The organism is Streptomyces sp. H39-C1 (assembly GCF_027158125.1).
Classification (GTDB): Bacteria; Actinomycetota; Actinomycetes; order Streptomycetales; family Streptomycetaceae; genus Actinacidiphila; species Actinacidiphila fildesensis.
In genome coordinates this window covers 26,930-73,570 of the sequence record NZ_JAPVLS010000042.1, presented here as the reverse complement: position 1 = coordinate 73,570, position 46,641 = coordinate 26,930, and the positions used below count along the sequence as shown (strand labels likewise).

At 69.8% G+C, this 46,641-nt stretch carries 45 protein-coding genes and 1 pseudogene; 27 read left to right on the top strand and 19 right to left on the bottom strand.

Annotated elements, in window-relative coordinates; genetic code table 11:
- Positions 1-1,609: MMPL family transporter (locus O3W51_RS26175; protein ID WP_269287460.1), on the top strand; the 1,609-nt coding region annotated here is incomplete at its 5' end.
- A 253-nt stretch (positions 1,610-1,862) separates the two neighbouring features.
- Positions 1,863-2,288, top strand: coding sequence for a DUF6299 family protein (locus tag O3W51_RS26170; protein ID WP_138352389.1), 426 nt, complete (start codon positions 1,863-1,865; stop codon positions 2,286-2,288).
- A gap of 24 nt (positions 2,289-2,312) precedes the next feature.
- On the opposite strand, the gene O3W51_RS26165 is transcribed toward O3W51_RS26170, so the two are convergent.
- The 4 genes from O3W51_RS26165 to O3W51_RS26150 form a co-directional block, all read right to left on the bottom strand.
- Positions 2,313-2,720 carry an SHOCT domain-containing protein gene (locus O3W51_RS26165; RefSeq protein WP_138352390.1) on the bottom strand — a complete coding sequence of 136 codons (408 nt, stop codon included), beginning with the start codon at positions 2,718-2,720 and terminating at the stop codon, positions 2,313-2,315.
- 47 nt (positions 2,721-2,767) lie between these two features.
- Positions 2,768-3,412, bottom strand: a complete 645-nt coding sequence (locus O3W51_RS26160) for a GAP family protein (RefSeq protein WP_138352391.1) — start codon at positions 3,410-3,412, stop codon at positions 2,768-2,770.
- A 79-nt stretch (positions 3,413-3,491) separates the two neighbouring features.
- Entirely contained in the window at positions 3,492-3,938 is a 447-nt protein-coding gene (locus tag O3W51_RS26155; RefSeq protein WP_138352392.1) for a DUF7144 family membrane protein, read from the bottom strand.
- Between the two features lie 245 nt (positions 3,939-4,183).
- On the bottom strand, positions 4,184-6,190 hold the full coding sequence (locus tag O3W51_RS26150) for a pentapeptide repeat-containing protein (RefSeq protein WP_138352393.1): 2,007 nt from the start codon (positions 6,188-6,190) through the stop codon (positions 4,184-4,186).
- 196 nt (positions 6,191-6,386) lie between these two features.
- Here O3W51_RS26150 and O3W51_RS26145 point away from each other — a divergent pair, with 196 nt between their 5' ends.
- The gene (locus tag O3W51_RS26145; protein WP_244808951.1) at positions 6,387-8,987 is read left to right on the top strand and encodes an MDR family MFS transporter; all 2,601 of its coding nucleotides are present in this window, start codon (positions 6,387-6,389) and stop codon (positions 8,985-8,987) included.
- Between the two features lie 148 nt (positions 8,988-9,135).
- The gene (locus O3W51_RS26140; RefSeq protein WP_138352394.1) at positions 9,136-9,504 is read left to right on the top strand and encodes a cupin domain-containing protein; all 369 of its coding nucleotides are present in this window, start codon (positions 9,136-9,138) and stop codon (positions 9,502-9,504) included.
- 328 nt (positions 9,505-9,832) lie between these two features.
- On the opposite strand, the gene O3W51_RS26135 is transcribed toward O3W51_RS26140, so the two are convergent.
- Both O3W51_RS26135 and O3W51_RS26130 read right to left on the bottom strand, forming a co-directional pair.
- A complete protein-coding gene (locus O3W51_RS26135; RefSeq protein WP_138352395.1) occupies positions 9,833-10,384 on the bottom strand; it encodes a DinB family protein in 552 nt (183 codons plus the stop codon).
- Positions 10,385-10,448: 64 nt separating this feature from the next.
- Positions 10,449-10,862 (bottom strand): arsenate reductase ArsC, encoded by a 414-nt coding sequence (locus tag O3W51_RS26130; RefSeq protein WP_138352396.1) that lies wholly within the window; start codon positions 10,860-10,862, stop codon positions 10,449-10,451.
- 79 nt (positions 10,863-10,941) lie between these two features.
- Here O3W51_RS26130 and O3W51_RS26125 point away from each other — a divergent pair, with 79 nt between their 5' ends.
- A complete protein-coding gene (locus O3W51_RS26125; RefSeq protein WP_138352397.1) occupies positions 10,942-11,256 on the top strand; it encodes an ArsR/SmtB family transcription factor in 315 nt (104 codons plus the stop codon).
- 27 nt (positions 11,257-11,283) lie between these two features.
- Positions 11,284-12,093: an aquaporin gene (locus tag O3W51_RS26120; RefSeq protein ID WP_138352398.1), complete on the top strand. Its 810-nt coding sequence runs from the start codon at positions 11,284-11,286 to the stop codon at positions 12,091-12,093.
- A 79-nt stretch (positions 12,094-12,172) separates the two neighbouring features.
- Here O3W51_RS26120 and O3W51_RS26115 read toward each other — a convergent pair whose 3' ends face one another.
- Complete coding sequence (locus O3W51_RS26115) at positions 12,173-13,684, bottom strand: RICIN domain-containing protein (RefSeq protein ID WP_269287458.1); 1,512 nt, start codon at positions 13,682-13,684, stop codon at positions 12,173-12,175.
- A 304-nt stretch (positions 13,685-13,988) separates the two neighbouring features.
- On the opposite strand from O3W51_RS26115, the gene O3W51_RS26110 reads away from it, so the two are divergent.
- The 6 genes from O3W51_RS26110 to O3W51_RS26090 all read left to right on the top strand — a co-directional run bounded on the left by O3W51_RS26110 (position 13,989) and on the right by O3W51_RS26090 (position 21,660).
- Positions 13,989-14,288 carry a WXG100 family type VII secretion target gene (locus O3W51_RS26110; RefSeq protein ID WP_138352399.1) on the top strand — a complete coding sequence of 100 codons (300 nt, stop codon included), beginning with the start codon at positions 13,989-13,991 and terminating at the stop codon, positions 14,286-14,288.
- An 87-nt stretch (positions 14,289-14,375) separates the two neighbouring features.
- On the top strand, positions 14,376-17,090 hold the full coding sequence (locus tag O3W51_RS48525; protein ID WP_306664980.1) for an FtsK/SpoIIIE domain-containing protein: 2,715 nt from the start codon (positions 14,376-14,378) through the stop codon (positions 17,088-17,090).
- Positions 16,997-18,790 carry an FtsK/SpoIIIE domain-containing protein gene (locus O3W51_RS48520; RefSeq protein ID WP_331284094.1) on the top strand — a complete coding sequence of 598 codons (1,794 nt, stop codon included), beginning with the start codon at positions 16,997-16,999 and terminating at the stop codon, positions 18,788-18,790. The genes O3W51_RS48525 and O3W51_RS48520 overlap by 94 nt, the downstream gene beginning before the upstream one ends.
- On the top strand, positions 18,790-19,068 hold the full coding sequence (locus O3W51_RS26100; protein WP_138352400.1) for a hypothetical protein: 279 nt from the start codon (positions 18,790-18,792) through the stop codon (positions 19,066-19,068). The genes O3W51_RS48520 and O3W51_RS26100 overlap by 1 nt, the downstream gene beginning before the upstream one ends.
- Positions 19,069-19,090: 22 nt before the next feature.
- On the top strand, positions 19,091-20,572 hold the full coding sequence (locus O3W51_RS26095) for a DUF308 domain-containing protein (protein ID WP_138352401.1): 1,482 nt from the start codon (positions 19,091-19,093) through the stop codon (positions 20,570-20,572).
- A 734-nt stretch (positions 20,573-21,306) separates the two neighbouring features.
- Positions 21,307-21,660, top strand: a complete 354-nt coding sequence (locus O3W51_RS26090) for a VOC family protein (RefSeq protein WP_138352402.1) — start codon at positions 21,307-21,309, stop codon at positions 21,658-21,660.
- Positions 21,661-21,779: 119 nt separating this feature from the next.
- Here the strand turns inward: O3W51_RS26090 and O3W51_RS26085 are convergent, their stop codons facing one another.
- Positions 21,780-23,009 (bottom strand): RNA polymerase sigma factor, encoded by a 1,230-nt coding sequence (locus tag O3W51_RS26085; protein ID WP_269287456.1) that lies wholly within the window; start codon positions 23,007-23,009, stop codon positions 21,780-21,782.
- Positions 23,006-23,332 (bottom strand): YciI family protein, encoded by a 327-nt coding sequence (locus tag O3W51_RS26080; RefSeq protein WP_138352403.1) that lies wholly within the window; start codon positions 23,330-23,332, stop codon positions 23,006-23,008. Before O3W51_RS26080 ends, O3W51_RS26085 begins: the two co-directional genes overlap by 4 nt.
- A 375-nt stretch (positions 23,333-23,707) precedes the next feature.
- Between O3W51_RS26080 and O3W51_RS26075 the strand changes: the two genes are divergently transcribed.
- The 7 genes from O3W51_RS26075 (at position 23,708) to O3W51_RS26045 (ending at position 30,944) form a co-directional block, all read left to right on the top strand.
- Positions 23,708-25,108: a PP2C family protein-serine/threonine phosphatase gene (locus O3W51_RS26075; protein WP_138352404.1), complete on the top strand. Its 1,401-nt coding sequence runs from the start codon at positions 23,708-23,710 to the stop codon at positions 25,106-25,108.
- A gap of 33 nt (positions 25,109-25,141) precedes the next feature.
- Positions 25,142-25,519: a luciferase domain-containing protein gene (locus O3W51_RS26070; protein ID WP_198357754.1), complete on the top strand. Its 378-nt coding sequence runs from the start codon at positions 25,142-25,144 to the stop codon at positions 25,517-25,519.
- Positions 25,520-25,813: 294 nt separating this feature from the next.
- Entirely contained in the window at positions 25,814-28,222 is a 2,409-nt protein-coding gene (locus O3W51_RS26065; protein ID WP_269287454.1) for a transketolase-like TK C-terminal-containing protein, read from the top strand.
- Between the two features lie 120 nt (positions 28,223-28,342).
- Complete coding sequence (locus O3W51_RS26060; protein ID WP_164292353.1) at positions 28,343-28,771, top strand: cytidine deaminase; 429 nt, start codon at positions 28,343-28,345, stop codon at positions 28,769-28,771.
- Between the two features lie 309 nt (positions 28,772-29,080).
- Positions 29,081-29,593 carry an RICIN domain-containing protein gene (locus tag O3W51_RS26055; protein ID WP_269287452.1) on the top strand — a complete coding sequence of 171 codons (513 nt, stop codon included), beginning with the start codon at positions 29,081-29,083 and terminating at the stop codon, positions 29,591-29,593.
- A gap of 198 nt (positions 29,594-29,791) precedes the next feature.
- Positions 29,792-30,520, top strand: coding sequence for a serpin family protein (locus O3W51_RS26050; RefSeq protein WP_198357757.1), 729 nt, complete (start codon positions 29,792-29,794; stop codon positions 30,518-30,520).
- Positions 30,521-30,557: 37 nt separating this feature from the next.
- On the top strand, positions 30,558-30,944 hold the full coding sequence (locus tag O3W51_RS26045; RefSeq protein ID WP_138352409.1) for a hypothetical protein: 387 nt from the start codon (positions 30,558-30,560) through the stop codon (positions 30,942-30,944).
- A gap of 28 nt (positions 30,945-30,972) precedes the next feature.
- Here O3W51_RS26045 and O3W51_RS26040 read toward each other — a convergent pair whose 3' ends face one another.
- The gene (locus O3W51_RS26040) at positions 30,973-31,452 is read right to left on the bottom strand and encodes a hypothetical protein (RefSeq protein ID WP_138352410.1); all 480 of its coding nucleotides are present in this window, start codon (positions 31,450-31,452) and stop codon (positions 30,973-30,975) included.
- A 312-nt stretch (positions 31,453-31,764) separates the two neighbouring features.
- Here O3W51_RS26040 and O3W51_RS26035 point away from each other — a divergent pair, with 312 nt between their 5' ends.
- From O3W51_RS26035 to O3W51_RS26025, 3 genes are all read left to right on the top strand, one after another.
- Positions 31,765-32,178 carry a VOC family protein gene (locus O3W51_RS26035; protein WP_269287450.1) on the top strand — a complete coding sequence of 138 codons (414 nt, stop codon included), beginning with the start codon at positions 31,765-31,767 and terminating at the stop codon, positions 32,176-32,178.
- Positions 32,179-32,481: 303 nt separating this feature from the next.
- Positions 32,482-32,964 (top strand): RICIN domain-containing protein, encoded by a 483-nt coding sequence (locus O3W51_RS26030; protein ID WP_269287449.1) that lies wholly within the window; start codon positions 32,482-32,484, stop codon positions 32,962-32,964.
- A 361-nt stretch (positions 32,965-33,325) separates the two neighbouring features.
- Positions 33,326-34,531 carry a globin domain-containing protein gene (locus O3W51_RS26025; protein WP_269287448.1) on the top strand — a complete coding sequence of 402 codons (1,206 nt, stop codon included), beginning with the start codon at positions 33,326-33,328 and terminating at the stop codon, positions 34,529-34,531.
- A 145-nt stretch (positions 34,532-34,676) separates the two neighbouring features.
- On the opposite strand, the gene O3W51_RS26020 is transcribed toward O3W51_RS26025, so the two are convergent.
- A complete protein-coding gene (locus O3W51_RS26020) occupies positions 34,677-35,552 on the bottom strand; it encodes a universal stress protein (protein WP_269287447.1) in 876 nt (291 codons plus the stop codon).
- On the bottom strand, positions 35,549-36,607 hold the full coding sequence (locus O3W51_RS26015) for a zinc-dependent alcohol dehydrogenase family protein (RefSeq protein ID WP_269287445.1): 1,059 nt from the start codon (positions 36,605-36,607) through the stop codon (positions 35,549-35,551). The genes O3W51_RS26020 and O3W51_RS26015 overlap by 4 nt, the downstream gene beginning before the upstream one ends.
- A 256-nt stretch (positions 36,608-36,863) precedes the next feature.
- On the opposite strand from O3W51_RS26015, the gene ppk2 reads away from it, so the two are divergent.
- Positions 36,864-37,715, top strand: a complete 852-nt coding sequence (gene ppk2 / locus O3W51_RS26010; RefSeq protein ID WP_244808946.1) for a polyphosphate kinase 2 — start codon at positions 36,864-36,866, stop codon at positions 37,713-37,715.
- 122 nt (positions 37,716-37,837) lie between these two features.
- Here ppk2 and O3W51_RS26005 read toward each other — a convergent pair whose 3' ends face one another.
- Positions 37,838-38,293, bottom strand: a complete 456-nt coding sequence (locus tag O3W51_RS26005) for a universal stress protein (protein WP_138352417.1) — start codon at positions 38,291-38,293, stop codon at positions 37,838-37,840.
- A gap of 231 nt (positions 38,294-38,524) precedes the next feature.
- Positions 38,525-38,707, bottom strand: coding sequence for a hypothetical protein (locus O3W51_RS26000; RefSeq protein ID WP_269287443.1), 183 nt, complete (start codon positions 38,705-38,707; stop codon positions 38,525-38,527).
- Positions 38,708-39,239: 532 nt separating this feature from the next.
- On the opposite strand from O3W51_RS26000, the gene O3W51_RS25995 reads away from it, so the two are divergent.
- Positions 39,240-40,466: an ice-binding family protein gene (locus O3W51_RS25995; RefSeq protein ID WP_244808945.1), complete on the top strand. Its 1,227-nt coding sequence runs from the start codon at positions 39,240-39,242 to the stop codon at positions 40,464-40,466.
- 221 nt (positions 40,467-40,687) lie between these two features.
- Here O3W51_RS25995 and O3W51_RS25990 read toward each other — a convergent pair whose 3' ends face one another.
- Positions 40,688-41,590 carry a helix-turn-helix domain-containing protein gene (locus tag O3W51_RS25990; protein ID WP_269287442.1) on the bottom strand — a complete coding sequence of 301 codons (903 nt, stop codon included), beginning with the start codon at positions 41,588-41,590 and terminating at the stop codon, positions 40,688-40,690.
- Between the two features lie 146 nt (positions 41,591-41,736).
- Here O3W51_RS25990 and O3W51_RS25985 point away from each other — a divergent pair, with 146 nt between their 5' ends.
- Positions 41,737-42,060, top strand: a complete 324-nt coding sequence (locus tag O3W51_RS25985) for an MFS transporter (protein ID WP_269287463.1) — start codon at positions 41,737-41,739, stop codon at positions 42,058-42,060.
- On the top strand, positions 42,042-42,527 hold the full coding sequence (locus O3W51_RS25980; protein ID WP_269287440.1) for a hypothetical protein: 486 nt from the start codon (positions 42,042-42,044) through the stop codon (positions 42,525-42,527). The genes O3W51_RS25985 and O3W51_RS25980 overlap by 19 nt, the downstream gene beginning before the upstream one ends.
- Here the strand turns inward: O3W51_RS25980 and O3W51_RS25975 are convergent.
- The 4 genes from O3W51_RS25975 to O3W51_RS25960 all read right to left on the bottom strand — a co-directional run bounded on the left by O3W51_RS25975 (position 42,509) and on the right by O3W51_RS25960 (position 45,920).
- The gene (locus O3W51_RS25975) at positions 42,509-43,033 is read right to left on the bottom strand and encodes a GNAT family N-acetyltransferase (RefSeq protein WP_269287439.1); all 525 of its coding nucleotides are present in this window, start codon (positions 43,031-43,033) and stop codon (positions 42,509-42,511) included. The two genes, O3W51_RS25980 and O3W51_RS25975, sit on opposite strands and share 19 nt — an antisense overlap.
- 76 nt (positions 43,034-43,109) lie before the next feature.
- Positions 43,110-43,478, bottom strand: coding sequence for a hypothetical protein (locus O3W51_RS25970; protein ID WP_269287437.1), 369 nt, complete (start codon positions 43,476-43,478; stop codon positions 43,110-43,112).
- Complete coding sequence (locus O3W51_RS25965) at positions 43,475-43,747, bottom strand: TMEM175 family protein (RefSeq protein ID WP_269287436.1); 273 nt, start codon at positions 43,745-43,747, stop codon at positions 43,475-43,477. Before O3W51_RS25965 ends, O3W51_RS25970 begins: the two co-directional genes overlap by 4 nt.
- Positions 43,748-43,934: 187 nt before the next feature.
- Entirely contained in the window at positions 43,935-45,920 is a 1,986-nt protein-coding gene (locus tag O3W51_RS25960) for a protein-arginine deiminase family protein (protein WP_269287435.1), read from the bottom strand.
- Positions 45,921-46,226: 306 nt separating this feature from the next.
- Between O3W51_RS25960 and O3W51_RS25955 the strand changes: the two are divergent.
- A pseudogene (locus tag O3W51_RS25955) lies at positions 46,227-46,641 on the top strand (hypothetical protein); the annotation flags it as partial.

The window sequence follows — 46,641 nt, the reverse complement described above, 5'->3', positions numbered from 1 at the left end:
CGTGGGCACCTTCGCGGAGCTCTTCGTCCTCGGCAGCGTCACCGATGTCTCCGTCTTCGCGATCAACCTGACCACGGCCCTGGGGCTCGGCCTGGGCATCGACTACGCCCTGCTCATGGTCAGCCGCTTCCGGGAGCAACTCGCGGCAGGGGCGGGCGTGGACGACGCCGTCCGGCGGACGGTGAGCACCGCGGGCCGCACAGTCGCGTTCTCCGCCGCCACGGTGGCAGCAGCACTCGGAGCACTCCTGGTGTTCCCCCAGTACTTCCTGCGCTCGTTCGGCTACGCCGGGATCGGTGTCGTCGCCATCGCGGCCCTCAGCACCCTGTTCGTCATGCCGGCGCTGTTCATCGTCCTGGGGCACCGGGTCAACAGCGGGCGGCTGCCGTGGGCGAACCGAGGGCGAGGGAGCTCCGACACGCGGACCCCGTTCTGGGGACGGCTGGCCGGCACGGTCATGCGGCGCCCCGCGCTCACCGCACTGCCCGTGCTCGCGGTCCTGCTGCTGGCGGCGAGCCCGCTGCTGGGCATCACCTTCGGCACACCGGACGAACGCGTGCTGCCCGACGACGCCGCGAGCCGCCAGGTCTCGTCGGTCCTGCGGGAGAAGTTCAACGGCAACGACGACGCGGCCCTCCACGTCGTCATCGACCAACCCGTCAGCAAGGCCCCGTTGGAGTCGTACGCCGTCGAACTGTCCGGACTCAAGGGCGTCGTCCGCGTCGAGACCAGCACGGGAATCTTCGCCGGCGGACGGTCCACGGCGACCGACCCCGGCAACACCGCCCTCGGCCGCCCCGACGCACAGCAGATCAACGTGGTGAGCAGCCTGCCACCGAAGTCGGGGGAAGCTCAGAGCCTGGTCAAGGAGGTGAGGTCGATCGCCCCGCCCGCCGGGGCACACCCCCTGGTCGGCGGAGTCGACGCCGCACTGGTCGACTCCAAGGACTCCATCGCCGGCCAACTCCCACTCGCCATCGCCCTGGTCGCTCTCACCACCTTCGTCCTGCTCTTCCTGTTCACCGGCAGCGTCGTGCAGCCGCTGCGTGCGCTGCTCCTCAACATGATCAGCCTGGGGGCGACGCTCGGCGTCATGACCTGGATCTTCCAGGACGGCCACCTCTCCTCCTTGCTCGGATTCACCGCGCAGCCCATGGAGGTGTCCATGACCGTGCTGATGTTCTGCATCGCCTTCGCCCTGTCGATGGACTACGAGGTGTTCGTCACCAGCCGCATCAAGGAACTCCACGACCTGGGCGAGGACAACGAGTCCGCCGTGACCAACGGCCTCGGGCACACCGGACGCATCGTCACCGCGGCGGCGTGCCTGCTCGCGGTGAGCTTCTTCGCCTTCGGGACGGCCAAGCTCAGCTTCATGCAGATGTTCGGCCTCGGCAGCGGACTGGCCGTCCTCATCGACGCCGTCGCCGTACGCGGCATCCTCGTACCCGCAGCGATGCGTGTGCTCGGCCGCTCGGCCTGGTACGCGCCCGGCTTCCTGCGCACCTTCCACGCGCGGTTCGGCCTCAGCGAAGGCGGCCCCGCGCCCGCGGCCGCGCCGGAGCTCGTCGACGAGTCGCCGTACGCGAAGAACTCGGCGCAGGTCTGACCACGCGAGAGCGCACCCACGCAGTGCCCGCCTCCACCGCACCGGAGGCGGGCACGGTCGTGCCGCGCGATCGACTCGACGCTGCCCTGCTGACGAGTTCGCCTGCTCCCCGCCGGCCTGTCCTCAAGCGCTTGGCTGTGATGCAACCGGGTGACGTGGGATGTATGCCGTCGGACGTTCGGTCGGCGGAGGGCCGGGATCCGGTACATGTGGAACCTCTTGTTCCTGGCTGCATACTCCCAGCGGTGCCCTCATGTCCTTGCGCCCCGTTCTCGGCGCCGTCGCCAGTGCCGCGCTGCTGCTCCTGCTCAATGTCCCCATGGCATCGGCGGACCCGAGCGAGGTAGTGACCGTCGACCCAACCGGTAGTCTCGCAGCCGACGGGACCATCACCCTCTCCGGCACCTACCGCTGTGCAAGTGGACAGAACCCCGTGTTCGTGTCCTCCTCCGTGTCCCAGGGCGACACCCGTGTCCGCTACGGCATCGGTGGCACCAACGCCGTCTGCGACCAGACGGAGCACCGTTGGGTCAACTCCGAGAAGCTCGCCCGGGGCACCGTCACAGCAGGCGCCGTCCGTGTTGAAGCCACCGTGATGGAACTGGACTCCAGCGGAGGTCTCCCCCTGCCGAGGCTCCACGTGGCCGGGCAGCAGGACGTCAGGCTCGTCGCGGGCTGAGAAGAGCGGTCTGCCGCTCCGCCCTCAGGCCAGGAGTTTGGTCTTGGCCTGCTCGAATTCCTTGTCCGTGATGTCGCCGTGCTTCTTGAGTTCGGCGAGCCTGGCGAGCTCGTCGGTGGTGCTGCTGGTGCCGGCGGCGGCACGCACGTACGTCTGGAACTCCTCCTCGTGGCGCCTGGCCTGGTGCACGTCGCGCTCGTGCATGCCGCTGCCCCGGACGATCAGGTACACGAAGACGCCCAGGAACGGCAGGACCAGGACGAAGAACGCCCAGAAGGCCTTCATCCAGCCGTTCAGCTCGTGGTCACGGAAGATGTCAGCGATGACACGGAACAGCAGCATGAACCACAGCACCCACAGAAAGATGACCGCTATGGTCCAGAACAGGTTCAGCATCGGATAGTCCGATGCCAGGCTCACCGATTGGTTCATGGTCTTCTCCGTCGGTCGCGGTTGTTCTCAGGTCGCCGGTTGTGGTCTCAACTGACGAGTCCGTAAAGGCTCTGTCCCACCAGCCATAGGCCGAGTCCGAGCGACAGGCTCACGATCGCCTGGTCCTGGTGACCCTCGATCCAGGAGCGCAGACCGCTGAGTCCGGTCGCGGCGGCGGTCGGCCTGAAGGTGGCGTAGAGCTCCATGACCAGCAGGCTGGAGGTGGCCAGCAGGACGTAGCCGATCAAGGCCAGGTAGGTGGCGAGGGACGACAGGTTCGCCTGCACCACCGTCGCTCCACCGGCGGCGACGATGCCCCATGGCTGGAGCAGGATTCCCAGTCCCGCCGCGGACCACAGGGATATGTTGTCGAGTCGGGCGAACCACTTGGGGGACTGGCGTGGCCGGCGCCCACGGCGCCGTTTGCGCTCGCCGTAGAACACCATGCCGAAGCCCAGCAACAGTTTCACGGCCAGGGCGGCGGTGGACGGCGCACTCTTGTGCACGAGGGGTTCCCCGCCGGTCACCAGGACCACTCCGGCGATGACAAGTACCAGACACGCCAGCCAGGCCAGGATGAACGCCAGTCCCTTGCGCACTCCTTTGAGCCCCGAGAGAAGCAGGATGAACGCGGTGTTGTGCAGGGGCCCCAAGGTGATGGCCAGACCGATGACGACGAGGTCAAGCACCATGGCTGCCTCCACGGGAGAGCCGCGTTCGGTGAGTTGAGCAGATGGGATCTGCTCAACTCACGGCGGCGGCACTCGTCGGTCAGGATCGGGCTGCTGATGTCCCGGAGCGTGCGGGGGTGCACAGGGCATAGATGACGAAGATGTCGATGGCGATCAGGACGATCGCCCAGAACGGGTTGTAGGGCACCCACATGAAGTTGGCGATCAGGCTCAGTCCGACGAGGATGACGCCCACGGCGCGCGCCCACAGGGCTCCGGAGAAGAGAGCGCAGCCGGCGAGAAGCACGATGATGCCCAGGATGAGATGGATCCAGCCCCAGCTGGTCAGGTTGAACTGGAACGTGTAGTTCGTGGTTCTGACGAACAGGTCGTCCTTGGCGATGGCGGAAATCCCCTCGAGGATGGCCATGGCGCCGCTGAAGATCATCATGATCGCCGCGAACACAATCCAACCGGACTGACTGGCGAACGATGACCCGCCGGTACGGGTGCCTGCGGCCTGCGCCTGGTTGACGTTGCTGGCCATAGGTGCCTCCGTGATCAGGGGAGTCGCACGGAGCGGCCCTCTGAGCAGGCCGGTCGGCAGCTCCTCTACCAGCGTTCCACGACAATGCCGATCCCGCTCACTGTGCCGACCATGGGGTGCTGACGCTGGACCGGACGTGGGAGTTGAGACAGTGAGTAGTGGTGCAATGACTTGGAGTGATGAAGGCGTGGCTGCCTCCTGGGCATTCAGCGCGGACGATCGGGCCGGTGCCCGCATGGCGGCGGTCAGCGTTTGATGCGTCCGCGTACGGCGAGTGCGGCCAGGGCCAGGAGGATGGGTTCCAGCAGACGGGAAGTCATCTCGATGTAGGTGCCGGCAGTGGTGAGGTTCTGTCCGGAGGAGCGGAAGACCACGGAGTTGACGGCGACGCGAGTGGCTTTCTCGGTGCGCGCCGCGGTCATGCGCCGGCTGAGACTGCCGCGCAGGGAAGGATCCGGTGAGCTGGTGGTGAGGCTGATGGCGCTGCCGCGGAGGGTTCCTGTGGTGGCGGGGTCGGGGTCGTGGTCGGGCAGTCCGAAACCGCTGAGTAGGAGGATGGTCACCGACATGGCTGCCAGTAGCCAGGCCAGGGCGCGGGAGGAGCGCAGGCCGTACCCGGAGAGCAGCCAGTAGCCCCACAACAAGCCGCGTTCGCCGCGGGGGGTGGAGGCGCGGTCGTGGCGGCGCATCTCCATCTCGCCGTAGTAGAAGTCGGCGGCGCCAGGCTCGTTCTTGCCGTCCTCGAACGCTTTGCGCAACTGTCGGTAGAGCGCGGCCACGTCTTCGGGGTCGGGAGTGAGGCCGGGGTCGGGGTGGTGAGGACCTTCGCTCCAGACCCGGGCCGACGGTGGCCGGCCGGCCACCGGTGCGGGTTGGCCGGCGTTCCGGGCGCGCCAGTGGTGCTCTTCCGCCAACGTCCGCCGGCGGGTCCACCGGTAGGGCCAGATGCCGCGGAGGTGCCAGCCGGCGGGGGCCGGGGCGAGAGTGCAGCGGCCCTCCAAGCGGAGCTGGTCGAGATGGAAGGCCCCGGAGAACAGGCACTTGGTCAGATCGGTGTCGGTCAGGACCAGGTGCGCGGCATCGACACCCTGAACCGATTGCACCGTGGCCTGGGGAGCTGCCCCGGCCAACAGGCTCTCGCCGCTCGGCGCGCGGTAGGCGAAGGGAGCCGGGTGGGCGGTGACCGCGGCGGGGGCGGACAGGACCGCGTGGCTGAGGTCCACTGCCGCGTAGCGGAGCCGCATCGTCATCGTCGCCTCCCATCGGGTCCGTACGTAGTCCACTCGACGCGCCGCGATTTCGAGGGTCACCGGCGTCTCGAATACCGCGCCGCTCAGATTGACTGTCCGGGCACAGAGCACCGGCCCGAAGGACGACGCTGCCGCAAACCGCGCGCTGGAGAACCGGGCGTCCCCACTGAACTGCGCCCCGTCGAAACCGGCTTCCCCGGTGAACTGCGTCGCAAGGAACTGGGCGTCCCCAGCGAACTGCGCTCCATCGAACTGGGCGTCCCCACTGAACTGAACCCCGTCGAAACCGGCTTCGCCGCTGAACCGCGCATCGAGGAACCGGGCGCCCTTGGTGAAGCAGGCCGTGTCGAACGAGGCATTAACGGCGAATTCAGCCTCGCTGAACCAGGCGTTCTCGCTGAACCGGGTCTCGCGGAATCCAGCAGGTCCGCTGAACTCCGCTCTGTCGAAGTGGGCATCCTCGGTGAACTGCGCCATGTCGAACGCGGCGTCCTCAACGAACCGCGTCCCGTCGAACCAGGCGTCCTTCATGAACCGTGTCCCGCTGAACCAGACACTCTTGGAGAACTGCGCCTCGGTGAACCAGACGGCGTCGTGGAACTGGACCTCGCGGAAGCGGGCTTGCCCGGTGAACCGTGCACCGTGGAACCAGGCGGGTCCGGTGAACCGCGCCCCGTTGAACCGGACGTTCTCGCGGAACGTCGCCTCGGCGAAGTAGGCGGAGCCGAAATGCGGGTTCCCCGTGGCGGGGTCGCGCACCGCGTCGAGGACCTGGTTGAGGAGGGACCGGGTGAGCGGGGTTCCGCGGAGGTCCACATCACTGCCGGACGTCAGGCCGGCGAGGTGGGCGGCGCGGTCGGCGTCGGCGAGGTGAGCCAGGCAGGCGGTACTGCCAGGGGTGTGGACGCCTCGGCAACCAATGGGGTCGTGAGCCGGATCCGCACCATGCCCGCAGTGCGGCCAGCCAGGGGTCAGGGGTACGGGTGTCGGGGGTGCGCTCATGGGTGGCGGCTCCAGCTGCTCGATCGATAGGACCTTACCGACCAGGGCCGACAGGACGCGCCGGAGCGGGTGAACCGCACGCGGGACGGGTTGCTCGCAGATGGCCGCAGTCGCGACACCGCCCCGCATAAGGGACTTCCGCACCGGACTCCAGAATCGGACACCGGGGTCCTGGCTCCTCAAGTATCTTGCTGCGGTGGACCAGTTGATCACCGAAGACCCGACCCATATGGGCCCGTACCGCCTGATCGCCCGCCTGGGCGCGGGCGGAATGGGTCTGGTCTACCTGGGCCGTTCGGAGGCCGGACGGACCGTGGCCGTGAAGGTGGTGCAGGCCGAGCACGCTCAGCACCCCGAATTCCGCAAGCGGTTCGCGCGAGAGGTAGCGGCGGCCCGTCGGGTGGGCGGGGCCTGGACGGCGGACGTGCTCGACGCCGACACCGAGGCCGCCGTGCCCTGGGTGGCGACCCAGTACATCCCGGGGCCGGACCTGCAGACGGTGGTCGCCAAGGACTTCGGACCGCTGCCCGAGCATTCGGTACGCACCCTCGCCAACCGCCTCGCCCTCGCGCTGCAGGCTGTTCACGAGGTGGGCCTGATCCACCGCGACCTGAAGCCGTCCAACGTCCTCGTCACCGTCGACGGCCCCCGCGTCATCGACTTCGGCATCGCTCGGGCGATGGACAGCCTCGCCGGGGACAGCCTGCACACCCGCACCGGCATGCTGATCGGCTCCCCGGGGTTCATGTCGCCGGAGCAGGTACGCGGCCTTGAACTCACCCCCGCCAGCGACGTCTTCTGCTTGGGTGCCGTGCTCGTCTACGCCGCCACCGGGCGCCTCCTGTTCGGCGCCACGGACACCGGCCTCAACGCCCACCTCTTCCGGATCGCCGAGGAGGAAGCGGACCTGACCGGTGTACCGGAATCGCTGGTCGATCTCGTACGCGCCTGTCTGCACAAGAACCCGGCCGAGCGGCCCGCACTGCAGCAGATCGCGGCGCACACGGCGGCGGACGGGAACGGCGAATGGCTCCCTGGCCCCGTGCTGGCCCAACTCGGCCGACATGCGGCTCAGTTGCTGGACTATGCCCCTGCGATGCGGACCGCTCCGCCGGCCCCGGCTTCCGTCGTCCCCGTCCAGCCGCTGCCCCCCATGCCCGTGTACACCCCGACGGCCCCGGCGGACTTCCGTCCGGCTCCGGGCTTCGGCCCGCCACCGGGGCCGTACCCCGGCTCCTGGCCCGCGCCCCCTGTCCCGGCGGACGTCCACGGCCCGCATCCCCGGCGCTGGTGGGGCCTGGCGGTGATCACGCTGGCACAGTTGCTGGTGCTGATCAATGGGTCGTACCTGGACATGATCGAGCCGGCCGTCATGGCCGATCTGCAGATCCCTCACGACGACCTGAGCCTGCTGTACCTCGCCCATCCCCTCGCCTTCGGGGGTCTGCTCCTCCTCGGCGGGCGCATCGCGGATCTCATGGGCCGTAAACGGGCGCTGATCATCGGTCTGGCCGGCTTCGCGGTGGCCTCCGCGCTCGGCGGCGCGGCCGCGGGCGGCGACATGCTCATCTGGGCCATGGCGCTGCAGGGTGTCTTCGCCGCTCTGCTGTGGCCGTCGGCGCTGTCCCTGCTGGCCACCTCCTTCACCGACCCGAAGGAGCGCGGCAGGGCCTTCGGGGTCTTCGGTGTCATTGCCGGCGGCGGCTCGGCGATCGGACTGCTCGTGGGCGGTTGGGTGGTCACGAAACTGGACTGGCGCCTCGGTCTGTACATCAACGTCCTGATCGCCGTGGTCGCCGGGATCGGCGCGGCCACCCTGGTGCACGAGCGTCCGGGCCGCACTGCGGTGCGCCTGGACCTACTCGGCGCGGTGCTCGGCACCGGCGGACTCTTCGCCCTCACCCTCGGCTTCAACAAGGCCGGGACATGGGGCTGGACCGACCCCCGGATCGCGGCCCTACTGGTGGGTGGCGTCCTGCTGCTCGCGGCCTTCGTGGGGTGGCAGACCCAGGCGTCGACCCCGTTCCTGCCGCCCTACGTCTTCAGGGACCGAGCCCGCCTCGGCGCCTTCCTCACCATGGTCGTGGCAAGTATGGGACTTGTCGCGCTGTTCCTGACCGAGACCTTTTATCTCCAGGATGTCCTCGGTTACGACCCGTTCCGGTCCGGCGTCGCCTTCCTGCCCACAGTCGGCGCGATGGTCATCGGGTCCACCCAGATCTCCGCCCGCCTGCTGCACCGCGTCGGACCCCGCGCCTTGATGGTGCCGGGCCTGGCACTCGTGGCCGTCGGCGTTCTGCTCCTGACGCGCCTCACGCTCGACAGCACCTACTCCGCCCAGGTGCTGCCGAGCATGCTCCTCACCGGTCTCGGCACAGGCATGGCCTTGATGCCGCTCTTCGCCATCGCGACGGCCGGCACCACCCCGCAGGACTCCGGTGTGACCTCGGCATCGGTGAACGCCGCTCAACAGTTCGGGGGTTTGATCGGAGTCGTGGGGTTCAGCAGCATCCTCGGCTCGGCCATCGTCGCCCGGGTGCACGATCTGTCCGGGCTCCCGCCAGGCCTTGACGAGCTGGCCCGGAGCGGGCGCGCCAGCAGCCAGCGAGGGCTCCCACCGTCGCTGTCGAAGCCGCTCGCCGAAGCGACCATGAGCGGATACACCTCCACCCTCTGGTGGGTGGCCGGCATCCTGCTGCTCGCGGCCCTGGTAGCGGGCCTGATGATCCCGCCCACCGGCCCCACGACCGAGCCGGCAGCTCTCTACGGCAAGGGCGGCCACGTCGGACCTTCATGACGCGAGAGGGCGGCGTGACCCCGGCGTAATGAAAGTACGTGACGGGCGGTGGTCGGGCTCCGCCGCTCATCGGCTGAATCGCCACGTACCCGGGGCGGGTCTAGGCTGGAGGTGGACTCGGGGCCATTTCCCGCTGAGGTGGTTGATCATGACCGGACTGGTGTTCCGGAGTTTCGACTCCGCTGACGAGACAAGACCGTTCGAGGACGGCAAGGGCAGGCTGGACCTGCTCGAAACCGATGGTGGACCGGTCGGTCGGGCGGTCTTTGAGCCTGGCTGGCGCTGGTCCGAGCACATCAAGCCGATGGCCGGCACCGACAGCTGCCAGTCGGCCCATACCGGGTACGTGGTGAGCGGCCGGATCAAGGTCGTCATGGACGACGGCGAGAGCGCCGAGGCGGGTCCGGGCGACTTCATCCAGATCGCACCAGGACACGACGCCTGGGTGGTCGGCGACGAACCCTGCGTGGCGCTGGACTGGACCGGCTACGGAGATTACGCGAAGCCGACTTCGTAACAGGGTCCCGCGGGAGTCAGGCCCGGGCAGCCGGGCCTCGATCGCCTCCGTCAGCCACTCCAGGAAGAGCGCGACCGGCTCGGCCGGAGCCGATGCCGGGTCGAACGTGGCGAGGGGGCCGGCGAACACCTCCAGACCCCGCAGCCACGCACGTACATCCCGCGATCCGTCCGCCGCACCCATCAGGATCTCCGTCCCCGTCGCGTCCCACCGGTCACGACCGTACTGACCGCCCACGCTCCCGGCGACGGGTTCCGGACCCCGTCCCGAGGGCGTTACGACCGCCGGAACACCGCCCAGGAAGCGGACGCCCGCGCACGCGGCCTGATCACCTCGGCGGATCCTCGCCCGTCAGGCCGTCGACGGATTCGCGGATGAGGTCGGCGTGACCGACGTGGCGGGCGTACTCCTCGATGAGGTCCAGCAGGATGCGGCGGAGGTTGGGGTGTTCGCCGCTGCGGGTGACATAGGCGCCGAGCTGATCCAGTCCGCCCTCGCTGAGTGCTTGGTCAACGGTGGCACGGGAGCGGGCGACCGATTCCTGCCAGAGAGTGCGCAGTTGCTCGGGAGTGTCCTCGGCGGCCGAGCGGTAGTCCCAGTCGGGGACGCTGTCCCAGTCGACGGTGTCCCAGGGGGCGCCGGCGGCGGAGCCGAGCCACAGCCGGGCGAAGTGGCTGTCTTCCACGTGCGCCAGATGTTTGAGCAGCCCGCCCAGAGTGACGGTGGATGCGCCAACCGTGGCTTGCAGACCGGCGCTGTCCAGGCCGGAGCACTTCCAGGCGAGCGTGGCCCGCTGGCGTTCGAGGGCGCCGAGGACGGCTGCCGCCTCGGTACCGGCGAGGGGAGGTTCCGGCCATGTTTCCGCAGTGAACTCAGTCATGGCCGCAGACCTTAGCGAACGGCTCCGACAGCGCGTACCGGCGGACCCAACCGGCCGACCGCGCTCATGCGGCGGGCTCCGGGGCGATCTCGGCGATCAGGTTCTCGATGAGGGCCTTGATCTCATCGCGGATCGGGCGGACGGCCTCGACGCCCTGGCCGGCCGGGTCCTCCAGCTTCCAGTCCAGGTACCGCTTGCCGGGGAAGACCGGGCAGACGTCGCCGCAGCCCATCGTGATGCAGACGTCGGACGCCTGGACGGACTCGACCGTCAGTACCTTGGGGATCTCCGCCGAGATGTCGATGCCGACCTCGCGCATCGCCTCCACTGCCGCCGGATTCACCTGGGCGCCGGGGGCGGAGCCGGCGGAGCGGACCTCGACGCGGTCTCCGGCCAGGTGGGTGAGCCATGCGGCCGCCATCTGGGAGCGGCCGGCGTTGTGGACGCAGACGAAGAGGACGGATGGCTTGTCGGACACGGTGTTCTCGTTCCTTCTGTCGGCGAGCGTCGTGGGCGGGAGCTGGCATCAGCGCTCACTGATGTGAAAGTATCAGCAGATGATGACGTCAGTCGACACTGACCTGATGCGGGTTCTCGCCGACCCGCTCAGGCTGCAGATCGTGACCCTTCTCGCCCGGGAGACCTTGTGCACCACGCACCTGGTGGAGGAGACCGGGGCCAGACAGACCAACCTCTCGAACCACCTCAGGGTGCTGCGCGAGGCAGGCGTGGTCGATACCGAACCCTGCGGCCGATTCACGTACTACAAGCTGCGGCCGGACGTCATGGAAGCCCTGGCCGGGTCCTTCACCGAGCTCGCCGCCACCGCTCGCGCCACCGCCGAGGGCAACCTCAAGCGTTCCTGCCCCTGATCTCCGTACCTGCATTGAGGAGTCCCGTTGAGTGCCACCGAGGCCGGCGCCGCGACCACGGCGGAATCGCCGCCCATACCTGAGACCGGCCCCCAGCCTGCCCCGGGCGCCACCCCGCCCCGCGTCCCGCTGGCCCACCGGGCGGCAGCGGAACTGGTCGGCACCGCCGCCCTCGTGGCTGTGGTCGTCGGCTCCGGCATCCAGGCAACCCGGCTCAGCAAGGATGTGGGCCTGCAACTGCTGGCCAACTCCACTGCCACGGTCTTCGGCCTCGGCATCCTGGTCCTGCTGCTCGGCCCGGTCTCCGGTGCCCACTTCAACCCCGCCGTCACCCTCGCCGAGTGGTGGAACGCACGGCGCGGCGGCGCAGGCGTGACCGGCCGCGAGGTTGCCGTGTACCTCCCCGCGCAAGTGGTCGGGGCGATCGGCGGCGCGGTCCTGGCGGACGCGATGTTCGGCGAACCGCTCGTGAAGTGGTCCACGCACGACCGCTCGACCGGACACCTGCTGCTGGGCGAGGTCGTCGCCACCGCCGGACTCGTCCTGCTGATCTTCGGCCTGGCCCGCACCGGCCGACTGCGCTTCGCACCGGTCGCCGTCGCCTCGTACATCGGTGCCGCCTACTGGTTCACCTCGTCGACGTCGTTCGCCAATCCGGCGGTGACGATCGGCCGGGCTTTCACCGACACCTTCGCCGGGATCGCCCCGAGCTCGGTGCCCGGCTTCATCGGCGCCCAACTCGCCGGCGCCGTTGTGGGCCTGGCCCTGGTCGCGCTCGTCTTCGGCCGGACCGGCACCGCTGCTGCGGCAGCCACCGCCGCAGCGGGAGCCGAATGACCCACGCCGCGCGGGTGCAGTGATCGGCGGCGGCCCAGCCAGGGCTCGCCGCCGGCTACCACCTGCGCCAGTTCGGCGTTCAGCCTCGTTTGAAGACCGCCTCAGCCTTGTTGTGGCCGCAGGGAAGCAGCTGGATCGCCGTGCCGCCGTTCACCGTGCCCACGCACAGTTTGGCCTGCTCGGAGTAGACGGTGCTGTTGCCGGCGCGGACGGAGAACCGCTGCGCCGGATTGCCGCTGCAGTTCGCGAGCTGCACCACCGTGCCGGGGGCGGTGGCACCCCAGGCGGCGTCCATGCAGAGGCCTTTCGTCCGGACCGTGCCGTTCGAGGGGTCCCACTTCTGGTTCGCGCTGCCGTCGCACGCCGCCAGGATCAGCGGTGTGCCGTCCGAGGCCTTCGATCCGCTGAGGCACTTGCCGGTGCCGGGGTTCACCAGCGCGGTCGCCGTTCCGGCATTGCCCCCGTTGGTGGTTCCCCCGCTCGCGGGGGGAGTGCTCGCCGTCGGCTTCGAAGTGGCGGCGTCCTGGGGAGCCCCCTGGGTGCCGGGGGCCTTGGCCCCGGGTGCGGAGGACGATGAGGAGTCCTTCAGCGTGAGAACGAGGGCAGTGCCCATCAGGCAGGCGCCGACCGCGGTCGCCACGATCACCCAGCGGCGGGTGAACGGCCCTCCTCTCCGGCGGTTCTCGGGTGCGGCCCCGCCGACGGGGTGGCCGGCAGGATCGGCACCCGCCTCCTCATGGGCGGGCGCGTCCGATGACGGATGCAGCCGGCGTGCCACGGGCTCGTCCAGGAGGCCGGTGTCCACGACACCGTTCGCGTCGATGGTGAAGCGCCACCGCGGCTGGTCGACCCGGCCGACGACGACCACCGACCAGCGTCCGTCCGGATCGTCCGCCAGCTTGGTGATGCGTTCGCGTTGGCGGTCACGGCCGCCGGGCAGACCGACCAGCAGTGCCACCCCGCCGCTCACGTCGTCCAGCGCGGCATCGCCGTCGGTCAGGGCCTGGGTCGGTGACTCGGCCGATCCGAACCGCTCCGCGGCCCCTGGTCTGAACCCGATCCGGACCACCTGCACACCCTGTGACCACGGGCTCGTGGTGAGCTCGCGGGTCCACGCCTCGGCCAGGGCCCTTGCCTGCCGGGCGTCGCCCTCCAGGCTGATGATGCCGCCGACCTGACTGAGGTTCAGCAGCGCGAAGCCCGAGGCGGTGTCGCCGAGCGAGACCAGCTTCGGGTACGGGTCCGGCAGTGACTCCGCCACACTCGCGCTCTGCAGCATGCGCAGCCGCGCATGCCAGGTCCGGCCGCCGTGATCGGCGGTCCACCCGACGGGGGGACGCTCGTCGGGGGTCTTGAGGCGAAGCCAGACGGTGTCGGGTCCGACGACGACCACATGGGCCACGGGAACACCGCGGTTCTCGCGGTCGCAGGCGGTGGCCAGGACGCGTACGACCCGGTCCACGGTCCACAGGCCGTGATCGGCGCCCCGGGCCGGCCCCGATCGTGCCTCGGTCCTTCGCGACCTGCGCAGCCGGGCACGCCAGTCGCCGCGGCGAGGAACGCGATCAGCGGATCGGCTCGGCAGTGTCACCTGTGGCCCCTCGGTTGTGGGCGGCTGGTCGTGTCGGGCGCGCACCCCGCCAGGCGCGGCTGGCCGCGTCGTCAGGAGCTGCCCCACCACGAGCGGAGCGCACGGGGTTTTCGTCGTGCCCCGAACGTTGGCCTTCCCGCCAGGGAAGTGTCAACGCCGGGCAGGGGGAGGGCTTGGGCCCAAGGGCCCAAGCCTCCAGCCGGTGTTCTGGACCGCCACTGGGTCCGTTCCTAGCATCGGCAGCGTCCGTGCCGAACGAGTCGGTGCGTACCGAGACGCTCGGCGACACCAGAAGGGACACACCATGGCGAATCTGAACGTCACCTACCAGGAGATGTCGGACACCGCGAACACGATGCGCACCAACAAGGCCGATATCGACGACAAACTCACGCAGTGCAAGAGCATCGTCGACGGCCTGACGGCCAGCGGCTTCGTCACCGAGCAGGCATCGGGAAAGTTCGACGAAGTGCACACCGAGTTCGTCACCTCGGCCAATCAGGCCATGGAGACCCTGGACCAGCTGTCGGTGTGGCTCGACAAGGCCGTGGACGCGCTGCGTGACATGGACACCCAGCTCTCCGGTTCCCTCAACCAGAAGTAGCCGGCCCAGAGCGGCCGGCGCCGTACGTGCGCCCCGCGCCGGCCGCTCCCTCGGCTCGGGCGCCCGGACTGATGAGGGTGGGGAACCATGCCCATGATGATCACCATTGCCCGGCTACCGGACTGGTCGGCCGACGTGGTCGTGGATGCCGATCCCACCACCGTCCTCCGCGACGTCGTCAAGAACCTGCTGGACAGCCTTGATGCGTCGCAGACCCCGCCGTCCGGCGATCCGGGTGTGACGGCGGTCTATCTCGCCGATCAGCCGCTCGACCTCTCCACGCCCCTGGCGGACAGCGGGATCCACGACGGCACCGTCCTGTGGCTCGGCACGCCCGGCCCCGTCGCGGGCCCGGACACCGGTCTGGCCACGGTCAGGGCCGTGGCGGGCGCCGACGCCGGGCGGGTCTGGTACCTCGACGCGGGCGAGCACCGCATCGGATCCGGTGCCGGTTGCCGCATCATCATGGGCAGTGACCAGCCGGCGGTGGTCGCCGTCGTCCGGGTGTCCCTCGACGCCTCGGTGCACGTGCGCGCGGGCACGTCCTCCGCCCTGCTCGACCGCACCCCGCTGCCCGACCACGAGGTCGCCTGGCGGGAGACGTCCCAACTCCTGGTCGGGAAAACCATCCTGGAGGCGTATCCGCTGCTGAGCCCGGATGCCGTCGTCGAACCCTCGCCAGAGGGTGAGTACCTGGACTACAACCGTCCCCCTCGGCTGCTTCCCTTCGAGCAGCGCACCGCGTTCCGCCTCCCGAACCGGCCCAAGCCGTCGGCACCGAGCGCACTGCCCTGGCTGGCGGCAGCGCTGCCCGCCGTCTTCGGCGGCGCGTTCGCGGTGATGATGGACAACCCGTTGTTCCTGATGATGGCGGCGATGTCGCCGGTCATGGTCCTCGGGAACTGGTTCACCGGGCGGCGTCAGGGCCGGATCAGCAACCGGCGTCAGCTGGCCGAACACCAGGCCCAGCTCGAGGCCACCGAAGCCGAGATCACGGCGGCGCTGGAGCAGGAACGCTTGGACTACCGCGCCGCCAGCCCGGACCCGGCCGAGTTGCTCGTCATCGCGACCGGTCCGCGGGCCCGGCTCTGGGAACGCCGCCGCACCGATCCTGACCACCTGCTGGTCCGGGTCGGCATCGCCGACCTGCCCACCAAGATCTCTGTCGAGGGGGGCGACGGCACGCACCGCCAACGGGAAGTCCGGGCGGTGCGGGACGTCCCCGCGGCCTTCTCCATCGCGCAGACGGGTGTCGTCGGTGTCGCGGGGCTCGGCGACTGGCCGCGTCGTACCGCGCGCTGGCTGGTCGGTCAACTGGCCGTGCTGCAGAGTCCTCGCGACGTGCAGCTGTACATCCTGACCGACCCGGCGGGGGAGTCGCTATGGGAGTGGGCGGCTTGGCTGCCGCACACCCGGCCGATGCTGGGGCAGCAGGCGCTGGCTCTGCTGGGTGCCGACGCCGAGACGCTCGGCCGCCGGGTCGCCGAGCTGACCGAGCTCATCAACGCACGTCAGCAGGCGCGTCTCAACGCCGGCTTCGGGGCGGTGCTCGCCGACCCGGACGTCGTCGTGGTGCTGGACGGTGCCCGACGACTGCGGGCGTTGCCCGGAATGGTGACGATCCTGCAGGAAGGACCCGCGGTCGGCGTCTACAGCATCTGTGTGGACGCCGACGAACGCACCCTGCCTGAGGAGTGCGCGACCGTCCTGGTCGGGGGCGCCGCGCGGCCGGCCACCCTACGGCAGCAGCGCGCGGCACAGATCGACGACATCCTCGCGGACGAGGTGGCGGACAGCTGGTACGCGGCGACCGGGTGCCGGCTGGCGCCCCTGCGCGATGTCAGCGACAACCAGGGCGAGGCCGCGCTGCCGGCCGCCGCGCGCCTGCTGGAGGTCCTCGGACTGGAGGAGCCGACCGGTGCCTCGATCGCTGCCCGCTGGCGTGCCTCGGGCCGTACCACCAAGGCTGTGGTCGGCTATTCGCTCAGCGGCCCGTTCGCGCTCGACCTGGTCAACCACGGCCCGCACGGCCTGGTGGCGGGCACGACCGGTTCGGGCAAGTCGGAGTTCCTGCAGACCCTGGTGGCGTCGCTGGCCGTGGCCAACCGCCCGGACGCCATGACCTTCGTCCTGGTCGACTACAAGGGCGGTGCCGCGTTCAAGGACTGCGTCCAACTGCCCCACACCGTCGGCCTGGTGACGGACCTGGACACGCATCTCGTCGAGCGGGCCCTGGCCTCGCTGAGCGCCGAGTTGACCCATCGCGAGCACCGGCTCGCGGCCGCGGGCGCGAAAGACCTGGAGGACTACCTCGACTACGCCAGCCGACGGCCCGAACTGGCTCCCATACCACGCCTGCTCATCGTCATCGACGAGTTCGCCTCCATGGCGCGCGAGCTGCCCGACTTCGTCACCGGCCTGGTCAACGTCGCCCAGCGCGGCCGTTCGCTGGGCATCCATCTGATCCTGGCGACCCAACGCCCGTCCGGTGTGGTGTCGGCGGAAATCCGCGCCAACACCAACCTGCGGGTCGCGCTGCGGGTGACCGATTCCGGAGAGAGCACCGATGTCATCGATGCCCGGGAAGCCGCGAGCATCCCGGCGTCGACTCCGGGGCGGGGCTACGCCCGGCTCGGGCACAGCTCGCTGATCCCGTTCCAGACCGGCCGGGTGGGGGCCGCCGCCCGCCGGCCGACCGGACAGCGGTCGTGGCCGTCCCGTTCCTGCAGCCGGTCTCGTGGCTGGACCTCGGCCTGCCCGCGCCGCAGCGCCCGCACAGCACGGCCGAGACCAACGAACTGACCGACCTGTCAGTCCTGGTGACAGCGATCAGACAGGCCAACGACATGGTGGGCATCGCCCCGCAGCGCCGGCCGTGGCTGCCGCCGCCGCTGCCGCTGTCGCCGGTGGTCGAGCTGGCGGCGGATCCGGTCCGCGGTACCCGGGAGGATCCGTCCTTCTCCTGGGCGGTACAGGACCTGCCGACGCAGCAGCGCCAGGAACCCGTGACGGTGGACCTGGCCACCTTCGGGCACCTGCACATCAGCGGAGGCCCGCGCTCCGGGCGCTCCGCGGCGCTGCGGACCTTCGCGGCCGCGGCGGCCAGTGAGTCCAGCGTCGCCGACCTGCACCTGTACGGGCTCGACTGCGGCAACGGAGCCCTGCTTCCGCTCACCAAGCTGCCGCACTGTGGCGCGGTGGTGCAGCGCTCGGAGACCGACCGGGCCGTCCGGCTGCTGCAACGCCTGGACGCCGAGGTGCGGAACCGTCAGCGACTGCTCGGTGAGGGAGGCTTCGCCGATGTGTCGGAGCAGCGGGCGGCCGCCCAGGAGTCCGAGCGGTTGCCCCATATCGTGCTGTTGCTCGACCGCTGGGAAGGGTTCATGGGAACCCTCAACGAGTACGACGCCGGGGCGCTGACCGAACTGATCCAGACCCTGCACCGCGAGGGCGCCAGCGCCGGGGTGCACGTGGTCATCGCCGGTGACCGCATGTTGCTGACCGGCCGGATGAGTTCGCTGTGCGAGGACAAGCTGGTGCTGCGGCTGTCGGACCGCAGCGACGCCAGCCTGGCCGGGCTGAACCCGCGGAAGATCCCGGAGAACCTGCCACCGGGCCGTGGTTACCGCGCGGGCAGCGCGATCGAGACCCAGGTCGCGCTGGTGGCGGCCGACCCGGCGGGTCCGGCGCAGGTGGCCGCGGTGCATGCGCTGGCCGCCCGGCTCGTCGAGCGGGAAGCGGGGGTCGAGAAGTCGGCGCGGCCGAACCGGATCGCGGTGCTGCCCACGGACCTCACGTTCGAGCAGGCGTGGGAGGCGGTCGGGACCCCGGCCCCCATGTGGGCACTGGTGGGGGTCGGCGGCGACGACCTCGAGCCGGTCGGGGCCGACCTGCTGGGTGATCAGCCGACCTTCCTGGTCGCCGGACCGTCCCGGTCCGGGCGCAGCACGGCACTCGCCGTCATGGCGGAGTCGCTGCTGCGCGGTGGCACCGAGATCGTCATCGGTGCCCCCATGAACTCCCCGCTGCGCGGCTTCGAGGGCCGGCCCGGGGTGCGGGGTGTCATCACCGGCGAGGAGCCGGCGGAGCGGGAGTTCTCCGAACTGCTGGACCCCGGTGACGGTCCGGTGGTGCTCCTGGTCGACGATGCCGAGGCATGGCGCGACCTGCGCTGCCGGGACTGGCTGAAGGCGTTCGTCCGCAAGGCTTCGGGGAGCAACCGGGGCGTGATCCTCGGCGGGAACGTCGCCTCGGTAGCGGCGGGCTTCTCCGGCTGGCAGGCGGAGGTCAAGAAGAACCGGCGCGGCGCGCTGCTGTCCCCTCCCGGCATGGGCGACGGCGACCTGGTCGGCGTCCGGCTGACGCGTTCTCAGATCGCCGCCAGGGTCGTGCCGGGCGCGGCACTGGTCCACCTGGGCAGCGGCAGCCTGCTGACCACCCAGATCCCTTCGGCAGCGCCGGCCCGGCCCGGCGGACCCACCCACGACACGCGGGAGCAGTGATGGCAGACCTGGTGGTGAAGGACCTGAAGGACCTGGTCAGCGATCTCAACGAACTGATCAGCCAGTTCGAGGGGGCGTTGGACTTCCAGAACGACGACAAGGGGCTCTGGGGTCAGCACAACGCCAATCTGTCGATGGGCGACTTCGCGGACAACTGGACCGTCCACCGCGACGCGATGGTCAAGGACATGAAATCCCTCCGCGACAAGGTGACCAAGATCGACGATGCGTGGTCGCAGGGGGAACAACAGCTGATGGACACGTTCCAGAACGGTTGACGAGTCGCTCAAGGAGAACCGCATGGCAATCAGAAATCTCGACTGGTCGTCGCTGGACCTGGACTCGGACCCCGCCTACGCCGACCCCGACGTGGTGAGCGCGGCGCAGAAGCGTTACAGCCACATCGCCACGACCATCGATGACGCGACCGCCAAGCTCGGGCAGATCGTGGACAGCGACAGTGACAGCCTCGCCGGCCAGTACGTCGAGGGGCTGAAGTCCGAGGCCGGCACCCTCAAGGACAGCCTCGGCAAGGCCGCGGTGCGCTACCACGATGTCGCCAACGAGATCGGCAAGTATGAGCCGGATCTGGACCGGGGGCTCAGCGAGACCGCCGGCGCGCTTCAGGACGCCGACGAGGCCCAGGGCTCCCAGACCAAGGCGAAGGGCCTACCGGATCCGACGAAGAGTCCGGACGGCACCATCACCCCCGAGGAACAGCAGAAGGGCACCGACAAGGAGAAGGCCAACTCCGAGGCGGACTCGAAGATGGCAGCGGCGAAGACGCGGCTCAACAACGCCGTGGACGCTCTCAACGTGGCCGGCAAGCGCTTCGGCGACGCGGTCAGCGCCAGAAGGTACACCGATGGGCTGACCGACTCCTACAAGGACAAGCTCGATGCCGTCATGGCCAAGATCAGCCAGATCTTCGCCATCATCGGCATGATCCTGGGCGTCCTCGCGATCCTCATCCCCGGTGTGAACGTCATCGTCATCGCCGGGGTGGTCGCCGGTGCCGTCACGCTGATCGCCAACATCGTGCTGTACGTCGACGGCAAGGGCAGCGTCCTGGACGTCGTGCTCGGGGCGGTCGGGCTCGGCCTGGCCGGTCTGGGCGCCATCGTCGCGGTGGTGGGCAAGGGGATTTCCAGTATCGCCAAGGCCGCCGCCCTCGCGAACCGGCCGGGCGGAGCCGGCGGCATCCAACTGGTGCCGTTGCGGCCGCCCGCCGGCTCCATTCCGAACTTCTCCAGGCCGTTCGGGGCGGGCAACCCGCGTCCCGGCGGAGGTGTCCCGAACTTCTCCCGGCCGTTCGGGCCGAACAACAGGCCGGGAAACGTGCCGGGTCGCCCTGCCCCGGGCTCCCAACCGGCCGGGGCACCGCCGCCGAACGTGGCCGCCGACTGGCAGAACACGTCGAAGTGGTTCAACAATCCGGCCACCAACTGGCTGCTGGGCAAATTCGGCGCCACCACCCCCGAGATCGGGTTCTGGGCATCGAACTGGGCCGGGCTCCAGGGCGCCGGCAAGATGTGGGGCACCCTGCTGAGCGATCCGGCGAAGTTCGGAAAGGACTTCGCGAGCATCCTCGGCGGTATCAAGGGGCCCCTCGACCTGTCGGCCATCACCAAGGCGGCCGGCCTCGGGGGCATCTCGTCGCTGTGGTTCGTCTGGGGCGGCGTGAACGGCGCGTTCGGCATCGGCGCCGGCTTCATCTACACCGGTGGGCGCCTGGTCGGCTGGATCCCCGCGGTCAACCCGCCGGGCCAGGCCGCCTCGTGAGGACGGGAGAGACGATGAGCGACGACCGGCCGGCGCCGACGCAGGTGGAGTGGCACTGGGCCTGAGCACACGCGCTCGAGGGACCACCCACCGGTGGCCACGGCGCGGCTGACGCAGTCTCCGCAGGACGCACAGCCGCCGCCTGGGTCGCACGTACCCCGAACCAGATCCCACCCGACCGGGTTCGCCGAGAAAGGGACCGCATCATGGCGCTCAGGCAGATGGTGAGCCGGCCCCGGAGGCCAGCCAGTCCAGGAGGTCATCGGTCATCCACTCGCCGCCACCGGGGCTGTCGATGTCGCTGTCACCCGCGCCGAGGTCGAGACGGTGGACGGATGGGGCGAGCGCCCGCGGCCGTCAGGACCAGCCGTTGAGGCCCTCGGCTGCCTGGGTGATGACGGCGGCCACCGTGGCCGGACGGGAGACGTTTTCGCCGCGGCGGCCCAGCGACCCAGACACCGGCCGAGATCAGCCAGTGCGTACGGCGGCCGCGCGCCGGTGCCGGCGCAGCAGTTCCGCGAACTTCGGACGCTCGGCGATGGGGCCACTCCCTCTCGGCGACAGAAGCATCGGAGCTACTGCGATCGGGTGAAGCCTGATCAGAGTGCTGCCGTGAGTGCGGTGTTCGCTCACGAACTCGCGCGCTCCCGCCGTGCAAGCCGGGGATCCGCGTTGTTGCGAGCAACCCGGCAAGGTGCCACCACGCGCGATCGCCGTCCTGGCAGGATGGCGGCATGGAACGTGTGCTGGGAATCGGTGGATATTTCCTGCGGGCAGCGGATCCGGCGGCTCTGGGCGCCTGGTATCGCGACTGCCTGGGCCTGGACGCAGATGAGAACGGCCTGTGGCGTCCGGGAGCCGGGCCGACGGTGTTCGCGACCTTCGAGTCCGAGACCGACTACTTCGGGTCCCGCGCCCAGCAGAGCATGCTCAACTTCCGGGTCGGCGACCTCGATGCGATGCTCGCTCAGTTGCGCGCCAAGGGAGCGGACGTGGCTCCGGAGACGCAGGACATGGCGGGTGTCGGCCGATTCGGCTGGGTCACCGATCCTGAGGGCAACCGGGTCGAGCTGTGGCAGCCCGCCTGACCGCGACTTCCGACAGGCGGTGACGTGCTGCTGCTGCTCCAGCCGTGGAAGTCGTACAGCCCGGGCAGGAGCGACGTGGCCCACTGGCTCGTCACCCGACGGTCACGCCGGAAGCGTCGCTACCCCAGCTGGTCGCGGCGGCGCGTCAGATAGGTGATCTCGGCGGTGTTGCCCGCCAGATCGATGGCCTTGTCGTAGGCCGCGCGTGACTGCTGACCGTAGCCCAGCCGGCGCAGCAGGTCGGCGCGCGTCGCGTGGTAGGCGTGATAGCCCGCCAGCTTGTCCTCGAGACGGTCGACGGCCGCCAGCGCCACCTGCGGGCCGTCGAGCTCGGCGACCGCGATGGCCCGGTTGAGGGCGACGATCGGCGAGGGGTCGAGGCGGACGAGCTGGTCGTAGAGGGCGACGACCTGCGACCAGTCGGTGTCGCGTACGCCGCGGGCGGAGGTGTGCACGGCGTTGATCGTCGCGAGGATCTGGTAGCGGCCCGGAGCCGCACCGGTCGCCAGGCGCTCGCGTACCAGCCGGTGGCCCTCGGTGATCAGCGCCGCGTCCCAGGCCCCACGGTCCTGCTCATCGAGGGCGATGAGTTCGCCGCTTCCCGAGACCCGGGCGGTACGGCGGGCCTCGATCAGAAGCATCAGCGCCAGCAGCCCGGCCACCTCACCGTCCTGCGGCATGAGGGCACGGATCAGGCGGGTGAGCCGGATCGCCTCGGCGGTCAGGTCGTGACGTACGGGGTCGGTGTCGGGGCCGGTCGCCAGGTAGCCCTCGTTGAAGACGAGGTAGAGAACGGCCAGTACGCCGGACACGCGTGCCGGGAGGTCCGCCGCGGACGGCACCCGGTAGGGGATGCGAGCCGCCTTGATCTTGGCCTTCGCACGGGTGATCCGCTGGCCCATGGCGGTCTCCTGCACCAGGAAGGCACGGGCGATCTCGGTCGCGGTCAGACCGCCGACCATGCGCAGTGTCAGCGCCACCCGAGTCTCCATCGCAAGCGCCGGGTGACAGCAGGTGAAGATCAGCCGTAGCCGCTCGTCGTCGATGAGGCCGGGAGGCTCGGGCGGGTCGTCGTACATCAGCTGAGCCTCCTTCTGCTTGTCGACGCGCTTGTTCTCGCGCCGGACCCGGTCGATGGCCTTGCGGCGGGCGGTGGTGGTCAGCCAGGCGCCGGGGTTGGGCGGCACGCCGTCGGCCGGCCACCGCTCGACGGCGGTCGCGAACGCCTCGGCCGCCGCCTCCTCGGCGATGTCGAGGTCGCCGAATCGTCCGGTCAGGGCGGCGACCACCCGGGCCCACTCCTCGTGGTGGGCCCGGCTGATCGCCTCCCGGACGTCGGTCACGCTCACAGGAACGGCCGCACCTCGGTCTTCCGGTTGCAGGCCTTCGACCCCTCGGCCGCCAGCTTGAGCGCCACGTCGAGGTCGGGCGCTTCGATGATCCAGAAGCCGATCAGGAACTCCTTCGACTCGACGAAGGGCCCGTCGGTGAACAACGCCTCCGCTCCGCGGTTGTCGATCACCGTGGCCGTGTCGGGCCCGCCGAGGCCGCCGGCGAAGACCCAGTGACCGTCGGCCTGGAGGCGCTCGTTGAACACGTCGATCGCAGCGTCCTCGTCCGGGGTGGCGAGGTTGTCGGTCGTGTCGGTGATCACGGAAACCAGATACTGCATCTCGCACCATCTCCTGCGCTTCGGCGACGCCCCTCCCGGGCGACCGCTCACCCTTACTACGAACAGCTCCGCCCCGATCCGACACCGCCGCACGGATTTCTTTCACGGGCTTCCCGGTACTTCGGACGGTGAGCGATCCGACTCGGCGAAGCCATCGCTGGAGACCTGCACCAGCGTAGGCACGGCGGGCGGCTTTCGCAGTGGTGCGCGCCGGACCTCGACCCGCCGATCGTGGGTCCCCTGGGGGCTGTGTTGCGTGTGTGACGGCATAGGGTTGCCGGGTGTCGGCTACCTCACAGGGTGCCTGGGTGCGCACGGCGTCCGGGGAACCGATGATTGCTCTTCCGGGACGGGGGCCGGACCAGGGAGGCGAGGGTGCGTTCCACAGCAGCGGGCACCGGCCCGGGCGAAGGTGAGACGGTGCTTGCGTCGGCCTTCGACAACGCCGATGCCCTGCGTGCACTGCTGGCCGACCGGGCGCGGCTGGCGCTGCTGGACGAGGCCACGGAGCAGATCGGGACCAGCCTGGACCTGGACGTCACCTGCGCGGAACTGGCGCGGTTCGCGGTCCCGCGCTTCGCGGACCTGGCGAGTGTCGAGATCCTGCCCCCAGAGGCGCTTCCGGCCGGGCTGACCGTCGGGGCCGGCCCGCTGCGGGTGCGGCGCACCGCCCTGGAGGCGGTTCCGGGACTGCGTCACGGCATGGAGACCCTTGCGCCGGCCGCGGAGTGGGTGCGTCATCTGCCCAGGTGCCCGACCGCGCAGTGCCTGGAGAGCGGCCAGGCCTTCCTGAGCCACGACAGGACCGGCGGACAGGGAGCCGGCGCCGGCGAGGACTGGTCCTGCGAGCTCGGGGGCGGCGTCGGTGCCGCGTCGGTGCTCGTCGTCCCGCTGCGGGCCGGCGGCCGGCTCATCGGTGTCCTGTCGCTGCTCAGATCCCCACCCAGTGCCGCCTTCGACGACGACGCCGCCACTGTGCAAGCGGTCGCGGACCGGGCGGCCCGGAGCATGGACAACGCTCGGCGCTACGCCGTGGCGCAGGACCTGACGATGGAGTTGCAGGGGGCGCTGCTGGCCGACCCGGGCAGCCCGCACGCGAATCTGGAGCTGGCCTCCCGGTATCTGCCCTGCGGTACGTCCGCGATGGTGGGCGGCGACTGGTTCGAGACCATCCGCCTGTCCTTCGGCCGCACCCTGCTGGTCATCGGCGACGTCATGGGCCACGGGGTGGAGACGGCCGTCGACATGAATGCCTACCGCATGCTGCTGCGCTACGTAGCGGCCACCGACCTGCCGCCGCACCGTATCCTGCGGCAACTGGACCACTTGACCTCGCAGAGCGACGCCACCCGCCCCGCCACCTGTCTGCTCGCCCTGGTGGAACCGGCACGTCATCGGTGCACCTTCGCCAGCGCCGGGCACCCGCCGCCCACTCTGCTCCGCCCGGACGGGCCGGCGGAACTGCTGGCCGTTCCCACCGGGCCACCGCTGGGAACGGGTCTGGGCGAGTACCAGGCGGTGGTCCACTCACTGGACCCCGAGCAGATGCTGCTGCTCTACACCGACGGTCTGGTCGAGCGGCGCACCGAGGACATCGACGCCTCCCTTGCCCGACTCACCCGCCTGCGCCGCCCGCGCCCGGGCGAGTCCCTGGAGGACCTGCTGGACCATGTTCTGACCACGGTCGCACCCACTACGCCCGACGACGACATCGCGGTCCTCGCCGCGCGCGTCCACGAACAGCCGGGACCACAGGATGTTACGAGGGCGGGGTAGCGGCACCGGGGGCAAACGGTCGATCATGTGGGCATGGCATCTGCGCGTCGCGCTATGGAAGACCTGATGACGTGGCCGGGCCTGTCCGCGGCCCCGGCCCGGTGCGGTACGGGGACGGCTGTGCTGGCCGACGGGGCGGAGATCGTCCACTTCCATTCCGAGCGACAGGCCGACCTGGGCCGACCGGCGATCGAGCGCCTGCACGAGGAACTGGGGCACTCCACCGCGCTGCGCCTGCTTCCGGGTTCGGGGTGGGTGACCGTGGTGCTGGGGGGCGACAGGGACGCGGACCTGTTGATCACCTTGGCCAGCGTCGCGCTGCGGGCGCAAACCCACCGTGCGGCCGGTGGCGGCGCGGGGGAATGCAACCTGGGCCGCATCTCGATCATCCACACGGGGCACGTCGCGTAACAGGCCACGCCGCCTGCCGGCCGGTCCTGATCAGCGCCACGCCCGCGCAACTCTCAACCACCACCGCCACGCGGCCTGACACCACGCCACGGCCGGGCGGCGCCGGATCAGGACGGCGGTCCGATCCGGCGCCGCGCGCCCGTCAGCTCGACCTCTGCCCGGTGCGGCCCCGACTTGTGTGCCGGGTTGCCTGCTGGTCTCCTGGTCGGCAGCGAACACATACCGTCGTGCCGTACGCCACCGACCGGCGAAGACCTGCAGAACCCCGGCAGAACCCCAGGAGGACCCCCCGCCATGACCACAGCCGCTCCACTCGGGGACCGTGCCGAATCCAGCGGATCGGACCCCTACGGCGTGCTGGGCGAGGTGGAGGACCGCCTGCTCTGGCTGTCCAGCTCGATCGTGCACCACGCGAACCGGGTGCGTCCCAACCCGTCCGGACTCAAGGTCGGCGGCCACCAGGCGTCGTGCGCCTCCATGGTGTCGATCATGACCTCGCTGTGGTTCCGCCATCTGCGCCCGCAGGACCAGGTGTCGGTGAAGCCGCACGCCTCGCCGGTGCTGCACGCCATCAACTACCTGCTCGGCGAGCTGCCGGAGGCGTATCTGCCGACGCTGCGGGAACTGGGCGGCCTGCAGAGCTACCCGAGCCGGTCCAAGGACCCCGACCCGGTCGACTACTCCACCGGATCGGTGGGCATCGGCGCGACCGCGACGATCTGGGGCGCGCTGGCCCGCCGCTACGTCCGGGACGGCGCGGATGCCGGGACCCGCACGGGTCCGGGCGACGCGGCCAGGCCGGAAGCGGAGAGCGGGGTGACCGCGGCCGACGGCGGATTCGCCGGTCGGCAGTACGCGCTGGTGGGCGACGCCGAGTTGGACGAGGGCGCGGTGTGGGAGGCGGTACTCGACCCGGCGGTGGCCGGACTCGGTGAGCTGGTGTGGATCGTCGATCTCAACCGCCAGTCGCTGGACCGCGTCGTGCCGCTGGCCACCGCGGACCGACTGCGCGGGATGTTCGCGGCGGCCGGCTGGCAGGTCCTGGAGGTCAAGTACGGACGAGCGCTGGAGGAGCTGTTCGCCCGGCCCGGTGGCGACGCGCTGCGCGCCCGTCTGGACGCGATGACGAACGCCGAGTACCAGCGGCTGCTGCGCTGTTCCGCACTGGAGCTGCGCAGCCGCCTGCCCGGTACGGGACCGGGTGCGGCCGGGATCGCCGAACTCCTCGCAGAACTGGCGGACGAGGAGCTCGTCACGGCCGTCCGGAACCTCGGCGGCCACGACCTGGCCATGCTGGACGCCGCTCTGTCCGCGGTCGACGACACCCGGCCGACGGTGATCCTGGCGTACACCGTCAAGGGCTACGGCCTCCCGGTCCAGGGCCACCCCCAGAACCACTCCTCACTGCTCACCCAGGAGCAGATGGACCAGCTGGCCGAGCAGTTGGGCTGCGATACCGCCCGACCCTGGGCGGACTTCGCGCTCGGCTCCGCGGCGGCGGGGCTGTGCGCAGAAACGGCCGAGCGGCTGCGTCGCGACGCCCCGGTGCTCCAGCCGCCGCCCGCGCTGCCCACCGACATCGGCCGCACCCCCACGGGCTCCGGCACCACCCAGGCGGCGCTCGGCCGGGCGCTGCTCGATCTGCCCCGGCAGGCGCCCGAGGCCGTCGCGCGGGTGGTGACGGTCAGCCCGGACGTCAGCTCCTCCACCAACCTGGGCGGTTGGGTGAACAAGGTCGGCGTGTGGTCGGTGGCCGAGCGCACGGACTGGTTCGCGGACGACCCGGAGACCATCCTGCACTGGCGGGAGAAGCCGACCGGCCAGCACATCGAGCTGGGTATCGCGGAGACGAACCTGGTCGGTCTGCTCGGCGAACTGGGCGCCACCTGGAGCCGCTGGGGCCGGCCGCTGCTGCCGATCGGCGTGCTCTACGACCCCTTCGTGCAGCGCGCCCTGGAACCGTGGTCGTTCGGCATCTACGCCGGCGGCCAGTCGATCCTGGTCGGCACGCCGTCCGGGGTGACGCTGGCGCCGGAGGGCGGCGCCCACCAGTCGATCACCACGCCATCGGTGGGCCTCGAACAGCCCGGTTGCACGACGTGGGAACCGGCCTTCGCCATCGACGTCGAGTGGGCCCTGCTCGCGGCGCTGGCCCAGCTGGGCCGCTCGGACGGCGAGTCGGCGTATCTGCGGCTGTCCACCCGGTCCGTCGACCAGTCGCTGGCCGCGGTGCCCACCGATCCCGCCGCCCGGGAGCGCCGCCGCCGGCAAGTGGTGGCCGGCGCCTACCCAATGCGGCGCGTCGCGGGCGCGGAGGTCACCATCGCGGCGATGGGCGCGATGGTGACCGAGGCCCTGACCGCCGCGGACCGGCTCGCGGCGCAGGGTGTCGCCGCGGACGTCGTCTGCGTGACCAGCCCCGACCTGCTCTTCCGGGCGCAGGGTTCCCGTACCGGACAGGACCCGGAGTCCGCCGACTGGATCCTCGACCAGGCCTTCCCCCGCGCCCGTGCGACCCCTCTGGTCACCGTGCTGGACGGCCACCCGCACACCCTGGCGTTCCTCGCCACGATCCACCAGGTGCCGGTACGCACCCTGGGCGTGACCCGCTTCGGGCAGTCCGGCTCCCTGGAGGACGTCTACCGCTACCACGGAATCGACACCGACAGCATCATCCGGGCCGCCCTCGACCTCACCCGGTAGCCCGGGGCCCGCGGGGACGGGCACGCCTTCGCCCTGCACAATGCTGATGCCGGCTCCGCGCCATCGTCAGCCGGGCCAACGTCGTATGACACCGCATGACACCGCATGAAGGCAGAGAAGATGACCCCACAGACCGACCGCGTCGACCATGAACTGATCGAGGCCGCGGCGCACGTCGCGGCCACACGCTGCCGGGGCGACAACCACACCATGGCGGCTGCGGCCCGCGCCCGGGACGGCCGGATCGTCACTGGGGTGAATGCCTACCACTTCACCGGCGGCCCCTGCGCAGAGCTGGTCGTCATCGGTGCCGCGGCCGCGCAGGGCGCCTACGAGCTGGACACCATCGTCGCCGTGGGAGACCGCGACCGCGGAGTGGTGCCTCCGTGCGGCCGCTGCCGCCAGGTCCTTCTCGACTACTTCCCGGCCCTCGACGTCATCGTGGGCACTAGTGACGGCCTCCGGACCATCCCCATCACCGGCCTGCTTCCCGAAAGCTACATCTGGTCGGACCACCAGCTCGACGCCGCGCACAGCGCGCAGCCGTAGGTTCATATCGGGGCGTCCCGACGGTGCGAAGGGCCTTCGCAGGCGAAAGCCTGCGGGGGCCCTTTCTGCGTTCCCGACCTCGGTCGGTGTCGTGAATTGTTCGCTCGTGACAGTGATTCCGGTATCGATGGTGCTCTGTCCGAGAACATCCAGGATCGTCCGAAAAGCTGCTCGACCCAGGGCGGAACATCCGAGAGTTTTGGCATCGAAGACGGAAGCCGGCTTCTCCGAGTCATCACCTGATCTACGGACAGCAAGGATCGGCCCGTAGCCACCACACCAGTGGCATCAGCGAAGGAGCACTTCATCATGGCGTGGAATCACGTCCAGCGTATGGCCGCCCTCGCGGTCGGCGTTGCCTCCCTCATCGGGGGCGGTCTCGTAGCGGCCGCACCGGCCGGCGCTCAGGTCAAGCCCGTCGGCCCGGCCGTCGCGGTGGCCGGCGGCTACTTCGTCAACGTCGACAGCGGCAAGTGCCTGGACGCCGTGTGGAGCCATAGCAACGGCACCTCGGTGACGCAGTGGGACTGCTACGGCGGCGCGACTCAGCAGTGGAGCTGGAACGGCCAGGAGATCGTGAACACCGACAGCGGCAAGTGCCTGGACGCCGTGTGGAGTCACAGCAACGGCACGGCCGTGACGCAGTGGGACTGCTACGGCGGCGCTACCCAACTGTGGACGCTGCGGCTGGTGAACGGCGGATACGAGGTCGTGAACGTGGACAGCGCGAAGTGTCTGGACGCCGTGTGGAGCCACAGCAACGGCACCGTCGTGAACCAGTGGGACTGCTACGGAGGTGCGACCCAGCTCTGGCACGGGTGACAACCTGAGCAGTGGCCGTCATCGGTCGGCGACCGATGACGGCCACTGCGCGTCGCTGTCGAGTTGACGTCCCGCACGGCAACGGGGCCGACTTCAGCACTCGGCCGGCCATGCCCGTAACCTCGTCGGGAACGCCAGGGAACGCACTGGTATGCCACGAAGTCGGCCCCTTGTGGAGCCGTCGGCAGGAGGGCTGTTGTGCGAACGGAAACCGGCGCCGCCGGGGCCATCACGGCCCTGGGCGAGTTGTGGCTGGAGTTGCTCTTCGATGATCCGGTGGTCCGTGGTGCCAGGGCTGACGTGATGTGTTCGCCTGCCGGCGTGTGGCTGGCGCTGGCGGCCCTGGAGGCCTGCGCCGATGGGACGACCCGCACCGAGCTGCGGGGGGTCGTCGGCCCGGTCGGTGCCCGGAACGCGGAAGGTGCCGCGGTCCACGCACTCGGACGGGAGGGTGCGTTCATCGCCTCGGCCAGGATGTCGAGCCGGCTTGCGGCACGGCCGGGGTTCCGTATGGCGTCGTACGCGATCGAGGTCGGACAGCCCGGCCTTGACGACCTGCACGGGCTGCACGGGCTGCACCGGCGGACTCGCGGTACGGACGGCCTGTTCGGCCAAGTGGCAGAGTGCGCTGATCCCGCACTCTGCGCCCTCCTCGTCAGCACTGTCGCGCTGCAGGCCGACTGGGAGCGGTCCTTTGAGCCGTCCTTCACCCGTGAGTTCCCCTTCACCGATGCGGAGGGCGTGACGCATCGGGTACCCGCCATGGTCGCGGAAGTACCGGTCGAGGACGCCTGGACCGTCGAGCGGCCGCACGGCCGGGTCACGGTGGTCGAACTACGGGCGCGCGGCGGATCCATGGGTGCGGAGCCCGCCACCCGGCCGGCCCGGTGGACGGCGCTCGACAGACTCAGGTCCATGACCTGCTGAGCCCCGCTTGCCGTGCGCGCTGAGGCATGATCGTCCGATGGACACCAACGACGTGCAGTACCGGGCCTACTTCACCGACCCGGACGCAGCGCCCGGCTCGGACGAGAGCGAGACGGAGATGCGGGTGGAGAGCTGGAGTGCGGATGGCCTGGCTCTTGTGCTGGACCAGGAGGAGGGCCGACTGGTGTCCGCCAAGGAACGCCCCGGCTTTCTGCGGGTGGAGCGGCACGACGAGCCGCAGGTGCGCGGTGTGATTCCGGGCGCCGGCTGGAAGCTCGGACAGAAGGACGGCCTGTCCCTGGGCACCCCGGTGGTGGCGTTCCTGGTGTACGACGGGTACGTCCGGCCGATCACCGGTCTGCCGCCGACGGGAACAGGGAGGGTCTCGCGGGAGACCCATCAGCTGGTCCAGCACAGGGAATAGCTCCGGCCCGCATCACCGATGGGTCACGTCAGTCGGGCTGCGTCCAGCGCTGCAGTTGCAGCTTTGCTGCGTTTCGAACGCGGCGGGTCCGTCCGTGTTCGGCCAGCAGGCTGAGGGCCTTGGATGAGGGCGCGATCTGCGTGGTTGCGGCCATGCGCTGGCACCAGTCGGACGCCCTGGTGAGATCCTCGGCGGCCCACGGCCTGCCCAGGGCGATGGTTCTGAGCAGGGTCCACTCGCGCAGGCGGCAGGCGAGGAAGTCGCGGTCCGCGATCACCTCGGTCAGGGTCTGGGCCCAGGCGGTGAAACGGGGGTCGGGCAGCAGGTCCGCGGCCCGGCGGTCCAGATGGCGGCCCACCGCGCTGTCCGCCGTCGTCGCGTCCTCGTCACGCAGGACGGTGGCCACCAGGCCGGCCTCGTCCGGCTCGGCGACGGCCTCCAGGGCCTGCAGGTAGCGGGCGAAGCGCTGATGCTCGGCGGGCTCCTCATCGGTGTGGGGGCCGGTCATGCCGCGATCCCCTCCGTCCGTCCAATCAGCCGCCGCGCGGCACCGGCCGGGTTCAGGAAAACCAGCGGCGTGCCGGCTGCTACCCCTTGGTCGACGACACACTATAGGGCGTTGCCTTGGCCTCCGACGGGGCATTAAGGTCGGCCGGGTGACTGCCGGGTCGGCCTTGGGCCATACACGAGTGAGGCCCCCGGCCTCGCCCTGAGCACCGCGCGGGCAAGAAGCCCGCCGCCCTCTCCTTGTCTTCCCTTCCGGCGCCCTCTCGCGGCGCCCATCTCAGTGGAACCCAAGACTCGGAGAGGCACTATCAGAATGTCGCACGACCAGCAGCAGCCACCCACCACAGCCGTCCAGCTCAACCACACTGCCGTGTATGCCACGGACCGGCAGTTGTCGGCCGAGTTCATCGCCGAGATCCTGGGCCTGAAGGTCAGTGCCCCGCTGGGGCCGTTCCTTCCCGTCGACCTCGGCAACGGCGTGACGCTCGACTACTACGAAAAGCGCGACGAACCGATCCAGTCGCAGCACTACGCGTTCCTCGTGCCCGACGATCAGTTCGACGGCATGATCGCTCGCCTGAAGGCGATCGCGGTCACCTACTACGCCAACCCCGACCACACCGATCCAGGCCGTATCAACCGCCTCTTCGGCGGCCGCGGTGCGTACTTCGCCGACCCGGCCGGCCACAACATGGAGATCATGACCCGGCCCTACGCCCGGCGTTGAACCAGCCGCATCCGAGATGTGACCGACCCTCAAGATCAACACCTGGCTTGAGGCCATGTAAAGTTCCGGTGAACGACGCGTGCGTATGGCGAGTCAGCCCGAAATACGCGCTCGTCCAGGGGGTACTCCACAGGGCCAGCGGTCCCGAACGTCATGGTTCGCGGGCCGGACTCTCGTGCGCCCAAAAACAGACACGCATGCCGGTGGCGGACGTCCAGACCCGCATCTGCTCCCGGCGGCGGCGTCACAGAACGGGACACCATGCCGGCCGTCGGGCCGGAGAAGACGATTGAGGAACAGAACGTGATTCGCAAGGCTTCCGCAGTGCTGCTCGCGCTGCTCACCGTGCTGGGCTGTGGCGTTCTCGCCACCGGTACCGCCAACGCCGCCGGTGACCGGCTGTACAACCTCGGGAACTGTGCAACTCCCGAGGGCAACAGCACGTCCAACGGCGCTGTCATCACCACCTGGTCGTGCACGGGCAGCAACCTGCAGAACTGGCACTGGGTGGAAGGCTTCATCGTTCACGATGTGAGCGGCAAGTGTCTGACGCCGCGCGGCAACGCCTCGGGCACCAACGGCGCCGTGCTCACCCTCTGGACCTGTGACTTCAACTCGCTCAACAACCCGCAGAGGTTCAACGGGACCAACGAGCGCACGTGGACCGTCACCGGCGGGAAGTGCCTGACCAACGAGGGCGGTTCGCTGGCGAACGGCACGTGGCTCACTCTGTGGACCTGCGCAGCCGACTTCAACAACGGGCAGGCGTGGGGCCTCGTCCGCTAGTGGGTCGGTCGCCTCTCAGAGGCCGACATCCTGACTGACGGACCGACCGCCCACGGGAAGTGTTTGCTCTTCCGGTGGGCGGTCCGGTTCTTCGCGGCGATGCGGCTCATCCTGGCGATTGGCCGGCCCGACGCCGAGTGCGATCCGCGAGGGCCGGATGGGCTCTTCCGGAGGGCCGTTGGGTCCTTGTCGCCTTGAGGTCTCTCCGGACCATGGTCCCGATCTGGCCGGTCAAGGGTCCCCAGTCTGGTTCGAGTGTCCGATTCGGCCGTAAAAGGCATGATCTCTGGCTGCTATACACGGGTCTGTTGCTCCCCGGGCCCGGCTCGTTGCCGTGCCCCAACGACCTCAGGAGGTCACGGTGCTCTCTGCCGAGTCCGCAGTACTGGTACGCGCCACCCTGCCCGCGGTCGGCGGCGCGTTGGACGAGATCACCACCCGCTTCTACGGCGCCATGTTCAGCGAGCGGCCGGAACTCCTGGACGGGATGTTCAACCGGGGCAACCAGGCCAGCGGAGCCCAGCGCCGGGCCCTTGCCGGATCGATAGCGGCCTTCGCCGGCGCGCTGCTCGCCGATCCGGACGCCCGGCCGGATGTTCTGCTGAACCGCATCGCACACAAGCACGCCGCGGTCGGTGTCACGGACGACCAGTACACGATCGTCCACAAGTACCTGTTCGCCGCGATCGCGGAGGTGCTGGGCGAGGCCGTGACCCCGGAGGTGGTCGCGGCCTGGGACGAGGTGTACTGGTTGATGGCCGGTGCACTGATCGTCCGTGAGACGCGCCTGTACCAGGGCGCGGGGGTCGAACCCGGCGGCAGCTGGCGGCAGTGGCTTGTCGTGGAGCGCCGCGAGGAGACCCCGGACACCGTGTCGTTCCTGATACGTCCCGCCGACGGCGCCGCCGCCCCGGAGGCCCTGCCCGGTCAGTACGTCAGCGTGCGGATGACCATGCCCGACGGTGTACGCCAACTACGCCAGTACAGCCTGTCCGGTGCCCCCGGCGGCGAGTCGCGCCGGATCACCGTGAAGCGGGTTCAGGAGCCGGGTGCCCCGGACGGGGAGATGTCCAACCTCCTGTACTCCACGGTCGTCGCCGGCGATGAACTCACCTGCTCGGCACCCTTCGGGGAGGTGGTGCTGGAGGAATCCGACCGTCCGGTCGTACTGGTCTCCGCGGGCATCGGCACCACACCCCTGATGAGCATGCTCGAACACCTCTGCGCTGCCGGTGCGACCCGCCCCGTCCTGGTACTGCATGCCGACCGCTCGCCCGCCGACCATCCGCTACGGGACGATCTCCACCGTTGCGTCGAGAGCCTGCCGCAGGCCCGCGCACTGGTCTGGTACGAGCGCCCGGATCCGGTGCAGGCACCCGGGGCCCGGGCCGGTCTGATGGACCTGGACGGCGTGGACGTCCCGTCCGACGCGAGTGTCTACCTGTGCGGACCGCTACCGTTCATGCGCGTGATACGCGGCCAGCTGCTCCGCGCCGGTGTGGCGGCCCGGAACATCCACTACGAGGTCTTCGGCCCCGACCTGTGGCTGGCCGACGGCGATTTCTAGCCTCTCCGGCACGGGGCCGGTCCGGTGCACCACCGCGCACACGGCTCCGTGGGATCCCATCCGAGGGGGTACAGCGTCCGACGGACGGAAAGGGCCGGCCTGCGGGCCGGCCCTTTCCGTCGATGCCCCGCTCAGCGGCCCCGGCTCAATCGCGCGGGGAGACGGGCAACGAGCCTTGTGGTGTCTCGGGGACGAGCAGGACCGGGCAGTGGGAGTGGTGCAGCAATGCGGTGGCGACCGGGCCGAGTTGAGGTCCCAGCAGGCCCGGTCTGCGGTGCGCGGTGACCACGATGACGGCCGCTCCGCAGGTGGCTTCCAGCAGGGCGTGTGTGGCGCCGGACCTTACGGTGCGCGTCTGCACGGGAACCTGCGGATACGTCTCCCGCAGGGGTGTCACGACGTGGCCGGGTACCGCCTCCTCCGTTCGCGCCCGCCGGACGATGTCCTCCTGAAGGTGGCTGGTGGGTACCGGGGCGTATCCGACGGGCGGCAGGTGCCGGTAGGTCCAGGCATGCACGACCCGTAGCGGCGCCGCGCGCCGGGCCGCCTCGGCGAAGGCGTACCCGGCGGTGTCGGTGTCGGTGTCGTCCTCCAGGCCGAGCAGGACGTCACCGCCGGGTCCTGAACTGTCGTGCCACGCGGTGTGGTCGCCGCGGACGACCAGGAGCGGGCTCTGGGTGCGAGCCGCCACCCGCAGACTGACCGACCCGAGCAGCCTCCCGGCGAACCCGGGCAGATCACGGGTGCCGACGACGGTGAGGGCGGCGTCCCGGCCACGGCTCACGATGGCCTCGGCCGCGTCGCCGACCACTGCCGTAGTGCTCACCGCGAGCGCCGGGTAGCGGTGGCGTGCCCGGGTCACGGCCGATGCGAGAACCGGTCCGGCCTCGTCGAAGCCGGGCACGGCATAGACGATCTCCAGACCGGTGGCGCGCCGGTCCGCCTCCGCGGAGGCCTTGTCGAGTGCCCGCATCGCGACGACGGAGCCGTCGACGCCGACGACGACATTGGCAGCGGTCATGTCCGGTCCTTCGCGGGTCCGCTGCTGAGTACGACCTTCAGAGCGCCGGTGTCGGCGGCCCGGGAGAAGACGTCGTACGCCTCCTCCATGCGGTGGAGCGGGAAGTCGTGCGTCACGAGGGACGATGTGGGCAGCCGTCCGGCGGTCATCATCCGTAGCAGGGCGGGGGTGGAGTACGAGTCGACCAGTCCGGTGCGGATCGTCAGGTTCTTGCTCCACAGGGATTCCAGATGGAGTGTCGCGGGCTTGCCGTGCACCCCGACGTTGGCCACCCGCCCTCCTGGGCGCACCATGCGGGTGCACATCTCGAAGCTGGCGGGCACGCCCACGGCTTCGATGACCACATCGGCCCCCAGGCCGTCGGTGAGGTCCGCGACCAGCTGTTCGGGGTCCTCCGCGGCGCTGACCACTGTGTCGGCGCCCATACGTTTGGCGGCTTCCAAACGGGCCGGCACGAGGTCGACGGCGATGGTCCTGCCCGGAGAGAACAGCTGAGCCGTGGCGATCGCGGCAAGCCCGATGGGGCCTGCGCCGACCACGACGACGGTGTCGCCCGGACCCACCCGCCCGTTCAGCACGCCGACCTCGTACGCGGTGGGATAGATGTCGGCCAGCAGCACGGCATCCTGGCTGTTCACCGTGGCGGGCAGCGGGTGCAACGACAGGTCGGCGAACGGTACGCGGACGTACTCGGCCTGCGTGCCGTCGACGGTGTGGCCGAGGATCCAGCCACCGCCGCCGAGGCACTGCCCGTACGCGCCCTCCCGGCAGAACCGGCAGAGTCCGCAGGCCGAGATGCAGGAGACCAGGACCCGGTCGCCGGGCCGGACCGTACGTACCCCGCTGCCGACCTCGACGACCTCACCGACGGCCTCGTGGCCGAGGATCGTGCCCGGCAGGACATCCGGTACGTCGCCCTTGAGGATGTGCAGATCCGTACCGCAGATGGTGACGGCATCGACACGGACGATCACATCGGCGGCGTCCTGGATCCCCGGGTCGGGAACGTCGTGCCACGCGGACTGCCCCGGGCCGTGGAAAACGAATGCCTTCATGGCCGTTCCCTTCATCGAATGCTTCTTGCGGCTTCTGCGGCCGTCTGCTGCTGTCTGCGGGCTTCCCGCCGGGGACCCGGCCGTAGGCCGGGCCGGTGGGGCCGGTGCCCGCCCCGCAGCCCCTCAGGTACAGCCTGGCCCGGCACCAGTGCCGGCCGCTTGGGCCACTCGGACCCGGTACAGGGGTCCAACCGGCCCGCATCGAGGAAAAGCCATAGCGTGGACCCCCAGTACCCGCTCTCTGATGGAGGCCGCCGTGGCATCCGGCAAGAAGTCCCGAACGAGTGCCCCACGTCAGGAGCGGCTGCCGCGGCGGCTGTACGAGAGCGAGCTGCTCAGGCTGCAGACGGAACTGGTCAAGCTGCAGGAGTGGGTGCGTGCCGAGGGCGTCCGGCTGGTCGTGGTCTTCGAGGGACGTGACGCGGCCGGCAAGGGCAGCACCATCAAGCGCGTCACCGAGCGCCTCAATCCGCGGGTCGCCCGGATCGCCGCGCTCCCCGCGCCGACCGAGCGCGAGCGCACCCAGTGGTACTTCCAGCGCTATGTCGAGCAGCTGCCCGCCGCCGGGGAGATCGTGCTGTTCGACCGCAGCTGGTACAACCGCGCGGGGGTCGAGCACGTCATGGGGTTCTGCACCAAGGAGGAGTACGGACGCTTCCTGCACCAGTGCCCGATCTTCGAGCGGATGCTGGTCGAGGACGGCATCCTGCTGCGCAAGTACTGGTTCTCGGTGAGCGACGCCGTGCAGGAGGAGCGCTTCCGTGCCCGGCTCGAAGATCCCACCCGGCGCTGGAAGTTGTCACCGATGGACCTGGAGTCCGTCACCCGGTGGGAGGCGTATTCGCGGGCCAAGGACGAGATGTTCGTGCACACCGACATCCCCGAGGCGCCCTGGAACGTCGTCGCCAGTGACGACAAGCGCAGCGCGCGGATCAACATGATCAACGATCTGCTGTCGGCGATCCCGTACCGCGAGGTGACGCGGCCGACGCTGGAACTGCCCCAGCGCCCGCCGTCCACCGGCTACGAGCGGCCGCCACGCGATCTCCAGACCTACGTATCCGACCACGCGGCCGCCCTGGGGCGGGGCGAAGGGGGATCCGGCTGAACCGGCGGCGCTCCCTCGGCTGAAGGCGGGATCCGGCACTCGAACGGGCTGGGTACCGCCGTCTCGCAGGCTGGAGCGGCGGACTCCTTGAGCGTCTGTCATAACGGTGGTCGGCGGACACCTCACTCAGGAACGACGACGACCGGGCACGGTGCGTGCTGGACACAGTGCCGGCTGACCGAGCCGAGGAGGATGCCGGCGAAGGTGCCGTGCCCCCGGCTGCCCACGGTCAGCAGCTGCGCTCCGGCCGCGGCCTCCAGGAGCACCTCCGCCGGATGCCCCTGCACCACTCGGGCGAGTACCTCGACGGGCCGGTCGACCTGTCCGGCCACGTCGGCGATGGCTGCGTCGAGGTTCTTGCGGACGCTCGCCGGGATCTCACTGATGTCGATCACTCCGGGCGCCCAGCCATAGCTGTAGACGTAGGTGTCGGGGTTCTGCCATGTGGTGATCGCCTCAACGGTTGCGTCGGTCAGCCGTGCGTAGGTCATCGCCCATTTCAGCGCCGACTTGGAGCACTCCGATCCGTCGACTCCGACGACCACGCGTCGGGCAAGTTCCGGGGTCTGCTGCGGCATGGTCGATCTCCTGGAGGTGAGGGCGACCGGCCGGCTGGGCCGGGCGCGGTCTGTGTGCGGGGGAGTGCGGGGTGCGCTTCCGGTCTCAATATGCTGTTCTGAGATCCGGGACCGCAGGGGTCCGCAGTCCCGGCGATCCGGGCCGAACGTCCCTACTTCGAGGGCCCGTTCAGCCGCTCGGTGACGTTCACGCCGCGCTCTGCGGTGCTCGGGTTCGAGGCGCGGTTCGTCTCACACCGGACGCCGGCCCCACTCGGGAGCGGTCAACGCCCAGGCCCTTTCCCATTCCGTCATGCGCCGCCGATCGGCACCCCGGCGGACCAGTCCGCGCACCATGACGATCGCGAATGCCGCGCAGCCGACGCCCAGCGCACCACCGACCAACGTCATCGACATGAGCTCTTCGCCGGCCACGGGCGCCGGGACCTGCCGGCCGGTCCGGTCCAGCCACACCGTGGCCCTCGAACCGCGCAAAGTGGAAGTCGGTATGGCGCGGTAGCGCGTATCCGACACCGAGGTCGCCGGTGGCCGGCGGACCGGCTCTGTTCCAGCGTGCAGGCCGTGAACCCGCTGAGGGAGGGGCCGCAGGGCCCTGCCAAGGGCCCGACCGGCCCCATGAAGCCGGCTACTCACGTAGCAATGGGCCGCGCTCCGCCGGTCCGACAGCGTCATCTGCCCCGGCGGGATGGCGGCCAACTCGTTTCCTGCGCTCATATATCCGCTGATAAAAGTACCCCGTTCATGGAAGGAGATCGTGCGCTTATCGCAGCGCACGGTCGCAAATGGGTGGCATTCCTCGATCACCCGAATGCGCCGCATTCCGGATTACGTGACTCCGTAATATGCCGGTGACAGAAGTCGGCGCCTCTGTTTGTCGAAGAAGCACCGATTGCGCCACTACCCCCACACAGGAGTTGGCCCCTCGATGACCCTGAATGCCCCTGTAGTGCCCAATGCACGTACCCTTTCGGCCTGGATCGCGGCGCTGGTCGCGGCGGTCATGGCCGCACTGATGGTCGCCATGACGTCGAGCCCGGCCCAGGCCATCGCCACACCCGTACCGCTGGCGACGGCGGACAGCTTCGCGGTGTTGTCCGGTGAGTCGGTCACCAACACCGGTCCTTCGGTGATCACCGGAGACCTCGGAGTGGATCCGGGTACGTCGATCACCGGTTTTCCGCCCGGCCTGGTGAACGGAGTTCAGCACTCCCATGACGGGGTGGCGCTCCAAGCCAAGAGCGACCTGGTCGCGGCCTACAACAACGCCGCCGGTCAGGCCACCAACGGTGCCCTTCCCCCGGACGCCGGCGGCCTGAGGCTGGTCCCGGGCGTCTACACCGCTTCCTCCACGCTCCACCTGACCGGCACCCTGACCCTGGACGCCCAGGGCGACCCGAACGCCGTCTGGGTCTTCCAGGTCGGCTCCGGTCTGACGACGGCGTCCGCCAGCCGCGTGCTCCTCGTCAATGGTGCCGCACCGTGCAATGTGTTCTGGCAGGTCGGAAGTTCGGCCACCATCGGCACCAACTCCACCTTCGTGGGCACCATCATGGCGCTGACGTCGATCAGTGTGACCACGGGTGCGAGCATCGACGGCCGGGCGCTGGCGCGCAACGGCTCGGTGACGCTGGACACCAACAAGATCACCCGGGCCACGTGTGCGGCCGGCACCGCGGGTGGCGTGATCACCGGTGGTACCGGCGTGATCGCCGGCACGAGTACTGGCGGCACCGCAACCGGCGGAACCACCTCGGGCGGCCTGATCGCCGGGGTGACCACGGGTGGCACCAACGGCGGTCTGCTCGGCGGCGTCCTGACCGGTGGTGTCATCGGCGGCACTCCCGGCGGTCTCATCGCCGGTACCACGGGCAGCGCCTCGGTGGGCACCACCGGTAGCCCCACGGCGGGTACCACCGGGAGTCCCACGGCAGGCACCACTGGCGGCTATCCGGGTGGTGACAACGGAGGGAACAACGGCGGAGAGACCGGCGGCTATCCCGGTGGTGACAACGGCGGCGAGACCGGCGGCTATCCGGGTGGTGTCAACGGCGGCGAGACCGGTGGCCATGGCTACGGTGACCAGCCTCAGGGTCACGATGACCAGGGCCGGCCGCACGACGTGCACGGCGGCTACGGCGCCGATCACGAAGATCAGCACAGCGACTACGCATAGCACCGAGGCCGGGCCGGGCAGGTGATGCCCACTCGCCCTGCAGATCAGCTAAGTTGCGGCTGATCCCGCATCCAGCGGAGCGTTGAGTTCTCGGAGCGGTCGTCCGTACGGGCGAGTGGTCCGGGCGGCGCGAGCAGGTGCCTTCGGCAGGCATGGACGCAATGGGACACCACGGGCGGGATGCAAAAGGTGTCGATCGTCAGCTTCTTCGCCGCTGAGCCTCAGGGCGGTGGCGGGACATCCTGATGTGCGGAGTCTCCGAACTCCGCTCCGATGTACGACTTGATGACATCAGTGATGAGCTGCCCGGAAGCTACCGGGTCCAGCGCCCTGGCCTGCAAACTCTCATGGATGACGGCGTAGCGCTGCACGTCGAGGGGTTTCTCCAGGTAGAGATCGCTGGTCAACCCTTCCAGGTACACAACGCTCCGGTCCGAGTCATCCGCGAACTCGATGATCGAGAACTGCCCCGCCATGCCAGGATGCGCTCCCAACTGGTGCGGGATGACCTGCTCGGTGATGTGCGGGCGACCGCCGAGGTCGAGCAGTCGCTCCAACTGCTCCCTCATGACCTCGGAACCGCCCACGACGCGCCGCAGGGCCGACTCGTCCAGCACGACCCACAGGCGCAACGGGCGGTCCAGCTCGTCGACGCGCCACTGACGGCGCAACCGAACGTGAACCCATGTGTCGATCTGTTCTGCCGTGGCGTGCGGGATCGTTCCTGCAATAACGGCCCGGGCGTAGGCCGGAGTTTGCAGCAGTTCGGGAATCACCATGGATTGGTAACAGCGGATGGCCACGGCGTCGGTTTCGAGGTCGATGTAGACGCTGTGCGGGATATCGCCGTACTCCTTCCACCAGCCTACTTGACCGGATTCCTCGGCCATCCGCATCAGAGCATCGACAACCTGCGGATCCTGAACCCCGTACACCTCGCAGAGATCGCGGACATCACGTGAGTTGACTCTGCGGCGGCCATTCTCCAGAAGGCTGATCTTTGCTTGCGAGACCAGTAACTGCTTTGCCACTTGCTGGGCTGTCAAACCCCTGCTCTTTCGAAGCGCGCGAAACTCCGATCCCAGTCGGCGTCTTCCGACAGTGGGATTGACGTGGGGCGACACAGGACAACTACCTCCGCTACAGAACATGGGACCAGCTGCTGGGCAGCCGCATCGGCGACCGCTGAGCGATCCGCCTGCAGATTAGGCGGTCAGGGCTGCAGGAACGATCATCTTGCGGCGTGTCTCCTTCCAATGGGTGGTTGACAGTGCGTCGTGCCCACCTTCCCGTCGGGGACACCGCGATCCTGATTTCCTGCCTCTACCTCACCAGCGCGCCGGCCCAGCCCGCCGCCGGGCGCCTCGCCGAGGAGTTCGGGCCCCGGCGGGTCTTCGTCGCAGGCATCGTGCTGGTGTTCACGGCCGGGGTCGTCGGATCGTCGGCCCACTCGCTGACCGCGCTGATCGTGGCACGGGTGCTGATCGGTGCGGGCACCTCGGCGGGATATCCGGCGGCGATGCTGCTGATACGCCGCCGCGCCGAACAGGCCGGGCACGAGGCCCCACCACGGGGGTGCTCGGCGGACTGTTGATCACCGGCGCCGCCACCGTCGCGGTCGGTCCCGCCCTCGGCGGGCTGCTGGTCGCCTGGGCGGGCTGGCGGAGTGCCTTCTGGATCAACATTCCGGTCGCGGCCGTCATCCTGATCCTGGTGCTGACCGGGATCCCACGGGACGCCGACCCCGTGCGTCCCGGCTCGCCGCGCGCTCTCGCCTCCCGCGTCGACTGGCTCGGCATGCTGGGCTTCGGCGGCTCGCTCGCCGCCTTGATGATCTTCCTCTCGGCGCTGCCGCGCCTGGGCCGGCCCCGCTCGCCGCCGCCCTCGTCCTCGCGGCGGCACATCAGCGGCGTGGTGCTGACGACGCTCCGGCAGGCGGCCGACGAGGACTACCGCCTGTTCGTCCTGGCCGACGCCACCGCTGACCCAGGGACAGGATCCAGTGCCGGGCGCAACGAAAGGCTGTGGCGTGGTCCGATTGGTCACGCAGGTGCGGCATAGCAATGGACCGTCACCGTCTGGGTCGGACTCCACTGCTGATCGACGGTGGCCAGCAAGCTCCAGCCCAGGCGTTCGTACAAGGCTGCGGCCGACGTGTCGGAGGCCAGGACGTCGAGGACCGGATGCAGGGCACGCTCGTGGGCGTCCTGTACGGCCCGCTCCATCAGCAGTGCGCCGATCCCGTGGCCACGAGCGGAAGGCGAGACGAACAACCGGCTGATCACAGCGGTGTCCTCGACGGACACACCCTCGCGGCGGCTCCACAGGCCAGGTGCCGCATCTCCCGCCCCGCTGCGGGACAGACCGATGTGACCGACTACGCGCCCGTCCAGTTCCGCCACCCAGGCAGCGAGCAGTGCAGGCTGCATCAGCCACTCGCCGGGACGGTCGGGCCAGTTCGCCGGATAGCCGTCACCGGAATGGACCTCGGCGAGCACCTCGACACAGTCATCGAGATCAGACGCCTCGCGCTGCCGAATGCGGCAGGTCGAAGGTTCACCGGCCATAGGAACACCCTGTCGATTCACCGAAGCATGAAAGCACATCACGCGACGACGGGACCGACAAGCCGGACCGGGTGATTCACCGTTCGGGGCGTCTGCGGTGGTAGTGGCCGAGGATGTAGTGGGCGGGGATGAGCGTGATCCAGAACCACATGGCTGCTGCGGTGTTGACGAAGGCCAAGGGGACGGAGAGGCCGAAGATCAGCACGCTGGAGCCGAGTTGGGCGGTGAAGCCTCGGCGGGCCGCGGCCGCGGATGATGCGGCGGAGGGGTGCACTTGGCGTTGTGTGAGCAGCAGCAAGGTTGCGTGCACCGCGTGGATCGCGGCCAGCGTGCCCGCGTAGAGGGCGACGGTTTCGGGCTGAGACGCGTACTCGGCCAGGAGCGCGGTGGGGAAGGGCAGCAGGGCGACCAGGCCGAGGCCGAGGAGGACCAGGCGGGTGATCATGACCGTCTCGGTGGCAGCGCGGTGAGGATGCGGCGGTGGTCACGCCAGAATCCGGCGATGAGGCTGAAGCTGAGGGCGAAGGCACCGACGTTGGGAAGCGCATCGCCGAGCGCCTTATGGAACGCGGCGTCCCCCAGATGCGCGGGGATCGCCACGTTGATGACGAGCAGGGTCATCGCGATGGCATAGATACCGTCCGACAGCGCGATCAGGCGTGTCGCGCCCAGGTCGCTCTCGTGCGGATGCGTCGCTGCCACTGGTTCCGTCATGTCGACGACAGTAGGGCGCTGTGTCCTGGTGGTAGCGCACCCGCCACGGTTCGGGCGATGCGTTGCGTCCTGCCCGCGCCGGTGCAGTGACGTCGTTCCGAACCTCGGGCCGGACGACCGTCGCCGCACCGGAGCGGACGCGGCGCTGCTTCCTGGGCTTCCTGGGCGGAGTGTTATCCGCGGGCGGTCATGCGGAGTGCGGCCACCACCGCTGGTCGGTGGCAAAGACCGCGCGCAGGGTGTTGGTCGCGCAATGGATCTCTCCTTCGGACACATGCGTGGAGAGCAGGTCGTCGACGTAGCGGACCGTGTAGCCGGTGGTGGCGAAGGCCTTGTCGATGGCCTCGGTGAACACGTCCTTCCCGCCGATCAGCGGACCGAAGGGCTTCGGCGCGACATATTCCCCGTTGTTCAGCACCAGGCCGTTGACCGTGCCGGGGATCAACGCGACCGCCTGGTCCATGGCGCGGAGCCGGGCCTCGGCCGCGTCCCTGTCCGGGCCCGGCTTCATGCTTCTGATCTCGCTCTGGAGCATCAGGTAGTCCATCGTGCGGGCGGTGAACAAGGCGGGGACCCGCACGATGTCGGCGTCGGTCAGACCCACCTCGCGTTTCAGCACGGCGACGTTCGCGTCGATCCTCTTCGCGCTGCGGTCGTTGACGTGAAGGAACTGCGGGTCGGCGAGGAACTCGCTGATGCTGCGCTGGTCGACGTGGTCGGTATAGCGCCAGTCCAGCGCCGGCAGCCCGCCGTGCATGATCTGGCCTCCGTGCCCGGCCTTCTTCGCGTCCTGGAGAATCCTCATGCCGCTTCGCGGGTCGGCGACGACCGCGCGCCAGCCGAGGCGGCTCCCCGGCGCGGGCAGGGACTGGACGAACTCGTCGATGTGGCCGACCGACAGCCATGACGTGTCGAGCGACAGGGGTTTCTGCATGTTCTGCGAGCGCAGGAAGGTGAGCATCTCCGCGGCGGGGCCCTTCTTGCCGTCCGCGGGATCGCCCCCGATGACGATGCGCCCCGCCGGGTACCCCGGGTACGCGGGGACCGTCTCCAGGTTGCCCATCGAGTCGTAGGTCGAGTCCTCGTCCGGGGTCGGCACGTGCGCGATGTGCACAGCGGCCACATCGGGCCCGGCGAGTTCGGTGAACACGACACGGGAGGCGGCGTGCCGGTTCTCGTTGACGGAGGGGATCAGCACCCGCATCCCGTGCGGTTTGCCGCCGGGGCCGGGGATGGAGGCGTAGCCCGGCTCGAAGAGGTCCTGCATCCACTGGTCGCCGCCGGTGTCCACCCTGCGCAGCGGAGTGGCGACGCCGTTCGCCTTCACGGCGGCGGCGAGGGCGTCGGTGAAGGGCTTGCCGGTCTCCGGGTCCTGGTCGTCTGAGGCGAGCGCCTCCTGCAGACGCTGCGTGTTGAGCTGGGTGAGAACGGGGGCCTGTTCGAGGGCAACGGTGCGAGAGGAGGTCACGCCGTTCGCGGTGACGTCCAGTCGTACGGTGACGCGGCCTGCCCATACGGCGGAGTCCCGGACGATGTCACGCCCTTCGATGCCCAGCTCGACTCCGGCGCGCAGCTCGGCGGCGCTCAGCTTCGTGTCGGGGCCGACGACTTCCCAGCCGCGGGGCGCCGCACTCTTGGGGCGCTTGACGAACAGGCGGACGTGGTCGGCCCCGGCGCCTGGCACGGTGACGCGCCCCGTCGCGGAGGCGGGTGCAGCGGCCCAGGGGGCCGTATGGAGCCGGGCCAGATCCGCCTCGTCCTGGGCGCCGTTGACCACCGTGTCAGCGGCGTCGTTGCACCCGGCCATGTCACGGTCGGCCTGATACTGCGCCAGCCGATGGGTCCGCCTCAGCGCGGCGTACTTCCGCTCCGCCGCCTCCTTCTTGGCGGGGTCCTTGGCCTCCTCACGCAGCGCCGCCTCCTGCACCCGGAAGCTCTCGTTGTCGGCCTGCTCCCGACCGGCGGCATCGACCAGGAGCTCCTTGGAACGGGCCTTGCAGACGCCGGCGTCATCGTCGATGTTGGCCAGGAAGAGCTCAGGCTTCCCGGGAGGCGTGGCGGCATCGGTCCGGAGGTCCGCCACCGGCGAGGCGGCGGAGGCGGGCACGGCCAGGCCCACCGTGCTGACGGTCAGTGCCCCTGCCAGAAACAGTTCGCGCGTTCGGAATCTCATCGCTGGGTGTCCCTCGGATCTGGTGCGTGCGAGGTCCCGCTGCCGGGGAGTACCCGCTTCAGCTTCAGGGACCGTCTGAAGACAACAAGATCGCCAAAACTTGTCAGGTTCCTGTGAACCGGAGGTCAGCGACTCATCAGCGGGGACCTTCACGCGCTCAACGTGGGCCAGGACGACCGGAACGCCCAGGCTCCCACAGGCTGAATCCACCGTCGCGGAACTGCATCCGCAAGTGGACACTCCAGGCATCAGGACGCAACTGGGGGCTGATGTGCTGGACCCGCCACGGCACTTTGCGTCCACGACATGCTCAGATCTTCTGCAACCCCGACCATCGCGCTGCTCACCCTCGCTCTGACGCTGCCTACCGCCGGTGCGTGGCCGGCCGCCGCGGCGTCGCCCTCGACTCATGCGGCCGCCGGTGTCGCTTCCATCCGCGACGACGCGGACGCGCGCACCTCGTTGCCCCGCCCCACCGGCCCGCACGCCGTCGGCCGGGACACCCTTCACCTCGTCGACGGCGCCCGCCGGGACCCGTGGGTGCCGGACAGGGCTCGAGAACTGATGATCGGCATGTTCTACCCCGCGCTCCCCGGCACCGGAACACCGGCACCGGAACACCGGCACCGGAACACCGGCACCGGAACACCGGCACCGGAACACCGGCACCGGAACACCGGCACCGGAACACCGGCACCGGAACACCGGCACCGGAACACCG

Excerpts from the sequence above, each read along its gene's own strand:
- O3W51_RS26170 (WP_138352389.1), top strand. The coding sequence starts at position 1,863 with ATGTCCTTGCGCCCCGTTCTCGGCGCCGTCGCCAGTGCCGCGCTGCTG.
- O3W51_RS26165 (WP_138352390.1), bottom strand. The coding sequence starts at position 2,720 with ATGAACCAATCGGTGAGCCTGGCATCGGACTATCCGATGCTGAACCTG.
- O3W51_RS26160 (WP_138352391.1), bottom strand. The coding sequence starts at position 3,412 with ATGGTGCTTGACCTCGTCGTCATCGGTCTGGCCATCACCTTGGGGCCC.
- O3W51_RS26155 (WP_138352392.1), bottom strand. The coding sequence starts at position 3,938 with ATGGCCAGCAACGTCAACCAGGCGCAGGCCGCAGGCACCCGTACCGGC.
- O3W51_RS26150 (WP_138352393.1), bottom strand. The coding sequence starts at position 6,190 with ATGAGCGCACCCCCGACACCCGTACCCCTGACCCCTGGCTGGCCGCAC.
- O3W51_RS26140 (WP_138352394.1), top strand. The coding sequence starts at position 9,136 with ATGACCGGACTGGTGTTCCGGAGTTTCGACTCCGCTGACGAGACAAGA.
- O3W51_RS26135 (WP_138352395.1), bottom strand. The coding sequence starts at position 10,384 with ATGACTGAGTTCACTGCGGAAACATGGCCGGAACCTCCCCTCGCCGGT.
- O3W51_RS26125 (WP_138352397.1), top strand. The coding sequence starts at position 10,942 with ATGATGACGTCAGTCGACACTGACCTGATGCGGGTTCTCGCCGACCCG.
- O3W51_RS26110 (WP_138352399.1), top strand. The coding sequence starts at position 13,989 with ATGGCGAATCTGAACGTCACCTACCAGGAGATGTCGGACACCGCGAAC.
- O3W51_RS48525 (WP_306664980.1), top strand. The coding sequence starts at position 14,376 with ATGCCCATGATGATCACCATTGCCCGGCTACCGGACTGGTCGGCCGAC.
- O3W51_RS26100 (WP_138352400.1), top strand. The coding sequence starts at position 18,790 with ATGGCAGACCTGGTGGTGAAGGACCTGAAGGACCTGGTCAGCGATCTC.
- O3W51_RS26095 (WP_138352401.1), top strand. The coding sequence starts at position 19,091 with ATGGCAATCAGAAATCTCGACTGGTCGTCGCTGGACCTGGACTCGGAC.
- O3W51_RS26090 (WP_138352402.1), top strand. The coding sequence starts at position 21,307 with ATGGAACGTGTGCTGGGAATCGGTGGATATTTCCTGCGGGCAGCGGAT.
- O3W51_RS26080 (WP_138352403.1), bottom strand. The coding sequence starts at position 23,332 with ATGCAGTATCTGGTTTCCGTGATCACCGACACGACCGACAACCTCGCC.
- O3W51_RS26070 (WP_198357754.1), top strand. The coding sequence starts at position 25,142 with ATGGCATCTGCGCGTCGCGCTATGGAAGACCTGATGACGTGGCCGGGC.
- O3W51_RS26065 (WP_269287454.1), top strand. The coding sequence starts at position 25,814 with ATGACCACAGCCGCTCCACTCGGGGACCGTGCCGAATCCAGCGGATCG.
- O3W51_RS26060 (WP_164292353.1), top strand. The coding sequence starts at position 28,343 with ATGACCCCACAGACCGACCGCGTCGACCATGAACTGATCGAGGCCGCG.
- O3W51_RS26055 (WP_269287452.1), top strand. The coding sequence starts at position 29,081 with ATGGCGTGGAATCACGTCCAGCGTATGGCCGCCCTCGCGGTCGGCGTT.
- O3W51_RS26045 (WP_138352409.1), top strand. The coding sequence starts at position 30,558 with ATGGACACCAACGACGTGCAGTACCGGGCCTACTTCACCGACCCGGAC.
- O3W51_RS26040 (WP_138352410.1), bottom strand. The coding sequence starts at position 31,452 with ATGACCGGCCCCCACACCGATGAGGAGCCCGCCGAGCATCAGCGCTTC.
- O3W51_RS26035 (WP_269287450.1), top strand. The coding sequence starts at position 31,765 with ATGTCGCACGACCAGCAGCAGCCACCCACCACAGCCGTCCAGCTCAAC.
- O3W51_RS26020 (WP_269287447.1), bottom strand. The coding sequence starts at position 35,552 with ATGACCGCTGCCAATGTCGTCGTCGGCGTCGACGGCTCCGTCGTCGCG.
- O3W51_RS26015 (WP_269287445.1), bottom strand. The coding sequence starts at position 36,607 with ATGAAGGCATTCGTTTTCCACGGCCCGGGGCAGTCCGCGTGGCACGAC.
- O3W51_RS26005 (WP_138352417.1), bottom strand. The coding sequence starts at position 38,293 with ATGCCGCAGCAGACCCCGGAACTTGCCCGACGCGTGGTCGTCGGAGTC.
- O3W51_RS25975 (WP_269287439.1), bottom strand. The coding sequence starts at position 43,033 with ATGGCCGGTGAACCTTCGACCTGCCGCATTCGGCAGCGCGAGGCGTCT.
- O3W51_RS25970 (WP_269287437.1), bottom strand. The coding sequence starts at position 43,478 with ATGATCACCCGCCTGGTCCTCCTCGGCCTCGGCCTGGTCGCCCTGCTG.
- O3W51_RS25965 (WP_269287436.1), bottom strand. The coding sequence starts at position 43,747 with ATGACGGAACCAGTGGCAGCGACGCATCCGCACGAGAGCGACCTGGGC.
- O3W51_RS25960 (WP_269287435.1), bottom strand. The coding sequence starts at position 45,920 with ATGAGATTCCGAACGCGCGAACTGTTTCTGGCAGGGGCACTGACCGTC.